A 57,671-nucleotide genomic window follows, 5' to 3' on the forward strand; every position below is an offset into this window, starting at 1 on the left:
CAGGGGGCGGGTCTCGTCGACCCAGAGCCTGCGCAGCCGGCCCGCCCGGTGGGCGGCGAGCGCCACGGCGAAGGCGGTGCCCTCGCCCCCGGAGACCAGCGTGCCGGTATTGCAGTGCGTGAGAATCCGGTGCCCGCCACCGGACAGCAGCTCGTCGAGGAGCACCAGGCCGTGGTCCGCCATGCGGGCGCTGGCTGCCGCGTCCTCGCGGTGCAGTTCCCGTGCCGCGGCCAGTGCTGCCCGGGCGGCGTGCCCGGGGTCCCCCGCTCCGGCCGACCGGTACGCGGCGAGCGCCAGCCCGGTCCCGTACCGGAGGTTGACGGCGGTGGGACGCGCCTGCGCCAGTCGGGAGGCCGCCGCTTCCACGTCGTCGCCCCGGTACGCGGCGAGCGCCACCCCGTAGGCCCCGGTGATGCCCAGCAGGGGCGCCCCCCGGACCGCGAGGCTCTGGATCGCCGCGACCACGGCGGGCACATCGGCACAGACGGCTTCGGCCTCCTCACCGGGCAGTCGGGTCTGGTCGAGCAGGACCAGCAGCGGGCCGTCGGCGGACTCTTCCCAGCGCAGGACCGGGAGCCCCGACGGTCCGTCACCGGCTCGCTGTCGCGCGTAGTGATCAGCCATCCGCCCAGTCTGCCCGGTCCCCGGTTGCGAAAGAAGGTGCGAGAGGGGCACAGCCGCTCACCCGCGGTGGAGCCGTGCGTGGCACGATGGCTGCCAGTCCGCCGATGCTTCACCGGGGCGGACTTCCCGAGGACACCGGTTCGCCGAGCCGGTGCCACAACCGAGTCACGAGGTGGACGACCGTGAACGACACTCCGGGCTGGGTTCCGCCCGGATCCGCTTCCTCCGAGGGGCAGGGCGCCCAGGCACCCGGCCCCGCGCAGCCGGCCGACCAGGCCGGACCGGGCGCGAAGTGGTCCAGTGAGCAGCCGCCCGCCGGCCAGTGGTCCGCGCCGTCCGTCCCGGGCCCGCGCGGCGGCGGCCAGGTGCCTCCGCCCGGCCCCGGCTGGGGCGGGAATCCCCACGGCGGCTGGGGCCGCCCCGCGGCGGCCAAGCCCGGTGTGATCCCTTTGCGTCCACTCGGAGTCGGCGAGATCCTCGACGGGGCCGTTTCGACCCTGCGCGCCCACTGGCGCACCGTCCTCGGCATCACGCTCACCGTCTCGGTGATCGCCGAGATCGGCAATATCCTCGTCGCTCGCCATCTGCTGCCCGAGCCGGTGGAGATCGACCCCGCGGCGGATCCCGACGAGGCCCTCCGCCAAGCCGTGGACGCGCTCCAGTCGATGCTGGTGTCCCTGGTCCCGATCATGCTGATCGCCCTGCTGGCCACGTTGTTCACCACCGCCCTGCTGACCGTGGTCATCAGCCGCTCGGTCCTCGGCCGCCCGGTGACGCTCTCGGAAGCCTGGCGGGAGGCCCGTCCCCGGCTGCCGCAACTCCTCGCCCTCACTTTCCTGGTGCCGCTGGCGGCCGTCGGGCTCGTGGGTCTGGGCATCCTTCCGGGTGTTCTCGTGGGTGGCGCGGGGGGCGCGGCCCTCATCGTGGTGGGCGCGATCGCCGCGGTGCCCGTGGCCGTCTGGCTGGTCATCCTGTTCGCCCTCGCACCGCCCGCGCTGATGCTGGAGGGCCAGAACGTCGTCGGCGCGCTGCGCCGCTCCGCCAAGCTGGTGTCGGGCTCCTGGTGGCGAACCTTCGGCATCGTGCTGCTGACGACCGTGCTCACGACGATCGTCCAGATGATCATCGCGACGCCGTTCGGTGTGGCCGCCGTCTTCGTCGACAACGACGGCCTCGGCGACCTGTTCTCCGCGGAGGGCCCGAACTTCGGCTGGCCGTATCTGATCGTCACCGGCATCGGTGCCGTGATCGCCTCGGCGATCACCTTCCCGATCTCCGCGGGGGTCAACGTCCTGCTCTATATCGACCAGCGCATCCGCCGTGAGGCCCTCGACCTGGAACTGGGCCGCGCCGCAGGTCTCCCCGGCTACACCACCGAGCCGCCCGGCGGCGCCCCCGGGAGCGGATGAGGTGCTCGTCACGGGGGGACTGCCGTCGGCGCGCCCATCGGTGCGCGCCGACGGCCGCATACCGGTGGACATCTCCCGGGACCCCGCTCGTGAGGCCGCGGAGCGCGAACTCAGCAGGCCGATGTACCACGAGAACGACCCCAGCCTCCTGCAACGGGCCGGAGACCGGTTCTGGGAGTGGGTCGAGAACGTGCTCGGCACCGCAGCGGGATTCGCACCGGGCGGCGCGATCGGCCTCGTAGTGGTCGCCCTGATCGTGGCCGGGCTCATCGGCGCCCTGTGGTGGCGCCTGGGCATCCCCCGTCGCACTCCCGCCGCTTCGGCACCGCTCTTCGACGACTCCCGTCGCAGCGCCGCCCAGCACCGCGCGGCCGCCGAGTCCCATGCCGCCGCCCACCGGTGGAACGAGGCCCTCCAGGAGCGGATGCGGGCCGTCGTCCGCTCCCTGGAGGAACGCGCTCTCCTCGACCCCCGCCCCGGCCGGACGGCCGACGAGGCCGCCGCCGAAGGAAGCCGCTCGCTGCCCGCGCACTCCGCTGCACTGCACTCCGCGGCCAGGGAGTTCGACGACGTCACATACGGTGGCCGCAGCGTCGATCGCCAGGCGTACCAGCGCCTGCACGACCTCGACCTGGACCTGGAACGGGCCAGGCCCCTGCCGGTCGGCGCAATACCGGGAGAGGGCGCATGACCGCAGCCACCGGCCCCACTTCCCTCTCCCCGACAGGACGTCAGATATGGCGCCGGGCCCGGGGGCTGCTGCTGGCACTGCTCATCGTGGTCGTCACCGGAATCGTCATCGCCGCACTGCGCTCGGGGGACCGGCACGGCGCTCTCGACCCACGGTCCGCCGACCCCCACGGCAGCCGGGCCGTCGCCGAACTGCTCAAGGACCGGGGAGTCACCACCAGGGTGGTGACCACCCTCTCCGAAGCTGCCTCGGCCACCGGCTCCGACACCACTCTGCTCGTCACCGACCCCGATCTGCTGACACCCGCACAACAGCGTTCGCTGCGTACCGCGATGGAAGCCTCGAACGGGCGCACGGTCCTCCTCTCCCCCGGCCCGACGTCCGTCACCACCCTGGCCCCCGGCACCCGCTCCGCGGGGACGGGACCGGCAGGCACGGTCGAACCCGAGTGTTCCCTGCCCGCGGCACGGGACGCGGGGAGTGCCGAACTCGGAGGCGAGCAGTACCTCACCGATGCCTCCGCCGCGGACACCTGCTACCCCGTCGACGGTGTGCCCACTCTCGTCAGGACGGACACGGGCGACGGCGACACCGTCCTGCTCGGCTCTCCCCGCATCCTCCACAACGAGCGTCTCGCAGAGAGCGGCAACGCCGCCCTGGCTCTGCAACTCCTCGGCTCCCGACCCCATCTGGTCTGGTACCTCCCCTCCGTCAGCGATGGTTCCGCCGCCCCCGGCGAGGGCGACAAGAGCTTCGTCGAACTGGTCCCGTCCGGCTGGCTCTGGGGTGCGCTCCAACTCTTCGTCGCGGCGGCACTCGCCGCCGTCTGGCGCGGCAGGCGTCTCGGCCCTCTCGTTCCCGAACAGCTCCCGGTCGTCGTCCGCGCGTCCGAGACCACCGAGGGCCGTGCCCGCCTCTACCACCGGGCCAAAGCCCGCGACCATGCGGCAGCCGCCCTGCGGGCCGCCACCCGGTCCCGTATCGCCCCCCTCCTCGGTGTGCCGCCTTCGTCGGCGCACCTCCCCGCCGTTCTGCTTCCCGCCTTCGCCGGCCGGCATCGGGCGGGCGAACGCGACCTCACGGAACTGCTGTTCGGCCGGCCGCCCGTCGACGACACGGAACTCGTCCGCCTGGCCGACCACCTCGACGCCCTCGAAAGAGAGGTACGCACCTCATGAGCGCCCCCACCCCCGAGACCGTCACCACCTCGGACGGCGCCCGCGCCTCTCTGGAGGCCCTCCGCACCGAGATCGCCAAGGCAGTGGTCGGCCAGGACCCTGCCGTCACCGGCCTCGTCGTCGCGTTGCTCTGCCGGGGCCATGTTCTGCTGGAAGGAGTGCCCGGCGTGGCGAAGACCCTGCTCGTCCGTGCCCTTGCCGCCTCCCTGAAGCTGGAGACCAAACGCGTCCAGTTCACCCCCGATCTCATGCCGGGCGATATCACCGGCTCGCTGGTCTACGACGCCCGGACCGCCGAGTTCTCCTTTCAGCCGGGTCCCGTCTTCACGCATCTCCTCCTGGCCGACGAGATCAACCGCACGCCGCCCAAGACGCAGTCCGCTCTCCTTGAAGCCATGGAGGAACGCCAGGTCACCATCGACGGCACTCCTCGCCCGCTCCCCGATCCGTTCCTGGTCGCGGCCACGCAGAACCCTGTGGAGTACGAGGGCACCTATCCCCTGCCCGAGGCCCAGTTGGACCGTTTCCTCCTCAAGCTGACGGTCCCACTGCCCTCACGCCAGGACGAGATCGACGTTCTCACCCGTCATGCCGACGGCTTCAACCCCCGCGACCTCCGGGCAGCGGGTGTCCGGCCCGTCGCCGGACCCGCCGATCTGGAAGCAGCCAGGTCCGCCGTTGCCAAGACCTCGGTCTCCCCCGAGATCACCGGCTATGTCGTCGATATCTGTCGTGCCACGCGTGAATCCCCCTCGCTGACCCTCGGGGTCTCCCCCCGAGGCGCCACGGCACTGCTCTCAACTGCCCGTGCCTGGGCTTGGTTGACCGGCCGTGACTATGTCATCCCCGATGATGTGAAAGCCCTGGCCCTGCCGACCCTGCGGCATCGCATTCAGCTCCGCCCCGAGGCGGAGATGGAAGGAGTCACCACCGACTCCGTCATCACCGCGATCCTGAGCCACGTCCCCGTTCCCCGCTGAGACCCGAGCCCATGACCCTCACCGGAAGAACCGCGCTCCTGGCCGCTATCGGCGCCCTCCCCGTCGGTGTACTCGCACCGAGCTGGACGGGGATGCTCGCCGTCAACGCACCCTTGTCTCTAGCAATCTTGTGCGACTACGCCCTCGCAGCGCCAGTGCGATCGCTTCGATTCACTCGAAGTGGTGATACATCAGTTCGACTCGGTGAGAGTGCGGAGGTCGGGCTCACCGTTACCAACCCTTCCCGGCGTGTGCTCCGCGCCGAGCTGCGTGACGCCTGGCCGCCCAGCGCCTGGACGACCGGTACGGGACAGGCCGTGTCACGGCACCGTGTGTCGATCCCCGCGGGTGAACGCCGCCGCGTAGTGACGACGCTGTTCCCGTCCCGCCGCGGCGACCGCAGGGCCGACCGTGTCACGGTCCGCTCGTACGGGCCACTGGGTCTTGCCGCTCGTCAGGGCAGCCACAACGTCCCGTGGACGGTGCGGGTACTGCCGCCCTTTCACAGCCGAAAGCATCTGCCGTCCCGGCTGGCCCGGCTCCGGGAGCTGGATGGCCGTACCAGCGTTCTCGTCCGGGGCCGGGGCACCGAGTTCGACAGCCTGCGCGACTACGTTCCCGGAGACGATGTCCGCTCCATCGACTGGCGGGCCACGGCCCGGCAGTCCGCCGTCGCGGTGCGCACGTGGCGTCCGGAGCGGGACCGTCACATCCTGGTGGTGCTCGACACCGGGCGGACCTCGGCGGGCCGGGTCGGCGATGTGCCTCGTCTCGACGCGGCCATGGACGCGGCACTGCTGCTCACCGCTCTGGCCTCACGCGCCGGCGACCGGGTCGATCTGCTGGCCTACGATCGCCGGATCCGTGCCCAGGTCCGGGGACGCTCCGCGAAGGAGCTGCTTCCGACCGTGGTCGACGCCTTGGCCGGGCTCGAACCGGAGCTGGTGGAAACCGACGCCCGAGGTCTGAGTGCTGCCGCTCTCAAGAGCGCCCCGCGCCGTTCGTTGATCACCATTCTGACCAGCCTCGATGCGGCTCCTGCCGAGGAGGGGCTACTCCCGGTGCTTCCTCAGCTCACCCAGCGGCACACCGTGCTGTTGGCGTCGGTCTCCGACCCTCGTGTGGAGGAGATGGTACGAGCGCGCGGCAGTGCCGAGGCCGTCTACCAGGCCGCGGCCGGCGCACAGGCCCGGGCTCAGCGTCGCCGCACAGTGGAGAAGCTCCAGCGTTACGGGGTCACTGTCGTCGACGCACCGCCCGAGAGTCTTGCCCCGGCGTTGGCGGATGCGTACCTGGCGCTGAAAGCGGCAGGGCGTCTCTGATCAGGAGGCAATCACCTGGAGGAGAAGGGGTTCCGGTTTGGGAATCTGTCCGGAAATGCAGAAAGGCCCCGCACAGCGTGCGGGGCCTTCCCATCAAAAATTGTTCGGCGGCGTCCTACTCTCCCACAGGGTCCCCCTGCAGTACCATCGGCGCTGAAAGGCTTAGCTTCCGGGTTCGGAATGTAACCGGGCGTTTCCCTAACGCAATAACCACCGAAACACTATGAAACAAACAAACCGGAATCAACACGGTCGTTGCCTCAGAACTAACACAGTGGACGCGAGCAAATATGGACAAGCCCTCGGCCTATTAGTACCGGTCACCTCCACCAGTTACCTGGCTTCCAGATCCGGCCTATCAACCCAGTCGTCTACTGGGAGCCTTAACCCCTCAAAGGGGGTGGGAGTCCTCATCTCGAAGCAGGCTTCCCGCTTAGATGCTTTCAGCGGTTATCCTTTCCGAACGTAGCCAACCAGCCATGCCCTTGGCAGGACAACTGGCACACCAGAGGTTCGTCCGTCCCGGTCCTCTCGTACTAGGGACAGCCCTTCTCAAGACTCCTACGCGCACAGCGGATAGGGACCGAACTGTCTCACGACGTTCTAAACCCAGCTCGCGTACCGCTTTAATGGGCGAACAGCCCAACCCTTGGGACCGACTCCAGCCCCAGGATGCGACGAGCCGACATCGAGGTGCCAAACCATCCCGTCGATATGGACTCTTGGGGAAGATCAGCCTGTTATCCCCGGGGTACCTTTTATCCGTTGAGCGACGGCGCTTCCACAAGCCACCGCCGGATCACTAGTCCCGACTTTCGTCCCTGCTCGACCCGTCGGTCTCACAGTCAAGCTCCCTTGTGCACTTACACTCAACACCTGATTACCAACCAGGCTGAGGGAACCTTTGGGCGCCTCCGTTACTCTTTAGGAGGCAACCGCCCCAGTTAAACTACCCATCAGACACTGTCCCTGATCCGGATCACGGACCCAGGTTAGACATCCAGCACGACCAGAGTGGTATTTCAACAACGACTCCACAACCACTGGCGTGGCCGCTTCAAAGTCTCCCACCTATCCTACACAAGCCGAACCGAACACCAATATCAAACTGTAGTAAAGGTCCCGGGGTCTTTCCGTCCTGCTGCGCGAAACGAGCATCTTTACTCGTAGTGCAATTTCACCGGGCCTATGGTTGAGACAGTCGAGAAGTCGTTACGCCATTCGTGCAGGTCGGAACTTACCCGACAAGGAATTTCGCTACCTTAGGATGGTTATAGTTACCACCGCCGTTTACTGGCGCTTAAGTTCTCAGCTTCGCAACCCCGAAAGGTCACTAACCGGTCCCCTTAACGTTCCAGCACCGGGCAGGCGTCAGTCCGTATACATCGCCTTACGGCTTCGCACGGACCTGTGTTTTTAGTAAACAGTCGCTTCTCGCTGGTCTCTGCGGCCACCCCCAGCTCACATCGTAAAGACGATCACCAGGAATGGCCCCCCTTCTCCCGAAGTTACGGGGGCATTTTGCCGAGTTCCTTAACCATAGTTCACCCGAACGCCTCGGTATTCTCTACCTGACCACCTGAGTCGGTTTAGGGTACGGGCCGCCTTGAAACTCGCTAGAGGCTTTTCTCGACAGCATAGGATCATCCACTTCACCACAATCGGCTCGGCATCAGGTCTCACCCTTAATGTGTGACGGATTTACCTACCACACGGGCTACACCCTTACCCCGGGACAACCACCGCCCGGGCTGGACTACCTTCCTGCGTCACCCCATCACTTACCTACTACCACCTCGGTTCAGCGGCTCCACCACTCCCCATCACTCCGAAGAGATCAAAGGCGGCTTCACGGCCTTAGCATCAGAGGATTCGATACTGGGCGCTTCAAAGCGGGTACCGGAATATCAACCGGTTGTCCATCGACTACGCCTGTCGGCCTCGCCTTAGGTCCCGACTTACCCTGGGCAGATCAGCTTGACCCAGGAACCCTTAGTCAATCGGCGCACACGTTTCCCACGTGTGTATCGCTACTCATGCCTGCATTCTCACTCGTGTACCATCCACCACTCGCTTACGCGGCGGCTTCACCCGGCACACGACGCTCCCCTACCCAACCCAACGGGCGTTGGCCCTATTGCTGGATTGACACGACTTCGGCGGTACGCTTGAGCCCCGCTACATTGTCGGCGCGGAATCACTTGACCAGTGAGCTATTACGCACTCTTTCAAGGGTGGCTGCTTCTAAGCCAACCTCCTGGTTGTCTCTGCGACTCCACATCCTTTCCCACTTAGCGTACGCTTAGGGGCCTTAGTCGATGCTCTGGGCTGTTTCCCTCTCGACCATGGAGCTTATCCCCCACAGTCTCACTGCCGCGCTCTCACTTACCGGCATTCGGAGTTTGGCTAAGGTCAGTAACCCGGTAGGGCCCATCGCCTATCCAGTGCTCTACCTCCGGCAAGAAACACACGACGCTGCACCTAAATGCATTTCGGGGAGAACCAGCTATCACGGAGTTTGATTGGCCTTTCACCCCTAACCACAGGTCATCCCCCAGGTTTTCAACCCTGGTGGGTTCGGTCCTCCACGACCTCTTACAGCCGCTTCAACCTGCCCATGGCTAGATCACTCCGCTTCGGGTCTTGAGCGCGCTACTAAATCGCCCTATTCGGACTCGCTTTCGCTACGGCTTCCCCACACGGGTTAACCTCGCAACACACCGCAAACTCGCAGGCTCATTCTTCAAAAGGCACGCAGTCACGAGAACGCAAGGCAAACCTCACGCTCCGACGCTCCCACGGCTTGTAGGCACACGGTTTCAGGTACTATTTCACTCCGCTCCCGCGGTACTTTTCACCATTCCCTCACGGTACTATCCGCTATCGGTCACCAGGGAATATTTAGGCTTAACGGGTGGTCCCGCCAGATTCACACGGGATTTCTCGGGCCCCGTGCTACTTGGGTGTCTCTTAAACGAGCCGCATGAATTTCAGCTACGGGGGTCTTACCCTCTACGCCGGGCCTTTCGCATGCCCTTCGCCTATCCATACGGTTTCTGACTCGTCCCACGGCCGGCAGACCGCAGAAAAGAGATCCCACAACCCCGCATACGCAACCCCTGCCGGGTATCACACGCATACGGTTTGGCCTCATCCGGTTTCGCTCGCCACTACTCCCGGAATCACGGTTGTTTTCTCTTCCTGAGGGTACTGAGATGTTTCACTTCCCCTCGTTCCCTCCACACTGCCTATGTGTTCAGCAGCGGGTGACAGCCCATGACGACTGCCGGGTTTCCCCATTCGGAAACCCCCGGATCAAAGCCTGGTTGACGACTCCCCGGGGACTATCGTGGCCTCCCACGTCCTTCATCGGTTCCTGGTGCCAAGGCATCCACCGTGCGCCCTTAAAAACTTGGCCACAGATGCTCGCGTCCACTGTGCAGTTCTCAAACAACGACCAGCCACCCGTCACCCCACCACATCAGCAGTGAGAACACCGGGGCCGGCACCGAAGACACTCAGACTCTCGTCCGTGCCCTCAGACACCCAACAGCGCGCCCAACACCCAGACCCCGGGACCAGCCCACGTTCCACGCCGAAGCAGTACTTGTGAAGCAATCCCATGCCTGAGTGCCGAATAATCAACGTTCCACCCATGAGCAACCAGCACCGGACACTCGCCGGTGTACTGGCCCCTGACCGGCAAAAACCGGCAAGAAGTGCTCCTTAGAAAGGAGGTGATCCAGCCGCACCTTCCGGTACGGCTACCTTGTTACGACTTCGTCCCAATCGCCAGTCCCACCTTCGACAGCTCCCTCCCACAAGGGGTTGGGCCACCGGCTTCGGGTGTTACCGACTTTCGTGACGTGACGGGCGGTGTGTACAAGGCCCGGGAACGTATTCACCGCAGCAATGCTGATCTGCGATTACTAGCAACTCCGACTTCATGGGGTCGAGTTGCAGACCCCAATCCGAACTGAGACCGGCTTTTTGAGATTCGCTCCGCCTCACGGCATCGCAGCTCTTTGTACCGGCCATTGTAGCACGTGTGCAGCCCAAGACATAAGGGGCATGATGACTTGACGTCGTCCCCACCTTCCTCCGAGTTGACCCCGGCGGTCTCCCGTGAGTCCCCAACACCCCACAAGGGGGCTTGCTGGCAACACGGGACAAGGGTTGCGCTCGTTGCGGGACTTAACCCAACATCTCACGACACGAGCTGACGACAGCCATGCACCACCTGTACACCGACCACAAGGGGGGCACTATCTCTAATGCTTTCCGGTGTATGTCAAGCCTTGGTAAGGTTCTTCGCGTTGCGTCGAATTAAGCCACATGCTCCGCTGCTTGTGCGGGCCCCCGTCAATTCCTTTGAGTTTTAGCCTTGCGGCCGTACTCCCCAGGCGGGGAACTTAATGCGTTAGCTGCGGCACCGACGACGTGGAATGTCGCCAACACCTAGTTCCCAACGTTTACGGCGTGGACTACCAGGGTATCTAATCCTGTTCGCTCCCCACGCTTTCGCTCCTCAGCGTCAGTAATGGCCCAGAGATCCGCCTTCGCCACCGGTGTTCCTCCTGATATCTGCGCATTTCACCGCTACACCAGGAATTCCGATCTCCCCTACCACACTCTAGCCTGCCCGTATCGAATGCAGACCCGGGGTTAAGCCCCGGGCTTTCACACCCGACGTGACAAGCCGCCTACGAGCTCTTTACGCCCAATAATTCCGGACAACGCTTGCGCCCTACGTATTACCGCGGCTGCTGGCACGTAGTTAGCCGGCGCTTCTTCTGCAGGTACCGTCACTCTCGCTTCTTCCCTGCTGAAAGAGGTTTACAACCCGAAGGCCGTCATCCCTCACGCGGCGTCGCTGCATCAGGCTTTCGCCCATTGTGCAATATTCCCCACTGCTGCCTCCCGTAGGAGTCTGGGCCGTGTCTCAGTCCCAGTGTGGCCGGTCGCCCTCTCAGGCCGGCTACCCGTCGTCGCCTTGGTAGGCCATCACCCCACCAACAAGCTGATAGGCCGCGGGCTCATCCTGCACCGCCGGAGCTTTCAACCTTCAAGGATGCCCCCGAAGGTATTATCCGGTATTAGACCCCGTTTCCAGGGCTTGTCCCAGAGTGCAGGGCAGATTGCCCACGTGTTACTCACCCGTTCGCCACTAATCCACCACCGAAGCGGCTTCATCGTTCGACTTGCATGTGTTAAGCACGCCGCCAGCGTTCGTCCTGAGCCAGGATCAAACTCTCCGTGAATGTTTACCCGTAATCGGGTCGACACATCACGAGAGCGGGACAGCCGGAGGAATAATCCGACCGTCCACAGCGTCCTCGCTGTATGTGTTTCTTCAAAGGAACCTCATCCCCCAGCCACAAGGGCTCGGGAACGGGGTATCAACTAATCTGGCGTTGATTTTTGGCACGCTGTTGAGTTCTCAAGGAACGGACGCTTCCTTCAGGCCCTTTTCACCAGGCCCTCCGGGCTTTTCCCTTCGGTCTTGCGTTTCCAACCTTACCAGATCCTTTTCCCGTTCCGTTTCCGGTCCGGAGTTTCGAATCCAGCGGCCTGTTGAAGCGGCCTTTTGTCTTTCGACTTTGCCTTTCGGCGGTGCCGACTTTATCAGAAGCATTTCGGCCGAGCTAATCGGCCTTCGCGATCCGGATAAGGAGTCGGTGGGCTCCGCGGGAAGTTCATTCCCGTCGAGAGCGAGTCAGAGACTAACTGCGGCACTCGGCTGTGTCCAGTCCGAGGCAACCGTTTGAATCTACCTCCCCACGCCAGCCATGTCAATGGTTTTTGTGGGCAGGTGAGGACAGTAGCAGCTCAGAGGGGTCCGATGCACATCAGGCTGCGACGGGGACCCGGGCGTTGCGGTCGGACTCGTCGAGGTCTCCGTACTCCCCGTCCCGGGCCGCACGGCGCCCCAGTACGTAGACGTAGGTGAGGAAGCCCAGCTCGGCCGCGATCCCGATGGCGATACGGGCCCAGGTCGGCAGGCCGGACGGGGTGACGAAGCCTTCGATGAGGCCCGAGACGAAGAGGACGAGGGCGAGGCCGATCGCCATGCCGAGAGCGGCTCGCCCCTGCTCCGCGAGAGCGGCCCTGCGGGTCAGGGGGCCGGGGTCGACGACGGTCCAGCCGAGGCGCAGCCCCGTACCGGCGGCGACGAAGACGGCGGTCAGTTCCAGGAGGCCGTGCGGGAGCACGAGGCCGAGGAAGACGTCGAGGCGGCCGGCCGAGGACATCAGACCGATGCCGACGCCCAGGTTGGCCATGTTCAGGAGCAGGATCCAGAGCACCGGTATGCCGAGGAAGGCTCCCAGGGTCAGGCAGATCGCGGCTGCCTGGGCATTGTTCGTCCAGACCTGGGCCGCGAAGGATGCCGCGGGGTTGCTGGAGTAGTACGTCTCGTAGTCGCCGCCCGGGCGGGTCATCTCCCGGAGTGCCTCCGGGCCGGCGATCGCGGACCGGACCTCGGAGTGGGTGCCGACCCACCAGCCGATGACGGCCGCCGTGGTGAGGGAGAGGACCGCCGCGGGGATCCACCAGTGGCGGGAGCGGTAGACGGCGGCGGGAAAGCCGGCGGTGAGGAAGCGGGAGGCATCACGCCAGGTGGCGCGGCGGGTGCCGGTGACCGTAGCGCGGGCGCGGGCCACGAGTCGGGTGAGGCGGCCGACGAGTGCGGGATCGGGGGTGGTGGAGCGGATCAGGGAGAGATGGGTTGCGGTGCGCTGGTAGAGGGCGACCAGTTCGTCGGCTTCGGCTCCGGTGAGCCGGCGTCCCCTGCGCAGGAGGTGTTCCAGCCGGTCCCACTCGGCGCGGTGGGCTGTCACGAAGACGTCGAGGTCCATTGGGCTGCTGCTCCAGGCGCTGGGGCGTCCATGCATCATGCGTACTACTGCGCTTCCTACCGCAGTGCGCTTCGGGTCAGCTTGGCAGACTGAGGGAGTCGGGGGCAGGCCGGGCGGTCGGAGTGCGGAGGGGTGGGCTGCGGTGAGTGCGCTGGTGACGGGGGACGCGGTCGTTCTGGGGGTACAGCCTGCGAAGCTGCCGAGCCGGGCGCTGGCGTTGGTCATCGACCTGGTCGTGGTGTGGGGTCTGTTCCTGGTGGTGATGGTGGGGCTGGCGTTGACGACCGCTTCGCTGGATCCGGCGGCGGGGCGGGCGCTGGGAATCGCGGCGTTCCTGCTGATTCCGGTGGGGGCGCCGATCGCCGTGGAGACGCTCACGAAGGGCCGGTCCCCGGGGAAGCTGGCCTGTGGTCTGCGGGTGGTGCGGGACGACGGCGGGCCCGTCCGGTTCCGGCATGCGCTGGTCCGTGGGGCGATGGGGGCGGTGGAGATCACGCTGACGATGGGGGTGGTTGCGGCGATCGCATCGCTGGTGTCGGCACGGGGGCGGCGGATCGGGGATGTGTTCGCGGGCACGCTCGTCGTACGGGAGCGGGTGCCGGGGGCGAGGGTCTCCGAGGTCCCGGCGCCTCCGTCGTGGCTGGTGGGGCGGTTTTCGCAGGTGGATCTTTCGGGGGTGTCGGACGAACTGTGGCTGGCGGTACGGCAGTGCCTGACGCGGCTGGGGCAGCTGGATTCCGCGGTGGCCCGGTCGATGGCGGCCGGGCTGGCGGACGAGTTGGTGGCGCGGACGGGAGCGGCTGTTCCGGAGGGGGCGTCTCCGGAGGCTTTTCTGGCCGCGGTGGTGCAGGAGCGGCAGGCCCGGGACGCCCGGCGGGCCTTCGGGTCCGGTGCGGGATCCGGTGTCGGTGCGGGATCGGCTGCCGGGGTGGTTGCGGATCCGGCCGGGGCGTGGGGTGTGCCGGGGGACGGTCGGGGCGGTGCTGCGCACGGATGGGTGCTGGAGCCGCTGCCTCCGGTGGAGTCCGGGCCGTTGCAGGCACCGGAGCGGTCCGGGGTGCGCGGGACGGGAGCCGGGGGTGGTCCGGGCGGCGCCGGGACCCGGTCGACGGGGTTCGTGCCGCCCGCGTAGCCGGTGCGGGTGGTGGATGCCGGCAGGCGTTCAGGGGAAGACCGAGGGCGGACTGTCCAGTTGTTCGAGTTCGATGCCCGGGGCTGCCAGCACGACGTCGCCGGCGATGTGGACGGTGTGCTGTTCGCCGGTGTCCAGGGCGTTGACCTGGTAGGCGTCCACGACGAGGGGGCCGTTGTCAGTGGCGTGCGCTTCACTGTCGAGCAGAGCCCAGGACTGGTCGACAGTGAGGGGGGCGAGTACGGGGTCCGTGAACGCTACGAGGCGGACGCGGGTCGCCGGGGAGCCGGGGGTGAGACGCAGCAGCCGTGCAGTGGCCACGAGGAAGGCGGGGGAGGTTCCGGTGAAGGCGTGTGCGGGTGCTGTTCCTTCGTCGGCGTGTGCGCCGGTGGGGTCGGTGCGGACCCAGGTGACGCCGTCGATGGCGGCTCCGCGGACCTGCCAGCTCGCGGTCTGGAGTTCCAGCCGGATGGGGCGGCCGAGATCGTCGACGGCCAGATCGACGGAGCCCCTCTGTTCACCGGAGGGGGTGGTGGTGCGGGAGACGTACCGCCAGCCGGAGGGGCCGGTGGCGCAGTGGAAGTGTTCTTCGCCTAGGGGGGTGTGATCGTGCGGATCGTGGAGCGAATAGCGGCCGCGGGGCATGGGGCTTCGGGGTCCTTGTGCGGTGTGGCGCGGTGGTGTCGCCGACTGCCGGTGTGACGGCCGGTGGGGGGCGGGCCCGGGCTTGGGCCGGGCCGTCGCGGGGAGGGTGCGGGCAGGCCCCCGACACGGGGGTGCGGGGGCCTGTCCGTTGCTCTTGCGGCGCTCTGGTCCGGGTGTCCGGGGCCGGGTTCCCGGTCCCCTGGTCGGTCCGCGTGGTCTGCGGGTCCCGGGGGCCGTTCGGTGCCGTGCCCGTCCGCGGGGTGCGGGCGGGCACGGTGCCGGGGTGCTGTCCGGGGCGCGGGCCGTGGTTGCGCCGGGGCCGGGCCGTGCGGGCCCGGGCCGTCAGTAGCGGTAGTGGTCGGGCTTGAAGGGGCCTTCGACGTCGACGCCGATGTAGGCGGCCTGCTCGGGGCGGAGCGTGGTGAGCTTGACGCCGAGGGAACCGAGGTGGAGTCGGGCGACCTTCTCGTCGAGGTGCTTGGGCAGCACGTAGACGTCGGTCGGGTACTCCTCGGGCTTGGTGAAGAGTTCGATCTGGGCGAGGGTCTGGTCGGCGAAGCTGTTGGACATCACGAAGGACGGGTGGCCCGTCGCGTTGCCCAGGTTGAGCAGGCGCCCCTCGGAGAGCACGATGATCTTCTTGCCGTCGGGGAAGGTCCAGGTGTGGACCTGGGGCTTGACCTCGTCCTTGACGATGCCGGGGGTCCGGGCCAGGCCGGCCATGTCGATCTCGTTGTCGAAGTGGCCGATGTTTCCGACGATGGCCTGGTGCTTCATCTTGGCCATGTCGGCGGCCATGATGATGTCCTTGTTGCCGGTGGTGGTGATGAAGATGTCGGCCAGGCCGACGACCTCGTCGAGGGTGGTGACCTGGAAGCCGTCCATCGCCGCCTGGAGGGCGCAGATGGGGTCGATCTCGGTGATGATCACCCGGGCGCCCTGGCCGCGGAGGGATTCGGCGCAGCCCTTGCCGACGTCGCCGTAGCCGCAGACGACGGCGACCTTGCCGCCGATGAGGACGTCGGTGGCGCGGTTGATGCCGTCGACGAGGGAGTGGCGGCAGCCGTACTTGTTGTCGAACTTCGACTTGGTGACGGCGTCGTTGACGTTGATCGCCGGGAAGAGGAGGGTGCCGTCGCGGTGCATCTCGTACAGCCGGTGGACGCCGGTGGTGGTCTCTTCGGTGACGCCGCGGATCTCGGACGCCAGGCGGGTCCACTTCTGCGGGTTCTCGCCGAGGGTGCGGTTGAGGAGGGTGAGGATGTACCCGTACTCCTCGCTGTCCGCGGTGGCGGGGTCGGGGGCCTCGCCGGCCTTCTCGAACTCGACGCCCTTGTGGACGAGGAGGGTGGCGTCGCCACCGTCGTCGAGGATCATGTTGGGGCCGCCGGTGGGCGAGTCGGGCCAGGTCAGGGCCTGCTCGGTGCACCACCAGTACTCTTCGAGGGTCTCGCCCTTCCAGGCGAAGACGGGGATGCCGCGGGGGTTGTCGGGGGTGCCCTCGGGGCCGACGGCGATGGCCGCGGCGGCGTGGTCCTGGGTGGAGAAGATGTTGCAGGACGCCCAGCGGACCTGGGCGCCGAGGGCGGTGAGGGTCTCGATGAGGACGGCGGTCTGGACCGTCATGTGCAGGGAGCCGGTGATCCGGGCGCCGGCGAGCGGCTGCTGGGCGGCGTACTCGGAGCGGATCGCCATCAGGCCGGGCATCTCGTGCTCGGCGAGGGTGATCTCCTTGCGGCCGAACTCGGCGAGGGAGAGGTCAGCGACCTTGAAGTCGTGGCCGGTGGTGACTGTCGTCATGCGGGACTGCTCCTCAGTGGAGGTCGAGGGTGGGCACGGCTGGCTCCGCGGCGGTGGACACAGGGATGCCCGGGCCGCTCGCGGCGCAGTCGTCGGAGGCCCTCTCTCCCTCGGCCGGTCCGCTGGGGACCGCCCGACCGCCATCAGCAGCGACGTCTGACTCTCGTTCCGAATCTACACCGATCCCCCGGGGCGGCCCCAGCCCGCGCAGGGGTGTGATCGGGACACGTCGCTGGTCGGGGGCGGGCGGAATGACCGGATACGGCGGGCGGGGAGGTCAGGGGGTGGCGGCCGGCGGGGCGGGGTCGGTGTCGTCGGCCGCGGCCGTCGCGCTGTAGATATCGGGTTCGAGGTAGATCACCCGGGCGATGGGGACGGCGGCGCGGATGCGTTCCTCGGCGGCGTTGATGGCCGTGGCGACTTCGGTGGCGGTGTTGTCGTGGCGTACCGCAATCTTGGCGGCGACCAGGAGTTCTTCGGGGCCGAGGTGAAGGGTGCGCATATGGATGAGGCGGGTGACGGTGGTGTTGTCGACGACGGCGGCCCGGATCTTGCGTTCGTCGTCGGCGGTCGCGGCCTCACCGAGGAGGAGGGATTTGGTCTCGGCGGCGAGGACGAGGGCGATGAGGATGAGGAGGGTGCCGATGCAGAGGGTGCCGATGCCGTCCCAGACTCCGTCGCCGGTGGCGAGGGCGAGGCTGACGCCCGCGAGGGCGAGGATCAGACCGATGAGGGCGCCGAGGTCTTCGAGGAGGACGACGGGGAGTTCGGGGGCCTTGGCGTGGCGGACGAACTCGCGCCAGGAGCGGTCGCCGCGCAGGGGGTTCGATTCCTTGATGGCGGTACGGAAGGAGATGGTTTCCGCGACGATCGCGAAGACGAGGACGCCGACGGGCCAGTACCAGGCTTCGATGGGGTGGGGGTTCCTGATCTTCTCGTAGCCCTCGTAGAGGGCGAACATGCCGCCGGCGGAGAAGAGCACGATGGAGACGAGGAAGGCGTAGATATAGCGTTCGCGGCCGTAGCCGAAGGGGTGCTGGGGGGTGGCCGCGCGGCGGGCGCGCTTGCCGCCGAGGAGGAGTAGTCCCTGGTTGCCGGAGTCGGCCAGGGAGTGGACGCTCTCGGCGAGCATCGACGACGAGCCGCTGAAGAGGAACGCGACGAATTTGGCCACGGCGATGGCGAGGTTGGCGGTGAGGGCCGCCACGATCGCCTTGGTCCCGCCCGACGCGCTCATGTCGGAATTTCCCTTCGGTCCGGTCGGTCCTGCTGGTCCCGTCGGGCGTGTCCCGGGGCCGGGGCGGGCCGGCCGGGGCCGGGGTCCGCGTACCGGTGCCGGCGCGTTCGGTAGTCGCCCGATCACTGAGGGGCGCCATTGTTGCAGCAGTGGCCGGAGAAGGCGGGTCAGTCGGGCACCGTGGCCCGGAAGAGCGTCCCGGAGCCTCCGTCGGCGCCCGAGATCTCCGTCTTCTCCCCTGCCGGTACGAACACGGAATCGCCGGGTCCGAGCGTCAGTTCGCCCACGGTGGCGCGGCCGGAGGTGCAGAGGAGGATCTGCGGGCCGGGCGAGGTGAGGTCGCGGGGGGTGGCGTCGGGGGCGAGGACGTGGCGGGAGAGGCGGAATTCGGCGGCGGGCGTGTCGTACACCTCCGCGCCGTCGGCGTCGGCCTCGGGGCGCAGGACGGCGGCGTCGGTGGGGGCGAAGCGTACGACGCGCAGCAGTTCGGGTACGTCGACGTGCTTGGGGGTGAGTCCGCAGCGCAGGACGTTGTCGGAGTTGGCCATGATCTCGACGCCGAGGCCGCGGAGATAGGTGTGCGGGACGCCCGCGCCGAGGTAGATGGCTTCGCCGGGCTGGAGCCGTATGTGGTTGAGGAGCATCGCGGCGATGACGCCGGGGTCGCCGGGGTAGTGGCGGGCGATGTCCGCGTAGACGGTGTAGGGGCCGCCGATACGGGCTGCTGCGGCGGCGGTCTCGGTGACGGTCTCGGCGATCGCGGTGCGGTCGGCGGTGAGGACGGCGGTGAGGACCTCGCGCAGGGCTGCTTCCTCGGGGTGGGCGCGGAGGAGGTCGGCGTACGGCTTGAGGGAGTCGACGCCGAGTCCGGCGATCAGGTCGGCGGTCTCGGTCGGCCGGCGGAAGCCGCAGAGTCCGTCGAAGGGGGTGAGGGCGCAGATCAGTTCCGGCTTGTGGTTGGTGTCCTTGTAGTTGCGGTGGGGGGCGGCGAAGGGGATGCCGGCGCGTTCTTCGGCGGCGTGTCCGGTCTTGGCCTGGTCCAGATCGGGGTGGACCTGGAGGGAGACGGGGGTGCCGGCGGCGAGGAGTTTGAGGAGGAAGGGGAGGTGGGGGCCGTGGCGGCGGACGGTGGTGGCGCCGAGTTCGCGTACCGGGTCGGCGGCGATGACCGTGTCGAGGGGGCCGCGTTCGAGGTGGGAGGGTGCGCCGGGGTGAGCGCCGAACCACATCTCCGCCTGGGGTTCGCCGGTGGGGTGGACGCCGAGGAGCTCGGGGATGGCGGTGGTGGAGCCCCAGGCGTATGGGCGGATGGTGTTGGTGAGGCGGTCCATTCGGCGGCAGGTCTCCTTCGGCCGGGGTGGTGCGGTTGAGGGTTGGGTGGTGCTGGTGGTTCAGGAGGGGGTTGCCGGGGTGGCCAGGGCGAGGTAGACGGCGGCGAAGTCGGTGACGGCGAGGAGTTCCGCGAGGGATTCCAGTTCGCTGCCTTCTTCGGGTTCCAGTTCGCTGATGGCCGTGTCGTGGCCGAGGGCGAGTTCGCGGGCGGCCGGGGCGGCGGTGAGGCCGCCGGCGGGCCGGTCGCGGAGCAGGACGACCCGGGCGCGCAGTGCCTGCTGTTCCTCCACGCGGTCGCGGAAGAAGTCGTCCGGATCGGCGCCGGCCGCGAAGTCTCCGGCGAGCAGGACTCCGTGGGCGGGCAGTGCTTCGGGGAGTTCGGCGGCGAAGGCGGGGCGGCCGGCGAGTTCGGCGAGGACAGCGGCGAAGCGGCGGCCGGTGGGGGCCGCGCCGGTGCCTTCGGTCCAGATCAGGGGGAGGCTGTCGGCCAGTTCGGCGGCGAGGGTTTTGGCCGGGTTGCTGTAGGTGGCGATGGCGGGGCCGCAGCGCTCGGCCGTGCGGTCGAGGCGGTCGGCGACGCGGGCGAGGGCCTCCGGGGGCGCTTCGAGGAGTCCGATGCGGTCGAGCAGCGCGAGGAGGGGGGTGAACAGGGCCCAGAGGGCGCCGGGACCGGCCGGGACGGCCTCTTCGAAACCTTCGTACACCTCGTACGGCGGGGTGGCCAGGGGTACGACGAGGCCGTGGCGGCCGCCGACGCCCTCGGCCAGCGGGGAGCGCTGGGGGGTGATGGCGACGATGGTGCAGCCGCGGCGGTACGCCTGCTCGGCGAGGAGGTCGAGGCCGGGTTCGCCGCCGTCGGTGGTGATGACGAACAGGAGGTCGAGGGAGCCCGCCCAGCCGGGGAGGGCCCAGCGCAGGGCGCCCGCGGCCGGGGCGACGCCGGTGGGGTGGAGGCGGATGACGGGGGCGCTCGCGCCTGCGAGTGCGCCGATGAGGTCGGCGACTCCGGTGGCCGCGGTGCCCGCGCCGGCGATGAGGACAGCGCGGGGGCGCCCGTCCGGCTTCAGCTCGGCGATGCCCGCTTCGGCGGCGTGCCGGGCGGCCGTCCGTACCCGGGCGCCGGCTTCGGCGGCGCCCCGGAGCAGGCCTCGGCGGTCGGCTCGGGCAAGGGCTTCCGGGTCGTCGAGGAGCGACTCGTCGAGCATGGGGCGGGGCCTCCGATTCGCCGGTTCGGTTGAGGGCCGTTTCGGATGAGGCCCTTGCGGGGGTGTGGTCGCGGGCGCGGGGTGTCGTCAGGCGGGGCGGCGGGCCTCGTCGACGAGGAGGACGGGGATGCCGTCGCGTACGGGGTACGCGAGACCGCACTCCGTACCGGTGCAGACGAGCTCGGGGGTGTCGGCCTCGGACCGGTCCGTCAGGGCGCTGTGGCAGGCCGGGCAGGCAAGGATGGAGAGGAGGCCGGCTTCGAGCGGCATGAGGTGGGTCCCTTCGGGGTCGGCGGTGCCACGGTGGCGGCGGGCGGCCCGGCCGGCCGTGGTGCCGCTGGTCCCTGGGCGGCGCGGTCGTCGGTCGTCACGGCCGGTGCTCCGAGGCGTCGTGGTGACGTGTCGTCGCGGTCGTGGTCCGGGTGTGGCCCGGGTCGTGACGTCCGGTCGTCCGGGAACGCGGGGCGGTCGGTCGATCGGGCCACGTCAGCGTACCGCCGGGGGGAGGGGGGCGGCGCGTTCTGGGGTGGGGAGAGGTACGGGTGGGGCGGTTGGGCAGGGTGGGTGCCCGCGGCCGGGCCGCCGGGCTCAGGGGGGGTGCGGTGGCGGGGCGTACCGGCCGGGCAGGATCCGCCGGGCAGGGGCCCTGGGGGCGGGGGACGTGGAGGGGGGCGGGGGACGCGGAGGGCCGAGTGGTGGCAGGGCGCGGGACCGGTGGGTGGTGGAGGGTGGAGCGGTCCCGGGCTGGTGTCTGGTCCGTGGGGCGCGCGCCCGGGTCCCGGGTGGGGGCTGTGCCGGATCAGGCCTGCTGGGCGGCCGGGTGCGGGAGAGTTCCCGGATGCTTCAGGTCCACACCATCGGGCTAAAGCCCCCGGCGGGCGGCTGCCGCCGGGGGCCGGGCCCTGTCCGGGCGATCTTGTCGGGCCCGCGACGACAGCTACGGCACTCCCCCTGGGCCTGGCGGCCCGGGTGGTACCCCCACGCTGCGTTGTCGGAATCATCCGAGTACGGGCGCGGGGGGACCCATGCGCACGAGGACGATCGCCCCCTGGCTTCGCCGGTGGAGGTCCCCCCGGCGAAGCCGGGGGGGCGTACCCCCACCGCCTTGCGATGCACCGCATCCGGGGGCTCCACCCAGCCGCAGGGCCGGGGGAGCCGCGGGCCGATCCGCGAAGATCGCCCGGACAGGCCTAAGGGTCATGCAGAGGTCAGCGGCGGATGAGGGCGAGGACCTCGTCGCGGATCTTGGCGAGCGTGGCGGAGTCCTTGGCCTCGACGTTGAGGCGGAGCAGGGGCTCGGTGTTGGAGGGGCGGAGGTTGAACCACCAGTCGGGGGTGGTGACCGTCAGACCGTCGAGGGTGTCGATCGTGGCGTCGGGCACCGACTCGAAGGCGGCGCGCACCTCGGCGGTGGCGGCGGTCTGGTCCTCGACGGTGGAGTTGATCTCGCCGGAGCCGGAGTAGCGGTCGTACTGGGCGACGAGTTCCGACAGCGGAGCGGGCTGGGAGCCGAGGGCGGCAAGGACGTGGAGCGCGGCGAGCATGCCCGTATCGGCGTTCCAGAAATCGCGGAAGTAGTAGTGAGCCGAGTGCTCGCCGCCGAAGATCGCGCCCGTGCGGGCCATCTCCTGCTTGATGAAGGAGTGCCCGACCCGTGTACGTACCGGGGTGCCGCCGTTCTCGCGGACGACCTCGGGAACCGACCAGGAGGTGATCAGGTTGTGGATGACCGTTCCACCGGGGTGCTTGGCCAGCTCACGGGCGGCGACCAGGGCGGTGATCGCGGAGGGGGAGATTCCTTCGCCGCGCTCGTCGACGACGAAACAGCGGTCGGCGTCGCCGTCGAAGGCGAGGCCGAGGTCGGCGTTCTCGGCGCGCACCCGCTCCTGGAGGTCGACGATGTTCGCCGGGTCCAGCGGGTTGGCCTCGTGGTTGGGGAAGGTGCCGTCGAGTTCGAAGTACATCGGCACGAGGGTGAGCGGCAGGGATGCGAAGACGGTGGGGACGGTGTGGCCGCCCATGCCGTTGCCCGCGTCGACGACGACCTTCAGCGGGCGCATGGCGGAGAGGTCGACGAGGGAGAGCAGATACGCCGCGTACTCCTCCAGCGTGTCCCGTTCGGTGACGGTGCCGGGTTCCGCGGCCGGCGCGGGGGCGCCTTCTTCGGCCCACTGCTCCACCAGGGCCCGGATATCGGCGAGGCCGGTGTCCTGGCCGACCGGTGCCGCTCCGGCGCGGCACATCTTGATGCCGTTGTACTGGGCGGGGTTGTGGGAGGCGGTGAACATGGCGCCGGGGAGGCCGAGGTGGCCGGAGGCGAAGTACAACTGGTCGGTGGAGCAGAGTCCGATCAGTGTGACGTCGGCGCCGCGGGCCGCGGCACCACGGGCGAAAGCGCCCGAGAGTCCGGGCGACGAGGGCCGCATATCGTGTCCGACGACGATCGCGTCGGCCGACGTGACCTGGACGAAGGCGGCGCCGAAGAGTTCGGCGAGTGCCTCGTCCCACTGGTCCGGCACCACGCCACGGACGTCGTACGCCTTTACGATCCGGGACAGATCAGCAGCAGCCACGGGGCCAGCCTTCCCTCGGGTCTGTGTGGTGGTCGGAGCAAATTATCCGGGTACGTCAGTCCTGGCCGTACCGCGGGTCCACTGATTCGGGCGCCAGCCCCAGAAGTTCCGCCACTTGCTCCACGACAACCTCGTGGACCAGCAGGGCACGCTCCTCGCGGTTCTTGGTCCGGACCTCGACCGGGCGGCGGTAGATCACGACGCGCGCGGGCTCGTCCTTCCCTTCGGGGAGGGTTCCGCCGAGGGGTACTCCGGTGCCGAGGTCGTCGGCGGGTCCGAGGACCGGGACCTCCTGGACCACGAAGTCGACGTCGGCCAGTTGCGGCAGGCGTCTTTCCAGTCGCTCGACGGAATCGCGCACCAGATCGCGGAAGGAGTCCGACCGGCTGACCGAGAGGGGCACCTGGGGTGGGGCGACGGGGCCGCGCATGCCCCGGCCGTGGCGGTCGCGGCGGCGGGGTCTCGGCTCGTCCCCGGGTCCCTGTCCCGGGCCGGTGGGGGGTCCGGCTTCGGGGCCGGAGGCGGCGGGCGCGGGGCCGGCACCCTGGTCCGGCTCCGTGGGTGTCCTGACCGGACGGGGCTCCCCCGGGTGCGGAGGTACGGAACTGTCCATCACTCACGCAGGGTAGCTCTCCCGGGCCTCCCCAAGCGGCAGGGACGGCGCTTCGGGAGGGGTGGGGACGCCCGGGCGGGGAGTGGCTGGAGGGCCGGGTCGGCGGCGGGCGGGCGGCGGGGGTGCCGGGGGGATCTGCACCGGGCAGGTCCGGGTGCCGGACAAGGCCGTCCGGGCCTGTGCGGGGAGAGGGGAACGGACGAAACACAGCGGAAGAAGCACAGCGGAGGAAGGAGGGGCGGATGTGACGGGATGCGACAGGGTGGGTGCGGGTAGGGACGGAGAGGCCGGGCCCAACACAGGGAAGGCGGGCGGCCGGAAGAGGCGGGTGCGAGAAGGGAGCGGGCCAAACCCGGTGCGGACAGCGGTAGGTGGGCGACGGGGGCGGGGTGGTGACAGCGAGTAGGGCGCGCCCCGGCCGCAGTTCACGGGACGGAAGACGGGACGGAAGAGCTGATGGCGGGATTGTCAGTACATGACCGTTCCGGCGGTGCTTGGCGTCGGTTGTGTGGCCGCCGACGATCATCGGTCCCTGCGTGAATGACCTGATTTACGTCACGTCATGACCGGTTCACCTGCCGTCACAACACCGCTCGCGAACCCTTCGTCGCAGGTCAGAAGGGGTCTCTCCGGATCTTCCGAAACCCGGTTCGCATCACGACACGGTGGAGTGAGCTGATGGAGAGTCGTCGCAGCCCGTTCAAGAGTGCGGTACCGTCCAACCTCGTGAGCCCTGTACGTCGATGTTCGCGCACTGCGTGCGGCCGCCCTGCCGTCGCGACACTGACGTACGTCTATGCCGATTCGACTGCGGTCCTCGGTCCGCTCGCCACTTATGCCGAACCCCACTGCTACGACTTGTGCGCCGAGCACAGCGAGCGGTTGACCGCACCCCGCGGCTGGGAGGTCGTACGCCTCACCGACGGCTCGGCCCCGGCCCGGCCCAGTGGTGACGATCTCGAAGCGCTCGCCAATGCCGTACGCGAGGCGGCGCGGCCGCAGGGGCGTGCGGCGGTCGAAGGGCATGCCGCCCGGCGCGCGGCCGACCCGATGGAGGTCGCCCGCCGCGGGCACCTGCGGGTCCTGCGCTCCCCCGACCAGTAGGAGCCGGATCCGGCTGCGCGACGGCCGTCCCGTCGAGGGTTTTCCGGCGTCAGTCGTCCAGGACGGACAGATCCCGTTCCGCTTCGGGGACCGGCACGTTCGCCCGGTCGTCGGAGAGCGTCTGGACCGTGAACATCCGTACCGGGCCGAGTGGCGGGGCAAGGGTTCGTGCCGCGTGGACCGGGCCGCCCGACACGGTCTCCACGGTGAGGGCGTAGGTGCTCTTCGGTCCGCCCGGTGCGGCCGGGACGACGGCCAGGGTGGTCCCGGCGGCGACGGTGTACATCCGTACGGACGGCGCGGCGCCGGCCGGGCCCGGGGGTGACACGGTCACCCGTACCCGGGCCGCCCCGGTGGGTGCGGCGAGGGTCAGGGTGGTGCCGGTGGACCGGTTGTCGGCGGTGCTCGCGCGGTCGCCGACGGGTCCGGCGGCCGGGATGTAGGCCACTTCCCGTGCCGTGCCCGTGCCGCGGACGACCCGGAGCGCGGCCACGAACGGAGTGGGACGGTCCGGCTCGGCCGGGTCGAGCAGGAGGGAGCCCGCTTCTCCTCTGGTGACGCCCTTCAGATCGACGCTCGTCACCGTTCCCGCCTTGACGCGTACGGACTCGTGTCCGGCGGGGACGATCGTTCCGCGGGGGCCCGCGAGCCGGATCTTCAGCTCGGCGTCGGACTCCCCGGGGGCGAAGGCGATCAGCCGTACGGAGGTGGCGTCGGCGGGGATGCCGGGCAGGACCGCGGTGGCCGATGCCTCGGCGGACGCGGCCAGCCAGTCGCTGCCGACGGTGTCCTCGGCGGCGCGGACGACGGCGCCGACCCGTCCCGTGCGGACCGTCACCCGGAGGGTCGCGTCGGTCAGTTCCGCGGGGGTCACGGTCGACAGCAGCACCGGGATCCCGCTGCCCGCGGGGACCGGGATCCCGTCGGGGACGCTGCTGGGTGCCTGCCCGTCGCGGCCGTGGATCTCGATATCGGCGACGGCCGGGGTGTCGTCGGGGTTGGTGAGGTGGAGGTAGTCCTGGCGGCCCTCGGCGGTGGAGACGCCGGGGAACCAGAAGCCCGTATCGGGCGCGGTGCAGGTGGTGCCGAGGAGGCCGCGGGCCGGGCCGGACGGGAGGACGGTCGTCTGCTGGGTGGTCCAGCCGGGGGCCAGGGCGGCGGTCGCCGTGCCGACGAGTGCCGGTGCTTCGCCGCGGCCCGCGCGGACGGCGAGCGGTGCGCCGGGCTTCCCGGCCGTGAGTACGGGGGCGGGTCCGGCGCCCGGTGCGGCGTCGCGGGGGCCGCCGTCCGCTGTCGCGGTCCGGGGCTGCCGGGGCTTCGGGAGCTTCGCCGCTCCTTCCGGGGCGGGGACCGGGGCGCCCGCGGGCCGGAGTTCCGCGGTGCCCGCGGCGGGTACGGGGGCGGGCGCCGGCTTGCCGGACGGGCCGCCGGATCCACCGGGCGGGTCACCGGGCGAGGCGGGTGCCGTCGGGGTGAAGGAGGTGTAGAGCGTTCCGGCGGCCTCCGAGGTGCCGGCCGAGGGGCAGAGCAGGATGGACCGCTCGACCGGCATACGGACGGGGGCCTTCGCCCCGGCGTCGCCCTCCCGGGCTCCGGGGGCGGTCAGGGCGGCGAGTCCGGTGATGGCCGTGAGCGCGGCGACGGCGGCGAGCAGGGACTGGGTCGTGCGTTTCACTCGGACTCGCCTCGGGTCGCGTGGTCGGGCAGAGGGTCCGGGGCCACCGGGAGGGGGTGGGGCTTTGCCGGTTCCGTGAGCGGATACCAGGGTGCGGTGGGCGGAGAGATGGGGTTCGGTACGGCGTCGGGCAGGGTCGCCCCGGGTGTCCCGGCCGTCGCCGTACCGTCCGGGCGTTGGCGCGGTACGCCGGGCAACGCCACGGGTCCGGGCACGGGCACGGGTTCGTCGGGCAGGTCGTCGTCGCTCCGGCCCCTTCTGCCGGGCAGCGCCAGTACGACCAGGACGAGCACCAGCCCGTGCCGGGTCCTGAGCCACACGGTGTGCGCGGTGGACTGCTCGTACGTGACGACCAGGGTGCCGCCCTCGGCGGGGAGTTCGAACCCCTGCGCCCAGCCGTCGACGCTCCGCTTCGGCAGGGGGCGGCCGTCCAGGGTGGCCCGCCAGTTGGCGTCGGCACGGTCGGCCAGGCGCAGGATCCGGTCCGGTCCGCCCGCCGGGACCGTGGCCCGTACGTCCACCGGGCCCGAGGGCACGGGCAGCGGATCGGCCGTCCCGTCCATGACGGTGACCCGGGCGACCTGCCGGTCCACCCCCCACAGCGCACTGCCGCCGATCCGGCTGAGCCTGGTCAGGCCCGGGTTGGTGTCGAGGACCCGGGACAGCCGCGCGGGCGCTCCGTCCCGTACCAGGACGTAACGGATGGCGTAGCCGCTCAGTTCGGCGGCCTGGTCGGCGCCGGAGCCCGCGACGAGGCGGGCCACGACCCGGTCCAGGCGGGGGTCGCCGTCCGTCGCGCGGGTGAGTTCGGCGTCGCCGAGCCGGGCGCCCGCTCCCCGTACCAGGGCGTACGGGACGCGCCCCGGGGACGTACCGCCGAGTACGAGGGTCCGCGGCCGGTCGCTGGTCCCGCTCTCCTCGGCCACGAACGCGGGGACCTGCACGGGGTCCCGGCGCTCCAGCGGTCCGTCCGCGCCGCCGATCGTCCAGTCCGCGGCCAGCTGGACCGGGGCGAGGGCGGTGAGCACGGCGATCAGTACGGCGACGGGCTGCCGCCAGCCGAAGTCACGGGCGGAGACCCGGGTACGGCCGAGTTCGGCGCCGAGACAGGCCGCGGCGATCAGCCCGGCGCCGTACACCAGGGTCGCGGGGCCCGCCCAGGCTGAGCCGTTGACGAGCGCCGCGAGGGCGAATCCGGCCAGGGCCACCGCCCAGGCGGTACGGATCGCGAGCCTGCGCCCTTCGCGGATCAGGGCCGCCAGGGCGGCGAGCACCAGACCGGCCAGCAGGACGCTGCCGCCGGCCTCGGGTCCGCCGGGGCTCAGTGTGAGAAGGCCGAAGGCGGTCGCGCGGCCGTCCCCGAGGTCGAGCCCCGCTTCCCTGAGCACGGCGGACGGTTCGGTCAGCAGGGTCAGCGACCAGGGCGCGAGCAGGGCCACGGGGGTGAGGACCGCGGCCGCGAACCGCGGCCCGGCGGTCGCGAGGTCGGCGCTGCGGGCGGCGAGGGCCGTCGCGCCGAGGACGACCGCGAGCGGCCAGACGACGGGGGTGAACGCGGTGAGGGCGGTGAGCAGCAGGGCGTACGTCCAGGTGGCACGCCAGCCGCCGGTGCCGTGTTCGTGGCCGGTGCCGATGCCGGTGCCGATGCTGGCGGTCCGGGTCTGCCCGAATCCGGTCCCGAATCCGGTGTCGTCCTGCGCGGCCGGTCCCGACGGGCGGCGGGCCACGCCCGTGTCGTGTCGTACGGCCGGTGCCGACGGACCGCCGACCAGGCGCGCGTCGTCCTCTGCGGCCGATGGCGTCCGGCGGCGGGCCGGGCGCGGGACGGCACGGGTGAGGCGGTGTCGGCGGGTACGGCTCCGGGGTCCGGCGGCGGCGGGAGTGCGGTCGAGGCCGTGCGCGGTGACGGCCGCGCGGGCGGCCAGGGGCAGCAGGACCGCCAGGACCGACGTGCCGATCCGACCGGAGGCCAGGGCTCCGGTCGTGGCGGGCAGGAGTGCGTACAGCAGACTCCCCCAGGCCCTCAGCAGCCGCGACGGGATCAGCGGCCGGGCGGCGAGGTACGCGGTCAGACCGGCCAGCGGTACCGAGCAGACCAGGAGCACGGTCACGGTGAGGCCGGTGGAGCCGAACAGGAGCGCGGCGAGACCGGCGAGGATGCCGAGGTAGGGCGGTGCGGTCGGGGTCCCGCCGGTGCCCAGGGGCTGCCACTGGTCCGCGTACCGGTCCCACAGCCCCGGCACATCGGCGGGGGCGGGCAGCAGCGCTCCCCCGGCGAGCGCGCCGGGGGCGAACAGGCCGCGGCAGGCGACCAGGGTGACCAGGACGAGGACGGTGAAGAGGGCGGGCGCCGGCCTCAGCGCGAGTTTCCGGAGGCGGGGGAAGCGCCCGGCTTCGGGAGGCTCCGCATCGTCGCCCTCGGGGGCGCGCCCGGGGACGGGGGCGGTGGTGTCGGGGCGGGAGCGGCTGAGGCGGCCCATCACCCGTTCGAAACCGGCTTTGACGGTCGCGCCCGCCGGGGGGAACAGGGGACGCAGTTCGGGCGCCTCGACGACGGCTCCGGCGGCGGCCGCCCGGGCCCGGCGGCGCGCGGTCCGGCCGGAGACGATCCTCGCGGGGCGGAGCAGTACGGACAGCAGTCCGGCGACCTCGTCGGCGGCGTGGCGGGGGGCCTTGCCGACGAGATAGGCGAGGGTGCGGACGAGCGTGCCGACGGCGATCCGCAGCAGGACCAGGGGCAGTCCCGCGGCGTGGGTGTTGGTCAGCAGGGTGTGGACCGCGCCCGCCTTGGCGACGCGGTGCGGGGAGGCGGTGGAGCGGCCCGCGCAGTCGACGGTACGGCGTTGCCGGGTGGCGGCCTCGGCGTGGCGCAGTACGGCGTCGGGGGCGATGAGGACGCGGTGGCCGACCCGGTGGGCGCGCCAGCACAGGTCGAGGTCGTCCCGCATCAGGGGCAGTCGGCGGTCGAAGCCGCCGAGGGCGTCGAAGACGTCGCGGCGGATCAGCATGCCTGCGGACGAGACCGACAGTACGGTCCTGATCTGGTCGTGCTGGCCCTGGTCGGGCTCGCGGCGGTCGAGGCCGGTCCAGCGGCGGCCGCTGTAGGCGATGGAGGTGCCGACTTCGAGCAGTTGTCTTCGGTCGTACCAGCCGCGGAGTTTGGGGCCGACGATCACCGCGTGTTCGTCGGCGTCGACGACCTTGAGGAGTTCGGCGAGGGCGGTCGGTTCGGGGGCGCTGTCGTCGTGGAGCAGCCAGAGCCACTGGACCGGTTCGCCGTACAGCAGCTCCGGCAGGTCGTACGCCTCGTCGTGCCAGGTCCGGGTGGCGGGGTCCCAGCCGCTGGGCCGTTTGAGATAGGGCAGGTCGTCGGGGGTGAGGACGCCCGCGGTGCGCGCGGCCTCGTCGACGGCGGTGCCGAATCCGGTACGGCGGGCGAGGTTGAGCACCCGGTCGGCGCCGAGGGCCCGGGTCAGCAGCTGCGCGGATTCGTCGGCGCTGCCGGTGTCCGCGGCGAAGACGTTCTGTACGGGCCGCTGCTGGGCGAGGAGCCCGGCGAGGGTCTCCGGAAGCCAGCGGGCGCCGTCGTGCGAGACGAGGACGGCGGTGACGACATGCCGCGGGAAGGTCAGGGGATCGGCCGTGTGGAACGCGGCGGATGTGGCGGGCAGCGGGGCGGACATGGGGGTGAGGCCCTCCGGCCGGGGACGGGAGCGCGCGATGGGGGCGCGTCAGCGTCTGGGACGGGGCCCCACATTAACGGGTCGCCGCGTGGTGGGTTTCCCTTCCGGGGAAGGCGAGTTGGTACGGGCGACCTGGCCGCCTCCCGCCGCGGGGCCTCGCCCCGGGTCTCGGGGGTGGGTGACCCGTGGTGTGCGGGTCTCCTCTGCGCCTCCGTCGCCGACGGGGTTCTCGGGGGCCGTTGCTCCGTGGGGCAGGGGCCGGGTGTGGACCGGTCGCCCCAAGAAGGGTTCACCTTGTGCGCGGCGCGCATCGCCCGGGCCGATGGGATGGGCCGGAGGCCACCGGCGCGGCCGCACCGCACCGGGCCCGGTGTCCGCATCGCGGAGGGCCGCGACTCGGCTGCCGGAGAGCCCGCACACCTCGGGCGGGCGCCCCCGGGCCGCCGGACGCACCCCCGGTGGGAGGAGCGCCCGGGAGCCGGGCTCCGGAGTGCGTCAGACGGCCGCTTTCTTCAGCCGGCGGCGTTCCCGTTCCGAGAGACCGCCCCAGATACCGAAACGCTCGTCATTCGCCAGCGCGTACTCAAGACATTCCGAACGGACTTCGCACGCCAGGCAGACTTTTTTCGCCTCGCGTGTGGAGCCGCCTTTCTCGGGGAAGAAGGACTCGGGATCGGTCTGGGCGCACAACGCGCGCTCCTGCCAGCCGATTTCATCGTCCGCGTCCTCGACCAGCAGTTGTTCGAACAGCTCGGTCATGTGCGCCCCTCGTCTGTTGGCGTCCCCGTGATGTTGCCGTGCTCGATTCGGCCGAACGACACGAGTGAAATTACAAGTGTGTGGCTCCGGGGCAGTCAAGCGGAGATCTGCTATTGAGCCCCGTATTCACTCTGCGGAACCAAGGGTATACGGAAAGTGTTCAAATCCGCAAAAATCTGACACTTGTCGCATCTCTCGCTTCCGCGGGCGTCCCGCACACTCCACCCGCCCTCGAACGGGAAGACGTCAACGCTTTCGATCGTGTTGCGGTCGAACCGATGAAGCGATCCGGATCACAGCCGGGTCACGGCGGAGGCGGGAGGGGTGGTAGCGGGCGGTAGTGGGGTGGTTCGTGCGCGATGTGTCCCAACCCTTGCGCTGCATAAACCTTTCTGCGCACTCCGTAACCGGATGTGGTGAAAGATTTCCGCCAAACCGGTCATCGAGTTGACATCAAAGCGGGACACCCGTCACCGTGGGTGTCATGTCAGCAGCCTCCGCGCCCCTCGCGACCCCCGCCCGCGGGTTCCGCAGCGCTGTGCAGGCTCGCTGTCGTTGTTGTTGCGGCCGCTGACCGAATTCAGTGAGGACGCTCCGTTGAAGCCGTAAGGCTCCGGGCGCCGCCCCGCTTATCCGTATGTATTTCCGTTGTTTCCCGTTGTTTCCGTCGTCTCCCGTCGCCGCGCCGCCCGCAGCGCGACGGAGGGGCGACTCTTCTGCCGAGGGATCACCGCAGCACCATGGACAACGACAGCGACCTCCAGATCGCCGGCGACATCCTCTCCGTACAGCACCTTCTTCAGCCGCCGCGCGAACACCCTTCCACCGTCGCGGATTTCGCCGGCCTCGCGCGTACGGTCGCGGCCGATCGTGCGCTGTGGGAGGGGCTCGTCGAGTACGACGCCACCAGCCGCTGGTACCACCGGCTCCGGACCGGACCGGGGTACGAGGTGTGGCTGCTGTCCTGGGTGCCCGGCCAGGGCACCGGAGGGCATGACCACGGGCCCTCGTCCGGTGTGCTGACGGTGCTCAAGGGGCAGCTCACCGAGCGGACCGAGCGCATCACGGACGCACGGCCGGCGGGGGCCGCGGCGGGCTCCGGGGCGGGTTCGGGATCCGCGGCGGGCTCGGGATCCGCGGCGGGCTCCGGGGCCGGGGCCTCGCGGGTGCTCGAACCCGGCGAAGTCCGCGTCTTCGCGCCCGGATACGCCCACGAGGTGATCAACGACACCCTCGAACCCGCCGTATCCCTGCATATCTACTTCCCGGGTCTGACCGAAATGCCGATGCACGCCCCCCGTTGCACACCGGCGATCCGGGATGTCGTACCCGCCTGACAGACTGCGGTCATGCGAATTGTGGTTCTGGCCGGAGGCATCGGCGGCGCCCGTTTCCTGCGCGGCCTCAAGCAGGCCGCGCCCGAGGCGGACATCACCGTGATCGGGAACACCGGTGACGACATCCATCTGTTCGGGCTGAAGGTCTGCCCCGACCTCGACACCGTGATGTACACGCTCGGCGGCGGCATCAACGAGGAGCAGGGCTGGGGGCGTACGGACGAGAGTTTCCGGGTCAAGGAGGAGCTCGCCGCGTACGGGGTGGGGCCGGGCTGGTTCGGTCTGGGCGACCGCGATTTCGCGACCCATATCGTCCGTACGCAGATGCTGGCGGCCGGTTATCCGCTCAGCGCCGTCACCGAGGCGCTGTGCACCCGTTGGAACCCCGGGGTGCGGCTGCTGCCGATGTCCGACGACCGGGTGGAGACGCATGTGGCCGTCGAGACCGACGGCGAGCGCAAGGTGATCCACTTCCAGGAGTACTGGGTGAAGCTGCGGGCGTCCGTGCCCGCGGAGGCCGTCGTGCCGGTCGGGGCGGAGCAGGCGAAGCCCGCGCCGGGGGTGCTGGAGGCGATCGCCGCCGCGGACGTCGTGCTCTTCCCGCCGTCGAATCCGGTGGTCAGCATCGGCACGATCCTGGCCGTCCCCGGTATCCGGGAGGCCATCGCCGAGGCCGGGGTCCCGGTCGTCGGCCTCTCCCCCGTGGTCGGCGGCGCACCGGTGCGCGGGATGGCCGACAAGGTGCTTGCGGCGGTGGGCGTGGAGTCGACGGCCGCCGCGGTCGCCGCGCACTACGGCTCCGGGCTGCTGGACGGCTGGCTGGTCGACACGGTCGACGAGGGGGCCGTGGCGGCGGTCGAGGCGGCGGGCATCCGCTGCCGGGCCGTACCGCTGATGATGACGGACACGGACGCGACGGCAGAGATGGCCCGCCGGGCGCTGGAGCTGGCCGCGGAGGTGCGGTCGTGACGGCTGCGGACCTCGCGGGGGCGGAGACCGAGGCGGAGAACGGGCCGGCGGACCTCGTCGGCGGGGCGGACCGGGCGGCGGCTTCCGGGGCAGCGGATTCCGTTGCGGCGGAGACCGGGGCGGCGGACGGCTTCGCTTTCGAGGTACGGGCCCTGGACGGGCTGCCGGAGGTGCGCCCGGGCGACGATATCGCCGCGCTGGTGGCCGCCGCCGCGCCGGACCTGCGGGACGGCGACGTCCTCCTCGTCACCTCGAAGATCGTCAGCAAGGCGGAGGGGCGGATCCTGCCCGCCGGGGACCGCGAGGACGCGATAGACGCCGAGACGGTACGGGTCGTGGCCCGGCGCGGCAGCCTGCGGATCGTGGAGAACCGGCAGGGGCTGGTCATGGCCGCCGCCGGGGTGGACGCCTCCAACACCGCCGCCGGGACGGTCCTGCTGCTGCCCGAGGACCCCGACGCGTCGGCGCGGGCGATCCGGGCGGGGCTGCGGGCGGCGCTCGGGGTCGACGTCGGGGTCCTCCTCACCGACACCTCGGGGCGGCCGTGGCGCAACGGGCTCACCGATATCGCGATCGGTGCGGCCGGGCTGCGGGTCCTCGACGATCTGCGCGGCGGCCGGGACACGCACGGCAATCCGCTGGAGGTCACGGTCACGGCCGTCGCGGACGAACTCGCCGCCGCCGGTGATCTGGTCAAGGGGAAGACCACGGGCCGGCCCGTCGCCGTCGTCCGCGGGCTCGGCCGTCTCGTCGGTGACGACGCCGGGCCGGACGGCGCACGGGCCCTGGTCCGCGGCGCCGACGAAGACCTGTTCCGGCTCGGGACGTCCGAGGCGGTACGGGAGGCGGTGACCCGGCGTCGTACGGTACGGGAGTTCACCGACGCGCCCGTGGACCCCGCGGCGGTCCGCCGGGCGGTCGCCGCGGCCGTCACCGCGCCCGCCCCGCACCACACCACGCCCTGGCGGTTCGTGCTGCTGGAGTCGGCCGAATCGCGTACGGAGCTGCTGGACGCCATGCGGGAGGCATGGATCGCGGATCTGCGGCGGGACGGGAAGACGGAGGAGTCCGTGGCCCGGCGGGTGCGCCGGGGCGAGGTGCTGCGCCGGGCTCCGTATCTCGTCGTGCCCTGTCTCGTGATGGACGGTTCCCATCACTACGGGGACGCCCGGCGGGACGGCGCCGAGCGGGAGATGTTCGTCGTCGCGACCGGTGCCGGGGTGCAGAACCTGCTGGTGGCGCTGGCCGGTGAGGGGCTCGGCTCGGCCTGGGTGTCCTCGACGATGTTCTGCCGCGATGTCGTACGGAAGGTCCTCGGGCTGCCGGACGACTGGGACCCCATGGGCGCGGTCGCCGTGGGGCATGCGGCCGCCGCACCGAAGGCCCGGCCGCCGCGGGACGCTTCGGCGTTCATCACCGTGCGGTGACGGGGCCCCGGGCGCGCGTGACGGCGGGGTCCCGGCGCCCGGACATCTCCTCGGCGGCTCCGGGGCTCGGCGGCGGCTCGGCCCGGTCGGCGGGGCGTCGCCGGGTGTCCGCACGGACCGTCAGAGCAGGCCGATGTCGACCTTCCGCATCTTCGGCTTGCGGCGGGGCGGCACCCGGCCGCTGAGCAGGACATAGCGCGCGGCGCGGTGGCGCTGGCCCTCGTACGGCGCGAGGAGTTCGAGCATCGCCGCGTCGTCGGCGTCCCGGTCCCCCGCCAGCGCCCAGCCGACGATCCGCGGGAGATGGAGATCTCCGACGGTCACCGCGTCCGGGGCGCCGTTGCTGCGCTGCACGGTTTCGGCGGAGGTCCACGGGCCGATGCCGGGGACGGCTTCCAGCCGGGCCATGGCCCGCTCCGGGTCCATCGCGGCCGCCTCCTCCAGTCGGCGGGCGACCCGGGCGGCGCGCAGGATCGTCGACGCCCGCTTGTCGTCGACGCCCGCGCGGTGCCACTCCCAGGAGGGGATCAGGGCCCAGGCGCGGGGCTCGGGGATCACGTACAGACCGCCGTATCCGGGCATCAGGTCCGTGGGGCCGGGGGCGGGCTCCCCGAACTTGCACACCAGCAGCCGCCAGGCGCGGTACGCCTCGTCCGTGGTGACCTTCTGCTCCAGGACGGAGGGGATCAGCGATTCCAGGACCATGCCGGTGCGGGTGAGGCGCAGCCCGGGGCGGCGGTGGCGGGCGTGGGCGACGAGGCGGTGGCGCGGGGTGAAGGCCTCGGGCTCGTCGGCGCCGCCGAGGAGTGCGGGCAGGGAGTCCAGCAGCCATGCGGCGCCCTGTCCCCAGGCCTGGGCCTCGACCTCTCCGCCGCCGCAGGCGGCGACCCGCAGGGTCCCCGGGCCCTCGGGCGTACGGGCGGTCCGCCATACGGCGCCGTCGGGCGCCGTGCGGAACGTCGGATCGCCGGGCCCGCGGCGCAGGACGCCCAGCACCAGGCCCAGGTCCAGCGGCCCGGGCGGCCGCCAGCGCCGGGTCCCGCTCCCCGGTTCGGCGGAAGCGGACGGCTCACCGGGCACGCGAGCGGGACCCGCCCCGGCGACGGCGACGGGGGTGGGCCGGGGGGAGAAGCGACCGGACAAGGGGGTCCTCGGAGTGAGGGAAGGCTGTCACTTCGAGGGTAGGCCCCGCCGCTGACAGTCGGCCTGCGGCCCGCGCGTTGCGGGTGCCGGGGCGGGGCGCCCCGGGACCCGGCCGGGGCGCGGTGTGCGGCATCGGCCCCCGGACTGCGCGAGGCGGCCGGGCGGGGCCGGGCCCGTGGCCACCCGGGCGGCGTATCCGGCGCATGCCGGGCCCGGCCCGGCGGGCAGGGCCCGGCATGCCCGGTCCCGGACCGGGCATCGTTCGAAGGGCCCGCGCCGCACCCGGGACAGAGTGCCCGGACGGCGGGCGCCCGGCGGCCCGTGTGCCCGGCTGGGCAGGGGCGGGTGTTCCGGGCACGGCCTGACCGGTCCCGCGCCCGGGCTTGCGGAGCCGGGCACGGAACGCGAACGGCAGTCGGGTATCCCGGAAAGCGGCTCCCCGGCTGTGGATACCCGGCCCGGGGGCCGGGACTCAGCGGGGCCCGGCCCGGGGAACGGGCCACGGCCCGGCGGCCGAGCGCCGCAGCCGTGATAGCTGCGGATCGGGAGACTCTGTCGGGGCCGGCCGGACGGGAACGGCCGCGGGACCGGTCCGGGGCCCCGCCCTGCGGAGCCGGGAGCGGGACGCGGACGGCAGTCGGGTACCCCGAGTACCGGCTCCCGGGCTCGGTGAGTACGGCCCGGTGCCGGGCCCCGACCGGTCGGGTAGGACCCGGCACACACGGTCCCGTCCTTGGGCCGCGCCGGGTTCGGAGGGCCGCACCGCGCCCGGACGGGGGGGCGCCCGGTGTGCCGGTACCGCGTGCCCGGTCCCGCGCCCCGCCCTGCGGAGCCGGGCACGGGACGCGGACGGCAGTCGGGTATCCCGGAGGGTGGCTCCCCGGCTGTGGGTACCCGGCCCGGGGGCCGGGACTCAGCGGGGCCCGGCCCGGGGGACGTCAGGTGCGGCCCTGGTAGTCGGCCGATGCGGTGCGGATCGCCGGGAGGCGGTTGTAGAGGCGGGTGCCCGGGCAGTCCGTCGAGACGCCGTCCCGGTGGCCCGAGATGACGTTGAAGCTGACCTTCCGGCCCTTCTTGTACTTACCGCTCCCGCCCGACGTCAGCGTCACCTTCCCCCGCGGGTTGGCCTGGAACAGCCCCAGTTTCCACGCGGTCAGCCGGGCGACCGCGGTCGCCACCGCGGCGGACGGGTCGGTCTTGTTGTAGGTGCCGAGTACGGCCACCCCCATGGTGTTCGAGTTGAACCCCAGCGTGTGCGCGCCGAGGACCGCCTTGGCGACTCCGCCCGCCCGGCCCTCGTAGATGTTTCCGCACTTGTCGACGGCGAAGTTGTAGCCGAAGTCCCGCCAGCCGCTGCTGACCACGTGGTAGCGGTAGATGCCGCGCAGTACGGAGGGGGCCTGGGCGCAGGTGTAGTTGTTGCCGGTGGAGGTGTGGTGGACGAACGCCGCCTTCACCGTTCTGGTGTAGACGTAGCCGCCCTCCCTGAGCGACTCGTTGGCGCCCCACTGCTTCCGGCTGGTGATCCCCGGACGGGAGGCGGTGTACTGCCCGGCCAGGAAGGACGCGGGGAAGCCGTCGGGGTACGGCGGCCGGGCGGCCGCTGCGGGCTGCACGCTGCGGGAGCCGGGCAGGAGGGCGGGCCCGCCGGGCGCCCCCGCCGCACCGGGCTCGTCGGGCGCTTCGGCCGTGCCCGGTGCGGACTGCCCGGGGTCCACCAGCTCCAGCCGCAGCCCCCGCGGCAGTTCACGGTCGGTGTCCTCGCCCCGTACCCGTACCTCCACTCCGTCCGACTCCCCCACCCACAGCGGGGCCGTGGCTCCGCGCAGCCGTCCCGAGGCGGCCTCGGCGGTGCCGGGGTCGGCGCCGTGGTCGCCCGTGTGGGTCTCGACGTCCTGCCAGCCCGACCAGTCGCCGGTCCCGGCGGCGCGGGTGCGGATCTGGACGGTGCCGTGCAGTTCGGCCGCGGCGTCGTCCCAGACGACACCGACGAGGGAGAAGGGCCGGACCCGGGGTTCGTACCGGCCGCGCTCGGGGACCCGGGTCGGGGGGACGGACCGGGCGGACGGCGTCTCGGACTGCGCTTCGGACGGTGTCTCGGACGGGGTCTCGGACGCTTCGGGGTCGGCGGAGCCTTCGGGCCGGTCGGGGAGGGGGAGGGACTGGGTGGAGCCGGGGACGTCGGGGGCGGCCTGGACGGACCGGGCGGGCTGGGCGCGGGGCGCCGGTGGGGCGTCCCGGGGGTCGGCGGGCAGGGTTGCCGCCGACGCACCCGAGGGCAGCGCGAGCGGGAGGACGAACGCGGCACAGGCCGCTACACCGGTCGAGGAAGCCAGAAATCGACGCATGCAGAAGATGCTGGGTGTCCGTCAGCCGCTCCGCTCGCCGGAACGGGCCCGGGAAGGCCCCGCGCCGACGGCCGACCGGAGGATCCCGTCACCGGTACGAGGGACGCCGCCGCGAGGGCGCGCGCGTACCCTTGCCGGGATGAACGCCAGCGACCGTACCCCCGCCGACCTGCTGCGTTCCGCGCTCGCCGCGGACCCGGGCCGCCCCTTGATCACTTTCTACGACGACGCCACCGGTGAACGCGTGGAATTGTCCGTCGCCACCTTCGCCAATTGGGTGGCCAAGACCGCGAATCTGCTCCAGGGCGACCTCTCGGCCGGGCCCGGCGACCGGCTCGCGCTGCTGCTGCCGGCGCACTGGCAGAGCGCGGTCTGGCTGCTGGCGGGCGCGTCGGTCGGGGTGACCGTGGAGATCGGTGGCGATCCCGCGGACGCGGACGTGGTGGTCAGCGGTCCCGACACCCTGGAGGAGGCCCGGGCCTGCACCGGGGAGCGGATGGCACTGGCACTGCGGCCGTTGGGCGGGCGCTTCCCGCAGGCCCCGGACGGATTCGCGGACTACGCGGTGGAGGTACCCGGCCAGGGCGATCGCTTCGCCCCCTTCGTACCGGTTGATCCTGATACGGCTGCGCTCGTCGTCGACGGGACGGAGCTGAGCGGCGCCGAGCTGGTCGCGCGGGCCCGCGAGGACGCGGAGCGGCTCGGACTGACGGCGGGGTCCCGGCTGCTGACGGGCGGGGAGTACGGAACGTGGGAGGGGCTGTCGGCCGGGCTGTACGCGCCGCTGGCGGCGGGTGCGTCGGTGGTGCTCTGCCGCCATCTCGACCGGCTGCCCGCGGAGCAGTTGCAGCGGCGCATCGAGAGCGAACGGGTGACGAGGGCGCTCGGCGCGTAGGTTCCGGCGGAAGGGCTCCGGGGGCAGGTTCCCCGGCACGGCCCTCCGCGGCATGCGGGCTTCCCGGCGCTCCCGGCCCGGCCGGCGCCCGCGGACCGGGCGTGTTCACTCCGGGCCCGGTACGGGCCGGGGGAAACGGCGCCGCGGGAACGCCCCGCTCCGTGTACGGGGCGTGTACGGGGCGTGTACGCACCCCCGGGGCGTCCCGGGCCGGGCTCCGCAGTCGCCCCGGATCCCCGGCCGGGGCAGCGGGCGGGCGCGGAGCCGCCTCCGCTCGCGCGCGGCAGGAGCGGGCCGGGCGGGGCGGAAACACCGAAGACACCTTCCGCCCCGTTGAATGACGGGTGTCGCCGCGCAGCCAACGGGACGACTCCCAGGGAAACAGGACGTATACCCCCACATGGCGCACACCGGTGCCGAGCCCTCGGGCCCGGCCCCCAACTCCGTTGGATGATCGGCGATATCCGGGATTTCCCGCACAACCAAGCGCCAGGTTCAGCCGTCTAGCCCTGCGATCGGCGGTCCAGCGCACCGCCGACGCCGTGAGGATGGACGCAGAAGTGACGGAGAGTGCCGGCACACCGACGGGCCCTGACGGCCCGGACGGCGGAGACGGCGGAGACGACGCGGTCGGGGAGCGGACCGGGGGCGGTGCGGAACACCACGTACCGCCGCCCCTGGCACCGGAGGACACCCCCGGGCCCGACGCGCAGACGGACACCGGCCGGGAAGCGGACACCGGCCCGGGGGCGGGTGCGGATTCGGACCCCGGCCCCACCCCCGGCCCCGATTCCGGTACGGACGCGGGCACAGGCACAGGCACGGATTCCGGTACGGGGGCGGATCCGGCGGACGTGACCGTACCGCCGTCCGGATCCGACGCCGATGCCGATGCCGATGCCGTCGCGGAGCGGATCCCGCACGCGGCCCCCGACGGCGACTCCGCCCCGGCCCCCGGCGGAGCGCCCGCGGCCGCCGGGCATCTCGGCGCGCCCCTGGGAGTCGCCCCGGACGGGCCCGCCGCCGACCCGGAGGGCCCCCGCCGCAAGCGCCGCTGGCTGCGGTGGACCGCGCTCGGCGTCTCCGTGGTCCTCCTCTCGGGCTCGGCCACGGCCTGGTGGTTCTACCGCAAGCTCGACGGCAACATCACCACCGACACCGCGACCGCGGTCGAGCTGGAGACCTTCGAGAAGGAGCGGCCGGTCCAGGTCTCCCTGGACGCCAAGAACATCCTGCTGATGGGCTCCGACACCCGCCGGGGCGAGGGCAACAGCAAGTACGGGCGGGACGACGGCGGCAGCCAGCGCGCGGACACCGTGATCCTGCTGCACATCGCGGCGGACCGGCAGAGTTCGACGTCGATGTCGATACCGCGCGATCTGATGACGACGATCCCGTCGTGCCGGCGCCCGGACGGCAGCCGGACCGAGGAGCGCCTCGGCCAGTTCAACTCGGCGTTCGAGACGGGCGGCGCGGCCTGCGCGATCCGTACGGTCGAGAAGATGACGGGCGTCCGGATCGACCACCACATGGTCGTCGACTTCCGCGGTTTCACCAAGATGGTCGACGCGGTCGACGGTGTCGAGGTGTGTCTGAAGGAGCCGGTCGACGACCCCGACGCGCATCTGGACCTCCCGGAGGGCCGGCAGACGCTCGACGGCGAGCAGGCGCTCGGTTACGTCCGCGCCCGCAAGTCCATCGGGAACGGCAGCGACACCGAGCGGATGGACCGCCAGCAGCAGTTCCTGGGGTCCTTGGTGAAGAAGGTGCAGAGCGACGGGGTGCTGCTCAACCCCGGGAAGCTGTATCCGGTGCTGGACGCGGCCACCAAATCGCTGACGACCGACCCCGGTCTGGACTCGCTGAAGGACCTCTACGACCTCACCCGCTCCCTGCGGAACGTGCCCACGGAGAACGTCCAGTTCCTCACCGTCCCGCGACGCCCCTGGGCAAACGACCGTAACCGGGACGAACTGGTACAGCCGCAGGCGTCCGTTCTGTTCCGGCAGTTGCGCGAGGACTCCCCCATCACCGTCCTGACGCCCGGCGCCAAGGCCGCAGCGGACGCGAACGCGAACGCGGCGCAGAAGAACGCGCCGTCGCCGGGGGCGGTACGGAGCGCCGATCCGCGGGAGAACGAGCGGACCGACAGCGCCGGAAAGCCGTCCCGGCCCCCGTCCGGAAGCCCGGGCGCATCGGCCTCCCCCACCAACAGCCCCAGCTTCTCGGGGACGAACGCGGCGGTGGGCGTATGTGACTGAATGGTGTGGTCTGAGTAAAGCGATGCCCAAGCAAGGTCCCCGGCCAAGCGGATTGGGCAGATTGCCCCTTGTAAGCGACGTGGCATGCGTCACCGGCATCGCCCCTCATTGACCTGGGCGGATAGTGTGACGCGATCCGGTGCTCGGATTCGCGTCGCGCACTGAGGATCGACATACCGGGCGCCTTCGGGGGAGGCGCTTCGCGTGGCACCGACGGAGGATTCAGACAACCGTGGATGCGCAGAGCCGCGGGCGGGCCGACGACATCGACCCCGCCGACCAGTGGGTGTACAACCCGCAGACCGGCAACTACGAACTGCGACTGGACCGGAACCCAGCGCAGTCGTCGCCCTCCGCTGCTCCGGAACGGCCGAGAACTCCCGGTCCGCGCACCCCGGCCGAAGACGGTGCCCCCGGCGGTTACCGCCCCGGCAACACCACCACGGGTACGGGTACGGGCACCGGTACCGGCGGCCGGGAGGACACCGGTGTCCCCGGTCAGGTCCCCGTCCCCGGCCAGCGCTCCCGCCGCGCCCGTGACGGTTCGGGCGATACGCCCCCGCCCGGCGCCGGCCGCCGCAAGCGCAAGCAGGGTGCGACCCGCAAGAAGAAGGTCCTGATGTGGACGGGCGGGACGCTCGCCCTGCTCCTCACCGCGGGCGCGGTCACCGGCTATGTGCTCTACCAGCGGCTCGACGGCAATATCCAGACCGTCGACATCGTCGGCGGCTCCGGCGGCTTCAAGAAGGACCAGGCCGTCAACATCCTGGTCGTCGGCACCGACAAGCGGACGGGCAAGGGCAATACGGCCTACGGCGACCGCAAGAGCCAGGGCCACGCCGACACCACGATCCTCTTCCATGTCTCCAAGGACCGGTCCAACGCGACCGCGCTCTCCATCCCCCGCGATCTGATCACGGATATCCCGGACTGCGAGACGAAGACGTCGGACGGTGTCATCACCATCCCCGGCAAGTCGAGCACCCGGTTCAACGAGAGCCTGGGTGTCGGCGGCCGGGACCCGGGCTGCACCATGCGGACGGTCAAGGAGCTGACGGGCATAGAGGTCGACCACTTCATGATGGCCGACTTCAACGCGGTGAAGGAATTGTCGACGGCGGTGGGTGGGGTCGAGGTCTGTCTCGCCAAGCCCATCAACGACAAGGATTCCAAACTGAACCTCTCGGCCGGAAAGCACGTCGTCAAGGGTGAGGAAGCGCTGGCGTTCGTCCGGACCCGGAAGTCCGTGGGCTTCGGCAGCGACCTCAGCCGCATCGAGATCCAGCAGCAGTTCCTCAGCTCGATGATCCGCAAGATGAAGTCCGGTCAGACGCTCACCAGCCCCACGAAGATGTGGGATCTGGCGAACGCGGCCACCAAGGCACTGACGGTCGACACCGGGATAGGGAGCATCAAGAAGCTCCAGAGCCTCGGCATGGAGCTGGCGAAGGTCGACCCGAAGAACATCACCTTCACCACGGTTCCGGTCGTGGACAACGAGGACCGTTCGTCGGTCCTGCTCCAGGAGAGCAAGGCCAGGCCGCTCTTCTCGATGATCAAAAACGATGTGTCGCTGACCGAGGTGCAGAAGAAGGAGAAGGCGGCAGCCACGAAGAAGGCCCCGGGACCGCTCGACGGCGCCCGGGCGCAGAAATCCGACGTACGGGTTGCGATCTACAACGGGAGCGACACGAGGGGCGCCGCGGGCGCCACCCTCACCTGGCTTCAGGGCCAGGGCGTGTCCAAGTCGAGCAACGAGGCGAACGCCCCGCAGAAGATCGCCGCAACGACACTGGAGTACGGCCCGAACCAGGCCGATCAGGCGCGCACGCTCGCGGACCTGATGGGCCTGCCCGCCACGGCGCTCAAGCAGAAGGCGGAGAACTCGCAGGGGCGCGAGCCGATGGTGCTCACGCTCGGCGCTGATTTCCAGGGCGCCGGAATCCCGGTGTCCCCCGCGAAGGCCAAGGCACCCGAGGGCATCCAGAAGGTCGAAGCAGACAAGCAACTGTGCGCCAAGTGACCCGGATACGGGCATACCCGTCCCGGGTCCCTCGGCGCACATGACACAGGGGACTCAGGGGTGGAACAGAATCACATACAGGGGAGGGGGGCTCGGGAGAACGGAGTCCGCCACCCCGGTGAAGCGGGCTGGGGCGAGGGGCCCCGCCACGGCACAGGGGGCCATGGCGAGGGGCCGTTCGCATCGACCGCGGCCATGCCGTCGGTCGGCGGCGGGGCGTACGGCAACGGGCACGGCGGAAACGGCAACGGACACGGCGGGGGCGGCGGTGAAGGGCCGGGGAACGGCGGCCGCTCCCACCGGCGCGGCGACGGCGGCCGCGGCGACGGCGCGGGAGAGGGCCGGCGGGCCGGCCGCTCGGCCCGGCGCAGCCGCCGCAAGCGGGCCCTCGTCTGGACCGCGGGCGTCCTCTCGTTCCTGATCCTCGGCACCGCGGGCGCGGGCTACCTCTACTACGAGCACCTCAACAGCAAGCTCAAAAAAGAGGACCTGAACCTCGGCAGCAAGGACATGGCCGACCACAAGCCCAACTCCGCGGGCCAGACTCCGGTGAACATCCTGCTCATCGGCTCGGACGCCCGGGACAACAAGGCGAACCAGAAGCTCGGCGGCGGCCGGGACACCTTCGGCGCCGACCCGCTCGCCGATGTGCAGATGCTGGTCCACATATCCGCCGACCGTTCGAACATATCGGTCCTCAGCATGCCGCGGGACACCATGCTGGAGATCCCGGAGTGCCGGGACAAGAAGAACGGCAAGGTCTATCCGGCGCTGAAGTTCGAGCAGACCAACGCATCGCTGGGGCGCGGTGGGCCGGGCTGCACGGTGGCCACCTGGTACAACCTGACCGGGATACCCATCGACCACTTTATGATGATCGACTTCGGCGGTGTGGTCTCCATGGCCGACGCGATCGGCGGGGTCCCCGTCTGTGTCCAGCAGAACATCCACTCCCGTACCCGCGACGGCAAGGGCTCCGGTCTCAAGCTGAAGAAGGGGACCACCTACGTCCAGGGCGAGCAGGCCCTGGAGTGGCTCCGGACGCGCTACGGCTTCGGCGACGGCACCGACCTCTACCGGGCCCAGGCGCAGCAGATGTACATGACCGCGATGGTGCGGGAGCTGCGGAAGAACACCAAGCTGACCGACCCCAACAAGCTCCGCAAGCTGGCCGAGGCCGCCATCGACTCCCTGACCGTCAGCGACACCATCAACTCGGTGAAGAAGCTGCTGGACATCGGGAACGACCTGAAGAAGGTCCCGGCGAGCCGGATCACGACCACGACGATGCCGAACGTCTACTCCACCCGGCGCCCGGGGAAGGTCGAGCCCATGGCGGGCGAGGCGGAGGACGTCTTCCGGATGATCCGGGAGGACATCCCGCTGGACGGGAAGGCTTCGTCGGCGACGAAGAAGAAGCCGAAGACGGAGACGACACCGGTGTCCGACGATCCGGCGGCGGCGCCCGGCGAGATCCGGGTCCGGGTGCAGAACGGTACGGACGGCGACGGGCTGGGCCCGGCGCCCGGCCGGGCCGGGGAGATCGCGGGTGCGCTCGGCGCGAAGGGCTTCACCCGGGCGACGACGACATCGGTGCGGAACCCGCAGGCGAAGACGGTGGTCCGGTACGGCGCCGACGATCTGGAGGGCGATGCCCAGGCGGTCGCCAAGTCGCTGGGGATCCCGCTGTCGGCGGTGAAGAAGGCCCCCGCGTCGGACGGTCTGGAGGGCATCACGCTGACGGTCGGCGCGGACTGGCGGCAGGGCCAGAGCTTCCCGAAGCCGAAGCCGAAGAGCAACAAGGTGCCGGCGTCGGCGAAGGCCATCAAGGGCGACGACGACAAGGCGTGCATGCCGGTGCAGCCCGGCTTCACCTGGTAGCGGGAGGCGTTCCCGGGGCGTGCGGGCCCCGGAGACCACCGCCCCCGGAGGCGCGAGGGGCGGGGGCGTGGCGTGCGTCCTCCGCGGCGTTACCGCGAACGGGGGACACGGAAGCGCGGCGGCCGTCCGGTGCGACCGGCCGCCGATCGTATCGGCATACGGTGTGCTGGATTCGCCCTGTCAGCCGCATCCGGGCGGTTCCGGACCGTGCGGTCCTCACCCGTCCGGGACCGTTCCCCGCAGTCCAGCAGTGCCGGAGGCCCCGCACCCCCTATAGTCACCGCGAGTAACCATACGTTCACGCTATTGCTCCGGTCGCACGGTGCCGGTGCCGCCGTCCGGGGCTCCCCCGTCCGGGCGCACCGCGGACCGTGCCCGCTCCGGGGCGGGTGAACCCGTCCGCCACCGACGCCCGCGGAGGTGTCCCCTCGTGCCCATGCCGCCCCGTTCCCCCCGTCCCCGCCCGCCGCACCCCGCCGGGCCCCGGGTCAGGACCGGGGCGAGACGCCCGGCGCCACCGCGGCGGCCGCGCTGGGGGCTGCGGGTGGCGACGGCGCTGTCGGTCCTCGTCCTGGGTGCCGGGGCGATCGGCCACGCCCTGATGACGGGAATCGACACCGGGATCGCCCGGGTGGATCCGTTCCGGGACATAAAGAACCGTCCGGAGGGCGGGCACGGCACCAATGTGCTGGTCGTCGGCACCGACGGCCGGGACCGGATCACCAAGGCGGAGAAGGCGAAGTACCGGCTGGGCGGGGCGCCCTGCCACTGCACGGACACGATCATGCTGGTGCACATCTCGCGGAACCGGGACCGGGCGAGCGTGGTAAGCCTGCCCCGGGACAGTCTCGCCCGGCTGCCCGCGCACACCGACCGGAACAGCGGCCGCCGCCACCGGCCGCATCCGGTGAAGCTGAACGCCGCCTACGCGGAGGGCGGTCCGGCGCTGACCGTCCGGGCCGTGGAGCAGCTGACCCGGGTGAAGGTCGACCACTATCTGGAGGTCGACTTCACCAGTTTCATGAAGACGGTCGACGCGGTCGGCGGGGTGGACATCTGCACGGCGAGCCCGATGAAGGACAAGTACACGGGCCTCGACCTGCCCGCCGGGAACCACCGGCTCGACGGCGGCGGGGCCCTGCAGTACGTCCGTTCCCGCCATGTCGACGGGGCGAGCGACCTGGGCCGGATGCGGCGGCAGCAGCGGTTCGTGGCCGCACTGATCAAAGAGGTCGGCGGGACCGGGATCATGCTCAATCCGGTGCGGTTCCGGCAGGTGGCGTCGGTGATGCTGGGCTCGGTGCGGGCGGACCGCGACTTCGGTACGGACGAGCTGCTGGCCCTGGGCCGGGCGATGCGCGGTTTCTCGGCGGCGTCGTCGGAGTTCACCTCCGTACCGGTCGCGTCGACGGGGCAGGTGCCGGGCGCCGGGTCGGTGGTGCACTGGGACCGGCCGAAGGCGGAGCGGCTCTTCCGGCTGATCCGGGAGGACCGGCCGCTGGCGGTCGGGCGGACCGGGGGCGGTCGGAAGCTCGTGGAGGTGTCGCCGCAGCAGATCCGGGTGCAGGTCTACAACGGCACCCGGACGGGCGGTCTGGGCAGCCGGGTGGACGCGGCGCTGCGCGGTACGGGCTTCGACACCACCCGGGCGCCGCGCAACGCGGGCGGCCCGGTGGCGGCCCGTACCTTCGTCTCGTACGACCCCCGCTGGGACCGTTCCGCGAAGGCGCTGGCCACGGCGCTCAAGGGGTGCGAGACCCGGCCGGTGAAGGGGCTCGGGCGGACGCTGCGGGTGACCGCGGGGACGGACTGGTCGGGGGTGGTGCCGGTACGGGCGGAGAGCACGAACCTCGGGGAGTTCGGGGCGGTGCGGGGCGACGAGGTGGTCTGCCCCTGAGCACGGGCCGGGGGCGCCCCCGGCCCGTCCGCCCGGTTCAGTCGGCCATACCGTCGGCGGCGCGCTGTTCCCGCAGCTCCCTGATCGCCCGGCGGCGGGCGAGCCGGTGCGTACGGCGGATCTGGGCCTCCTGGTAGCGGCGCCGGTCGCGTTCGGTCTCGGGGACCACCTGCGGTACGGGCCGCGGCTTGCCGTCCGCGTCGACGGCGGCGAAGACGAGATAGGCGGAGCCGACCTGCTGGGCGGGCGTGGACTCGTTCCAGCGTTCGGCGAGGACCCGGACGCCGACCTCCATGGAGGACCGTCCGGTCCAGTTCACTTGAGCCTTCACATGGACCAGGTCTCCGACCCTGACCGGCTCCAGGAAGACCATCTCGTCCATGGAGGCGGTCACCGCGGGCCCGCCCGAGTGGCGGCCCGCCACCGCGCCCGCGGCATCGTCGACCAGCTTCATGATCACCCCGCCGTGGACGGTGCCGAGGAGGTTGGTGTCGTTGCCGGTCATGATGTGGCTGAGGGTGGTGCGGGAGGCGGAGGTCGGCTTGGCCGGGATCTCCGGCGCCGCCGCGTCCGCCCCGGGCGCGTGCTGCGCGGCCGGGGCGGCCTCCGGGTGCTGGGCCTGGTTTGTCATGTCTTCCACCCTAAGCGGGCCCGGCTCGTACACCTGTCGACGACGGTCGGCGCACGGCTCACGGGCGGTCTGCGTACGGCTTACGGGCAGTCTGCGCGGGGGCTGCGGGTGCTCGCCGCGGGTGCTCTTCGGACATCCGGCGACGAATGCCACAGCTCTGCTACGGGCCCGCCCCGAAACCGCACCCGGCCTGTCGGAGGGCCGATGTGACCCGGCACACTGATCACATGAACGATTGGCCCGACGGGTACGGACACGGACGCGGCAGCCAGGGCTCGGAGCCCGAGGGCGCACGCGTGATGCGCCATGTGCAGCGACCGGTACCGCCGCAGCAGTCGCCGGGGCACGACGACCACCAGGGTCAGGCCCCGTACGACAGCGGATACAACACGGGCCAGGTCTACGGCAGCCAGTCCGGGCGCGGCCGGCTGCCGCGGCAGGGCGGCGCGCCGGGCCAGGGCGGCCAGGACCACGGCCAGGGGCAGCCCTACGGCCAGGGGCAGGATCAGGGTTACGGGCAGGGCGGGCAGGGGCCCGGCCAGGGCCCGTACGGCGCACCGCCGGCCGGGCCCCCCGGCTCCCGGACCGACCGGCAGCCGCCGGACTGGCGCCGCCGGATCAAGATCGGTTCGCTGGTGCTGGTGGGCACGCTGCTCGTGGTCTCCGTCGGCACCTACTTCTGGGCCGACGGCAAGGTGAAGCGCGAGGTCGACCTCTCCAAGGTGATCGAACGCCCCGGCGAGGGCGACTGCACGACGTACCTCATCGTCGGCTCCGACAGCCGCGAGGGCATGACCGCGGAGGAGAAGAAGAAGCTCAGAACCGGTTCGGCCGAGGGCAAGCGCACGGACTCGATGATGATCCTCGCCGACTGCTCCAGCGGTCCGGTGATGGTGTCGCTGCCGCGCGACTCGGACGTGGAGATCCCGTCCTTCAAGGGGTCGGAGTCCGGGAAGCTCTTCCCGGCCAGGGGGCAGCGGGTCAAGCTGAACGCCGCGTACGCGATGGACGGCCCGGAACTGCTGGTGCGGACCGTGGAGCACAACACCGGGCTGCGGATCGACCACTACGCGGAGATCGGCTTCGCGGGCTTCGCGAACGTCGTGGACGCGATCGGCGGGGTCGAGATGGACATCCCGAAGGCGTTCAAGGACAAGAAGTCGGGCGCCGACTTCCAGGCGGGCAAGCAGACCCTCGACGGGGAGCAGGCGCTCGCCTTCGTCCGTACCCGGTACGCCTTCGCCGGGTCGGATCTGGACCGGACGAAGAATCAGCAGAAGTTCCTGGCGGCGCTGGCCAACCAGACGGCCACCATGGGCACGATCCTGAACCCCTTCAAGCTCTACCCGACGATGGGCGCGGGCCTGGACACGGTGATCGTGGACAAGGACATGTCCCTGTGGGACCTGGGCCAGATGTTCTTCGCCATGAAGGGCGTCACCGGCGGCGACGGCACCTCGATGAACATTCCCCTCTCGGGCACCCGGGGCGGGAACCTGACCTGGGACAAGGCGAAGGTCAAGCAGCTGGTGGAGCAGATTCGCAAGGACCAGAAGATCACCGTCACGGGGCAGTGACGGGCAGCCTCCGGCCGGGGAGTCCGTAACGGCCGGGGAGTCCGTAGAGTGGGGGAGAACGGAAGTTCTCTCCCACTTTTTTGTGGGCCTCGATACGGTTCGGAGGGACAGCGCGGTGGACGCCCGGACGGCGGAGCGGCAGGTGGTCGAGGCGGCGCTGGCCCTCTTCGGGGAGCGCGGCATCCAGACGGTCGGCATGGATGCGATCCGGACCGCGTCGGGCGTCTCGCTCAAACGCCTCTACCAGCTCTTCCCCTCGAAGGACGCCCTGGTGGAGGCGGTGCTGCGGCGCCGTGACGAGGAGGTAAGGGCGGGGATCGCGGCGCATGCGGCGGCGGCGGGCGCGGTGTCCGCCCACGACCGGGCGCTGGACGTCTTCGACTATCTGGCGGACTGGTTCGCCGAGCCCGGTTTCCGCGGCTGTTCGTTCATCAACGCGCACGGGGAGCTGGGCGGCGTCTCGGCGGGCGTCACCGCGCTGGCCCGGGCCCACAAGGCCGCGCTGCGGGCCCATTTCGGGGAGCTGGTCACCGCACTCGACGGGCCTCCGCTGCTCGCGGCGCAACTGGCGATCCTGGCGGACGGGGCGATGGCGACAGCCGGAATCAGCGGCACCCCGGAGGCGGCGGGCCAGGCCAAGGAGGCGGCCCGGGTCCTGCTGGCGGCGGGGGCGCCGGAGTAGGGGGCCGGGGGGTTACGGCGGGCCGGAGCCGTGCAGCCAGAACGCCCCGTAGACCGCGGCCGCCGCCGACAGCAGTCCGGTCACCGCCCACACCACCGGCGCCTTCGTCCGGGCCAGGGCGACGGCGGCGGGGATCAGGAGCGGGAAGGCGGGCATCAGAAGCCGCGGCTTGGAGCCGAAGTAGCCCGAGGAGCAGAGGGCGAGCACCATGACGATGCCGCTGTAGACCAGGAGGGGCAGCGGCTGGCCCTGCCGGATGCCCCGGGTGTACAGCCAGAGCAGGGCGATCACTCCGGCGGCGAGCGCGAGGCCCGCGGGCGGGGTGCTCGTGATCAGCCCGCCGATGAAACGGGCGAAGGCCAGCCCGCCGTCGAAGCCGTTCCCCCAGGCCCCCTGGACGTCGAGATAGCCGAAGAGCGGGCTGCCCTTGCGGATCCCTACCCAGAGCACGTACCCGGCGGCGCCCAGCGGGGCGAGCAGCACCCCGGCGAGGATTCGCAGCCGTTCGGACCCGGTGTTCTTGTTGCCGGAGCCGCTGCTGTTTGCGGTGCTGCTGTCGGTGCCGCTGTTGTTCCGGAGTGCGAGGTAGGCGCCCGCCCAGACCGCGGCGGCCACCGCCAGCCCCACCGGCCGGGTCAGCCCGGCGAGCGCCGCGAGCAGCCCGGCGGCCGGCCAGTGCCCCCGTACCACCGCATACAGCGACCAGGCCGCCAGAGCCGTGAACAGTGATTCGCTGTACGCCATCGACTGGACGATCCCGACCGGCAGCGCGCCCCACAGCACCACCGTGAGCACCCCGGCCCGCGGTCCGTAGAGGTGGTCCACCAGCCGGAAGATGCCCCAGGCGGCGGCGAGGGAGGCGACGGCGCTGACGGCGAGCCCGGCGTCGGCGGGCCCGAGGGGGGTGACCGCCGACAGCCCCTCCTCCAGCCACGGCAGCAGCGGGAAGAAGGCGGTGTTGGACAGCACCCGGCCGTCGGGCGCGGTGAGGGTGAATCCGTAGCCGTGCTCGACGACCCGTACGTACCAGAGGGAGTCCCACCGCTCGGCGAGCAGCCGGTGCGCGCTGCGGTCGGCGAGCTCCGCCCAGAGGAACAGCACGGCGAGGCCGAGCGCCTTGATCGCGGCGTAGGCGGCGAGGGCCGCGAGTGCGGCCCGGCCCGGGGCCGGCTGCACAGGCACGGCGGTGCGGGCCGCGTCCCTGGGGGTGAGGAGCACGCCTGGTCCAAGCGGGTCGGGGGCGGGGACGTGACCAGTATCCGCGACGGTGCCGTGCGGGGGGCGAGGGGGCGGGGCCGGTCCCTGCGAGGTGCGGTTCGTCTTCCGGCCGCGGGCCGTCCCTGGCTGGTCGCGCAGTTCCTCGCGCCCCCAACCCCCTCTCTCCCCGGCCCCCTGTCATGCGCCAGGGCCTTGGGGTCGCTACGGGAGGTTTCGGGCCATGACGATGCGCTGGACCTGGTTCGTGCCCTCGTAGATCTGGGTGATCTTGGCGTCGCGCATCATCCGCTCCAGCGGATAGTCGCGGGTGTAGCCGTAGCCGCCGAGGAGCTGGACCGCGTCCGTGGTGACCTCCATCGCGACGTCGGAGGCGAAGCACTTCGCCGCGGCGCCGAAGAAGGTGAGGGCCTCTCCCGTGGCCCCGGCGGAGACGCGCTCGGACCTGGCGGCGGCGGCGTAGGTGAGCTGGCGGGCCGCCTCCAGCTTCATGGCCATATCGGCCAGCATGAACTGCACGCCCTGGAAGTCCCCGACCGGCTTGCCGAACTGCTTGCGCTCGCGGACGTAGCCCTTGGCGTAGTCGAGGGCGCCCTGGGCGACGCCGATGGCCTGCGCGGCGATGGTGATACGGGTGTGGTCCAGGGTCTTCATCGCGGTCGCGAACCCGGTGCCCTCCTCACCGATCATGCGGTCGGCGGGGATGCGGACGTTGTCGAGGTAGACCTCGCGGGTCGGGGAGCCCTTGATGCCGAGCTTCTTCTCCGGGGCGCCGAAGGAGACGCCCTCGTCGGACTTCTCGACGACGAAGGCGGAGATGCCCTTCGACCGCTTCTCCGGGTCGGTGACGGCCATGACCGTGTAGTACTCGGAGACGCCCGCGTTGGTGATCCAGCGCTTGACGCCGTTGAGGACCCAGTGGTCGCCGTCGCGGACCGCGCGGGTCTTCATCCCGGCCGCGTCGGAGCCCGCGTCCGGCTCCGAGAGGGCGTACGAGAACATCGCGTCGCCCTTGGCCAGCGGGCCGAGGTACTTGGCCTTCAGCTCCTCCGAGCCGGAGAGGATCACCGGGAGGGAGCCGAGCTTGTTGACCGCCGGGATCAGGGAGGAGGAGACACAGACCCGGGCGACCTCCTCGATCACGATGACCGTGGCGAGGGCGTCGGCGCCCGCGCCGCCATAGCTCTCGGGGACGTGGACGGCGTGCAGATCGTTGGCGACCAGCGCGTCGAGGGCCTCCTGGGGGAAGCGGGACCGCTCGTCGACGTCGGCGGCGAACGGAGCGATCTTCGCCTCGGCGAGGGAGCGGACAGCGTCACGGAGCATGTCGTGCTCCTCGGACGGGCGGTACAGGTCGAAATCAGCCGATCCGGCCACGTTCTCTCACTCCCCAAGGACGTTCACTACCGTTAAGTAACTCATGGTAGGACTGCGGCCCCTTCCGGCATAGGTGACCTGCGCGACAGGCGGCAGGCACCGGGGCGGTACACGCGGTTATGCTCGGGCCGTCCCGCCGGGTTGGTAATTGGAGTACGCATGGCCCTCAAGATCACCGTGATCGGCACCGGCTACCTCGGCGCCACGCACGCCGCGGCCATGGCCGAGCTCGGTTTCGAGGTCCTCGGGCTCGATATCGTCCCCGAGAAGATCGCGATGCTTTCCGCGGGCCGGGTGCCGATGTACGAACCCGGGCTGGAGGAGCTGCTGGGCCGGCATGTCGCGGGGCTCGAAGGGTCCAGCGGGCGGCTGCGCTTCACCACCTCCTGGGAGGAGGTGGGTGCCTTCGGCGATATCCACTTCGTCTGTGTGAACACTCCGCAGAAGCACGGCGAGTACGCCTGCGACATGAGCTTCGTGGACGCCGCGTTCTCCTCCCTCGCCCCTCATCTGACCGGCCCGGCGCTGGTCGTCGGCAAGTCGACCGTGCCGGTCGGCAGCGCCGCCCGGCTCGCGGGACTGCTGCGGGAGCTGGCGCCCGGCGAGGTGGAGCTGGCCTGGAATCCGGAGTTCCTGCGGGAGGGCTTCGCCGTCGCGGACACCCTCCACCCCGACCGGATCGTGGTGGGCGTCGAGAGCGAGCGGGCCGAGAGGCTGCTGCGGGAGGTGTACGCAGGACCGGTCGCGGAGGGTTCGCCCTTCGTCGTCACCGACTTCCCGACCGCCGAGCTGGTGAAGACCGCCGCGAACTCCTTCCTGTCGACCAAGATCTCCTTCATCAACGCGATGGCCGAGATCTGCGAGGCCGCGGGCGGCGACGTCGTGAAGCTCGCGGAGGCGATCGGGCACGACGACCGGATCGGGAAGAAGTTCCTGCGCGCCGGGATCGGCTTCGGCGGCGGCTGTCTGCCCAAGGACATCCGCGCCTTCATGGCCCGCGCGGGCGAACTCGGCGCCGACCAGGCCCTCACCTTCCTGCGCGAGGTCGACTCCATCAACATGCGCCGCCGCACCCATATGGTCGAGCTGGCCCGGGAGGCGGTCGGCGGCTCCTTCCTCGGCAAGCGGGTCGCGGTCCTCGGCGCCGCCTTCAAGCCGGACTCGGACGACGTCCGGGACTCCCCCGCGCTCAATGTCGCGGGCCAGATCCACCTCCAGGGCGGCCAGGTCACGGTCTACGACCCCAAGGGGATGGCGAACGCGCGGGTGCTGTTCCCGACGCTCGGGTACGCGGACTCCGCCGAGGCCGCGGCCCGCGGCGCCGACGTGGTCCTCCACCTCACGGAGTGGGCCGAGTTCCGCGAGCTGGACCCGGCGGAGCTGGGCGAGGTCGTGGCCGACCGGATCATCCTCGACGGCCGCAACGCGCTGGACGGGGCGGCCTGGCGCAAGGCCGGCTGGACGTACCGGGCGATGGGCCGCCCGACCGCGTAACCGCGGGCCCTGAGGGGGCACGAATCTTCCGGGCGCCCGCCCGGCATCCCGCCGCCTTCGCGGGGCGCCGACGGCCCGGCCGGCCTGCGGGCCCGGGCGCCACCGCGCCCGGGCGGGCCCGGTGTCAGGCTCCCGGTCGGGCCGCGGCCCTGGCGCGGTACGCGCGCATCTTCGCGCGGGCGCCGCAGACCGCCATCGAACACCAGCGGCCGCGGGCCGCGGGGCTGCGGTCGTAGTAGGCCCAGCGGCAGGTCGCGGACTCGCAGCACTTCAGACGCTGCCAGGTGCCGGCGATCAGGGAACCGGCGATCGCCCGGGCCACCCTGCGGGTCAGGGCGGGGGCCGGGGACGGTACGGGCGCCAGCGCCGCAGCGCCGTCGCCGGTGACCGTGACCGCGAGCGGCGCGGCGGCGAGCAGCACGCCCAGTTCCGAGGGGGGCGGGTCGCCGGGGACGGTATGGCCCGCGTGGGCCGTCAGGGCGGAGCGGAGTGCCTCGCGCAGGGCGCGGGCGGCGGGAACGTCCCCGGGGGCCAGCTCGAAGCGTGCGCGCCCTTCCGGGGTGTCCAGGGCGTCCGTCCCGGCTTCGAAATCGACGGTGTTGACCAGCGCTTCGATCAGCGCGAGACCGCCGGGCGCGGGTTCCCTCTCGTTCATGGTTGCGACGTTACCCCCAGAGGGGGACCATGAGGTAACCGTTACCCTCAGACCCGGTTCAGCAGTAACGCACCGGGCTCCGCCGGAGGAGAGTCATGAGCATCGCCACCGTCCATATGATCACCGTCGACTGTTCCGACCCGGCCGCTCTCGGCCGCTTCTACCAGGCCGTTCTCGGCGGTGAGCTGAAGGTGGAGGACGACGATTGGGCGGTGCTGCGGCCCGCCGGAGCGGGCCCGTCGCTGGGCTTCCAGACCGTGCCCGGCTACGTACCCCCGTCCTGGCCCGGTACGCCCGCGGAGACGCATCTCGACCTCCATGTCGACGATCCCGAGGCGGCGGAGAAGGCGGTCCTGGCCCTGGGCGCGACCTTGCTGGAGGCCCGCCCGGAGAACCGCTGGCGGGTGTACGCCGATCCGGCCGGGCACGCCTTCTGCCTCGGCTTCTGAGAGCCGCCGGAGACGGCAGCGACTGCAGCGACGGCGGAGGGCGCGCGGTCGTCGGACCGCGCGCCCTCTTCCGTACCCTCCGCGAACGGAGCCGTCAGCCGTCCAGTGCGGTGATCGTCGCGTTCGACGGGCCGCGGCGGGACTGCTCCTCCCGGGCCACGGCCTCCGCGTCCCGGAGCACCCGTACCGCATTGCCCCAGGTCAGCTTGGCGATCTCGGCCTCGGACCAGCTCCGGCGGAGCAGTTCGGCGATCAGGTTGGGATAGCCGGAGACATCGTCGAGCCCGGCCGGGGTGAACGCCGTGCCGTCGTAGTCGCCGCCGATGCCGATGTGGTCGACGCCCGCCGTCTCGCGCATATGGTCGAGATGGTCGGCGACCGTGGCCGCGGTGGCGACCGGGCGCGGGTGCGCCTCCTCGAAGGCGGCGTGGAGCTTCATCGCCGCGGGAGTGGTGTCGAGGTGGTGGAGGCCGTGGGCGCGGAGGTTCTCGTCGGCCGCGGCGGTCCAGTCGACGGCCGCCTGGAGCACGAACTTGGGGACGAAGGTCACCATCGCGACGCCCCCGTTGGCGGGGAGCCGTTCCAGGACGTCGTCGGGGACGTTGCGCGGATGGTCGCAGACGGCACGGGCGGAGGAGTGGGAGAAGACGACGGGAGCGGTCGTGGTGTCCAGGGCCGCCCGCATGGTCGCCGGGGCGACATGGGAGAGGTCGACCAGCATCCCGCAGCGGTTCATCTCCCGGACGACCTCACGGCCGAAGGCGGTGAGACCCCCGTGGGCCGGGGTGTCGGTCGCCGAGTCCGCCCAGTCGTTGTTGTCGTTGTGGGTGAGGGTCATATAGCGCACGCCGAGGGCGTGGAGCGCGCGCAGGCCGGCGAGGGAGTTGTTGATGGAGTGGCCGCCCTCGGCGCCCATCAGGGAGGCGATCCGGCCCTCGGCCCGGGCCTTCTCGACCTCGTCGGCGGTGGCCGCGGGCGCCAGATCGGCCGGATAGCGGTCGAGGAGCTGCCGTACGGCGTCGATCTGCTCCAGGGTCGCGCTCACCGCGTTGTCGCCGGTCAGCGACGAGGGGACATAGACCGACCAGAACTGCGCGCCCACCCCGCCGGACCGCAGCCGGGGGATGTCGGTGTGCAGGACGCCGGTGCGGTCGGTGTCGATGCCGAGCCGGTCGAGGTCGTAGCGGACCTGCTCACGCAGGGCCCAGGGGAGGTCGTTGTGGCCGTCGACGACGGGATGGGCGGCGAGGATCGCCCGCGCCCGGGCCGACTGCTCGTCGGTGGGGGAATCAGGTTCCATGGCCGATCACTTCCCCGCGGGACTACTTGCCGAAGCCGAAGGCGCCACTGCCCTCGGCCTTGGCGCGCAGCCGCTTGCCCTTCTCGGTGGCCTGGTGGTTCAGCTCGGTCTGGAAGTCGCGCATCCGGCCGAGCAGTTCGGGGTCCTGGGTGCCGAGGATCCGGGCGGCGAGCAGTCCGGCGTTGCGGGCACCGGCGACCGAGACGGTGGCGACGGGGACACCCGCGGGCATCTGGACGATGGAGAGCAGGGAGTCCATCCCGTCGAGGTACTTCAGCGGTACGGGCACGCCGATGACCGGGAGGGGGGTGACGGAGGCGAGCATGCCGGGCAGATGGGCGGCGCCCCCGGCCCCCGCGATGATCACCTTCAGGCCGCGGGTGTCGGCGCGCTCGCCGTACGCGATCATCTCGTGCGGCATCCGGTGCGCGGAGACCACGTCGACCTCGTACGGAACCTCGAACTCGGTCAGGACCTGGGCCGCGGCCTCCATGACCGGCCAGTCGGAGTCGGAGCCCATCACGATGCCAACCAGCGGGGTGGTGCTGCTCATTCGGTGATCGTTCCTCTGAGGTAGTCGGCCGCGTGGCGGGCGCGCTCGCGGACGTCCGCGAGATCGTCACCGTAGGTGTTGACGTGCCCCACCTTCCGGCCGGGCTTGACGTCCTTGCCGTACATGTGGATCTTGAGCTGCGGATCGCGGGCCATGCAGTGCAGATACGCCTGGTACATGTCCGGGTAGTCGCCGCCCAGCACATTGCACATCACGGTCCACCGGGCGCGGGGGCGGGGGTCGCCCAGCGGCAGGTCGAGCACGGCCCGGACATGGTTGGCGAACTGGGACGTGACCGCGCCGTCCTGGGTCCAGTGGCCGGAGTTGTGGGGCCGCATGGCCAGCTCGTTGACGAGGACCCGGCCGTCGGCGGTTTCGAACAGCTCGACCGCGAGATGGCCGACGACGCCGAGTTCGGCGGCGATCCGCAGGGCGAGCTGCTGGGCCTCGCCCGCGAGGGTCTCATCGAGGCCGGGCGCGGGCGCGACGACCGTATCGCAGACGCCGTCGACCTGGGTGGACTCCACGACGGGGTACGCGACGGCCTGGCCGTGCGGGGAGCGCACCACGTTCGCCGCCAGCTCGCGGACGAAGTCGACCTTCTCCTCCGCGAGTACGGGGACCCCGGCGGCGAACGGCGCGGCCGCGTCCGCCTCCGAGCGGACCACCCAGACGCCCTTGCCGTCGTAGCCGCCGCGGACGGTCTTGAGGATCACGGGGTAGCCGTCGCCCTCGGCC

At 71.1% G+C, this 57,671-nt stretch carries 41 protein-coding genes and 3 rRNA genes (2 of these 44 cut by a window edge); 19 read left to right on the top strand and 25 right to left on the bottom strand.

Annotated elements, in window-relative coordinates:
- Positions 1-624, bottom strand: the 5' portion of a protein-coding gene (gene mtnA / locus B7R87_RS10855) for an S-methyl-5-thioribose-1-phosphate isomerase (RefSeq protein WP_006348993.1). The gene continues 486 nt to the left of window position 1, outside the view; only the first 624 of its 1,110 coding nucleotides appear in the window; the start codon lies at positions 622-624; its stop codon lies beyond the left edge, outside the window.
- Between the two features lie 182 nt (positions 625-806).
- Here mtnA and B7R87_RS10860 point away from each other — a divergent pair, with 182 nt between their 5' ends.
- Genes B7R87_RS10860 through B7R87_RS10880 form a run of 5 tightly spaced genes read left to right on the top strand, consistent with a single transcriptional unit; the run spans position 807 to position 6,204 of the window.
- Positions 807-2,033, top strand: a complete 1,227-nt coding sequence (locus B7R87_RS10860; RefSeq protein WP_130584649.1) for a DUF7544 domain-containing protein — start codon at positions 807-809, stop codon at positions 2,031-2,033.
- Between the two features lies 1 nt (position 2,034).
- Positions 2,035-2,724, top strand: coding sequence for a DUF4129 domain-containing protein (locus B7R87_RS10865; RefSeq protein WP_040916133.1), 690 nt, complete (start codon positions 2,035-2,037; stop codon positions 2,722-2,724).
- Positions 2,721-3,902: a DUF4350 domain-containing protein gene (locus B7R87_RS10870; RefSeq protein ID WP_006348990.1), complete on the top strand. Its 1,182-nt coding sequence runs from the start codon at positions 2,721-2,723 to the stop codon at positions 3,900-3,902. The genes B7R87_RS10865 and B7R87_RS10870 overlap by 4 nt, the downstream gene beginning before the upstream one ends.
- Positions 3,899-4,882: an AAA family ATPase gene (locus tag B7R87_RS10875; protein ID WP_006348989.1), complete on the top strand. Its 984-nt coding sequence runs from the start codon at positions 3,899-3,901 to the stop codon at positions 4,880-4,882. The genes B7R87_RS10870 and B7R87_RS10875 overlap by 4 nt, the downstream gene beginning before the upstream one ends.
- An 11-nt stretch (positions 4,883-4,893) precedes the next feature.
- Complete coding sequence (locus B7R87_RS10880) at positions 4,894-6,204, top strand: DUF58 domain-containing protein (protein WP_040916132.1); 1,311 nt, start codon at positions 4,894-4,896, stop codon at positions 6,202-6,204.
- Between the two features lie 102 nt (positions 6,205-6,306).
- Here B7R87_RS10880 and rrf read toward each other — a convergent pair.
- The 4 genes from rrf to B7R87_RS10900 all read right to left on the bottom strand — a co-directional run bounded on the left by rrf (position 6,307) and on the right by B7R87_RS10900 (position 13,061).
- Positions 6,307-6,422, bottom strand: a 5S ribosomal RNA gene (rrf, locus tag B7R87_RS10885).
- 72 nt (positions 6,423-6,494) lie between these two features.
- Positions 6,495-9,622 (bottom strand): 23S ribosomal RNA (locus tag B7R87_RS10890).
- A gap of 312 nt (positions 9,623-9,934) precedes the next feature.
- Positions 9,935-11,465, bottom strand: a 16S ribosomal RNA gene (locus B7R87_RS10895).
- Together the 16S, 23S and 5S rRNA genes form the textbook arrangement of a ribosomal RNA operon.
- Before the next feature lie 588 nt (positions 11,466-12,053).
- Positions 12,054-13,061 (bottom strand): stage II sporulation protein M, encoded by a 1,008-nt coding sequence (locus tag B7R87_RS10900; protein ID WP_006348987.1) that lies wholly within the window; start codon positions 13,059-13,061, stop codon positions 12,054-12,056.
- A 142-nt stretch (positions 13,062-13,203) separates the two neighbouring features.
- On the opposite strand from B7R87_RS10900, the gene B7R87_RS10905 reads away from it, so the two are divergent.
- Positions 13,204-14,193, top strand: a complete 990-nt coding sequence (locus B7R87_RS10905; RefSeq protein WP_006348986.1) for an RDD family protein — start codon at positions 13,204-13,206, stop codon at positions 14,191-14,193.
- 30 nt (positions 14,194-14,223) lie between these two features.
- Here the strand turns inward: B7R87_RS10905 and B7R87_RS10910 are convergent, their stop codons facing one another.
- The 8 genes from B7R87_RS10910 to B7R87_RS10945 form a co-directional block, all read right to left on the bottom strand.
- Positions 14,224-14,838 carry a hypothetical protein gene (locus B7R87_RS10910; protein ID WP_006348985.1) on the bottom strand — a complete coding sequence of 205 codons (615 nt, stop codon included), beginning with the start codon at positions 14,836-14,838 and terminating at the stop codon, positions 14,224-14,226.
- A 342-nt stretch (positions 14,839-15,180) separates the two neighbouring features.
- Entirely contained in the window at positions 15,181-16,638 is a 1,458-nt protein-coding gene (gene ahcY, locus B7R87_RS10915; protein WP_006348984.1) for an adenosylhomocysteinase, read from the bottom strand.
- A gap of 277 nt (positions 16,639-16,915) precedes the next feature.
- Positions 16,916-17,875 carry a cation diffusion facilitator family transporter gene (locus tag B7R87_RS10920; RefSeq protein WP_006348983.1) on the bottom strand — a complete coding sequence of 320 codons (960 nt, stop codon included), beginning with the start codon at positions 17,873-17,875 and terminating at the stop codon, positions 16,916-16,918.
- 167 nt (positions 17,876-18,042) lie between these two features.
- Entirely contained in the window at positions 18,043-19,206 is a 1,164-nt protein-coding gene (gene manA, locus B7R87_RS10925) for a mannose-6-phosphate isomerase, class I (protein WP_006348982.1), read from the bottom strand.
- Positions 19,207-19,266: 60 nt separating this feature from the next.
- Complete coding sequence (locus B7R87_RS10930; RefSeq protein WP_130585029.1) at positions 19,267-20,412, bottom strand: SIS domain-containing protein; 1,146 nt, start codon at positions 20,410-20,412, stop codon at positions 19,267-19,269.
- Positions 20,413-20,499: 87 nt separating this feature from the next.
- The gene (locus B7R87_RS10935; RefSeq protein ID WP_006348979.1) at positions 20,500-20,682 is read right to left on the bottom strand and encodes a Trm112 family protein; all 183 of its coding nucleotides are present in this window, start codon (positions 20,680-20,682) and stop codon (positions 20,500-20,502) included.
- A 938-nt stretch (positions 20,683-21,620) separates the two neighbouring features.
- Positions 21,621-22,985 (bottom strand): phosphomannomutase/phosphoglucomutase, encoded by a 1,365-nt coding sequence (locus B7R87_RS10940; protein WP_040916126.1) that lies wholly within the window; start codon positions 22,983-22,985, stop codon positions 21,621-21,623.
- Positions 22,986-23,040: 55 nt separating this feature from the next.
- On the bottom strand, positions 23,041-23,598 hold the full coding sequence (locus B7R87_RS10945) for a metallopeptidase family protein (protein WP_006348977.1): 558 nt from the start codon (positions 23,596-23,598) through the stop codon (positions 23,041-23,043).
- A gap of 678 nt (positions 23,599-24,276) precedes the next feature.
- Between B7R87_RS10945 and B7R87_RS10950 the strand changes: the two genes are divergently transcribed.
- Positions 24,277-24,702 carry a DUF3499 domain-containing protein gene (locus B7R87_RS10950; RefSeq protein ID WP_078902336.1) on the top strand — a complete coding sequence of 142 codons (426 nt, stop codon included), beginning with the start codon at positions 24,277-24,279 and terminating at the stop codon, positions 24,700-24,702.
- A 49-nt stretch (positions 24,703-24,751) separates the two neighbouring features.
- On the opposite strand, the gene B7R87_RS10955 is transcribed toward B7R87_RS10950, so the two are convergent.
- From B7R87_RS10955 to B7R87_RS10965, 3 genes are all read right to left on the bottom strand, one after another.
- Entirely contained in the window at positions 24,752-26,377 is a 1,626-nt protein-coding gene (locus B7R87_RS10955; RefSeq protein WP_130585030.1) for a DUF5719 family protein, read from the bottom strand.
- Positions 26,374-30,060, bottom strand: coding sequence for a glycosyltransferase family 2 protein (locus B7R87_RS33470; protein WP_233168809.1), 3,687 nt, complete (start codon positions 30,058-30,060; stop codon positions 26,374-26,376). Before B7R87_RS33470 ends, B7R87_RS10955 begins: the two co-directional genes overlap by 4 nt.
- A gap of 495 nt (positions 30,061-30,555) precedes the next feature.
- Entirely contained in the window at positions 30,556-30,819 is a 264-nt protein-coding gene (locus B7R87_RS10965; RefSeq protein WP_006348971.1) for a WhiB family transcriptional regulator, read from the bottom strand.
- Positions 30,820-31,559: 740 nt separating this feature from the next.
- Between B7R87_RS10965 and B7R87_RS10970 the strand changes: the two genes are divergently transcribed.
- Genes B7R87_RS10970 through B7R87_RS10980 form a run of 3 tightly spaced genes read left to right on the top strand, consistent with a single transcriptional unit; the run spans position 31,560 to position 34,552 of the window.
- Positions 31,560-32,156, top strand: a complete 597-nt coding sequence (locus B7R87_RS10970) for a cysteine dioxygenase (RefSeq protein WP_006348970.1) — start codon at positions 31,560-31,562, stop codon at positions 32,154-32,156.
- A 12-nt stretch (positions 32,157-32,168) separates the two neighbouring features.
- Positions 32,169-33,125, top strand: a complete 957-nt coding sequence (gene cofD / locus B7R87_RS10975) for a 2-phospho-L-lactate transferase (protein WP_006348969.1) — start codon at positions 32,169-32,171, stop codon at positions 33,123-33,125.
- Positions 33,122-34,552 carry a coenzyme F420-0:L-glutamate ligase gene (locus tag B7R87_RS10980; RefSeq protein ID WP_006348968.1) on the top strand — a complete coding sequence of 477 codons (1,431 nt, stop codon included), beginning with the start codon at positions 33,122-33,124 and terminating at the stop codon, positions 34,550-34,552. Before cofD ends, B7R87_RS10980 begins: the two co-directional genes overlap by 4 nt.
- Before the next feature lie 120 nt (positions 34,553-34,672).
- Here B7R87_RS10980 and B7R87_RS10985 read toward each other — a convergent pair whose 3' ends face one another.
- Positions 34,673-35,695, bottom strand: coding sequence for a DNA-3-methyladenine glycosylase family protein (locus B7R87_RS10985; RefSeq protein ID WP_391116437.1), 1,023 nt, complete (start codon positions 35,693-35,695; stop codon positions 34,673-34,675).
- A 938-nt stretch (positions 35,696-36,633) separates the two neighbouring features.
- On the bottom strand, positions 36,634-38,043 hold the full coding sequence (locus B7R87_RS10990; RefSeq protein WP_130585031.1) for an N-acetylmuramoyl-L-alanine amidase: 1,410 nt from the start codon (positions 38,041-38,043) through the stop codon (positions 36,634-36,636).
- Between the two features lie 139 nt (positions 38,044-38,182).
- On the opposite strand from B7R87_RS10990, the gene B7R87_RS10995 reads away from it, so the two are divergent.
- The 5 genes from B7R87_RS10995 (at position 38,183) to B7R87_RS11015 (ending at position 47,000) form a co-directional block, all read left to right on the top strand.
- A complete protein-coding gene (locus B7R87_RS10995) occupies positions 38,183-38,938 on the top strand; it encodes a TIGR03089 family protein (RefSeq protein WP_006348964.1) in 756 nt (251 codons plus the stop codon).
- A gap of 560 nt (positions 38,939-39,498) precedes the next feature.
- Positions 39,499-41,199 carry an LCP family protein gene (locus B7R87_RS11000; RefSeq protein ID WP_391116442.1) on the top strand — a complete coding sequence of 567 codons (1,701 nt, stop codon included), beginning with the start codon at positions 39,499-39,501 and terminating at the stop codon, positions 41,197-41,199.
- Between the two features lie 232 nt (positions 41,200-41,431).
- Positions 41,432-43,222, top strand: a complete 1,791-nt coding sequence (locus tag B7R87_RS11005) for an LCP family protein (protein ID WP_006348962.1) — start codon at positions 41,432-41,434, stop codon at positions 43,220-43,222.
- A 195-nt stretch (positions 43,223-43,417) separates the two neighbouring features.
- On the top strand, positions 43,418-45,103 hold the full coding sequence (locus B7R87_RS11010) for an LCP family protein (protein WP_130585033.1): 1,686 nt from the start codon (positions 43,418-43,420) through the stop codon (positions 45,101-45,103).
- Between the two features lie 430 nt (positions 45,104-45,533).
- Complete coding sequence (locus B7R87_RS11015; RefSeq protein WP_455432614.1) at positions 45,534-47,000, top strand: LCP family protein; 1,467 nt, start codon at positions 45,534-45,536, stop codon at positions 46,998-47,000.
- 37 nt (positions 47,001-47,037) lie between these two features.
- On the opposite strand, the gene B7R87_RS11020 is transcribed toward B7R87_RS11015, so the two are convergent.
- Entirely contained in the window at positions 47,038-47,631 is a 594-nt protein-coding gene (locus tag B7R87_RS11020) for an acyl-CoA thioesterase (protein WP_006348959.1), read from the bottom strand.
- 227 nt (positions 47,632-47,858) lie between these two features.
- On the opposite strand from B7R87_RS11020, the gene B7R87_RS11025 reads away from it, so the two are divergent.
- Both B7R87_RS11025 and B7R87_RS11030 read left to right on the top strand, forming a co-directional pair.
- Entirely contained in the window at positions 47,859-49,208 is a 1,350-nt protein-coding gene (locus B7R87_RS11025) for an LCP family protein (protein WP_130585034.1), read from the top strand.
- A 115-nt stretch (positions 49,209-49,323) separates the two neighbouring features.
- Positions 49,324-49,890: a TetR/AcrR family transcriptional regulator gene (locus tag B7R87_RS11030; protein ID WP_006348956.1), complete on the top strand. Its 567-nt coding sequence runs from the start codon at positions 49,324-49,326 to the stop codon at positions 49,888-49,890.
- A 12-nt stretch (positions 49,891-49,902) separates the two neighbouring features.
- Here B7R87_RS11030 and B7R87_RS11035 read toward each other — a convergent pair whose 3' ends face one another.
- Together B7R87_RS11035 and B7R87_RS11040 are read right to left on the bottom strand one after the other, a co-directional pair.
- A complete protein-coding gene (locus B7R87_RS11035) occupies positions 49,903-51,108 on the bottom strand; it encodes a glycosyltransferase family 39 protein (RefSeq protein WP_391116447.1) in 1,206 nt (401 codons plus the stop codon).
- 201 nt (positions 51,109-51,309) lie between these two features.
- Positions 51,310-52,482, bottom strand: a complete 1,173-nt coding sequence (locus B7R87_RS11040; protein WP_006348953.1) for an acyl-CoA dehydrogenase family protein — start codon at positions 52,480-52,482, stop codon at positions 51,310-51,312.
- Between the two features lie 159 nt (positions 52,483-52,641).
- Between B7R87_RS11040 and B7R87_RS11045 the strand changes: the two genes are divergently transcribed.
- Positions 52,642-53,976, top strand: coding sequence for a UDP-glucose dehydrogenase family protein (locus B7R87_RS11045; protein ID WP_006348952.1), 1,335 nt, complete (start codon positions 52,642-52,644; stop codon positions 53,974-53,976).
- Positions 53,977-54,100: 124 nt separating this feature from the next.
- Here B7R87_RS11045 and B7R87_RS11050 read toward each other — a convergent pair whose 3' ends face one another.
- Positions 54,101-54,631 (bottom strand): CGNR zinc finger domain-containing protein, encoded by a 531-nt coding sequence (locus tag B7R87_RS11050; RefSeq protein ID WP_130585036.1) that lies wholly within the window; start codon positions 54,629-54,631, stop codon positions 54,101-54,103.
- Between the two features lie 95 nt (positions 54,632-54,726).
- Here B7R87_RS11050 and B7R87_RS11055 point away from each other — a divergent pair, with 95 nt between their 5' ends.
- Positions 54,727-55,080 carry a VOC family protein gene (locus B7R87_RS11055; protein ID WP_006348950.1) on the top strand — a complete coding sequence of 118 codons (354 nt, stop codon included), beginning with the start codon at positions 54,727-54,729 and terminating at the stop codon, positions 55,078-55,080.
- A gap of 94 nt (positions 55,081-55,174) precedes the next feature.
- Here the strand turns inward: B7R87_RS11055 and B7R87_RS11060 are convergent, their stop codons facing one another.
- The 3 genes in view from B7R87_RS11060 to B7R87_RS11070 are tightly spaced (at most 22 nt apart) and all read right to left on the bottom strand, a layout consistent with a single transcriptional unit that may run on beyond the window.
- Entirely contained in the window at positions 55,175-56,380 is a 1,206-nt protein-coding gene (locus B7R87_RS11060; RefSeq protein WP_006348949.1) for a dipeptidase, read from the bottom strand.
- A gap of 22 nt (positions 56,381-56,402) precedes the next feature.
- Positions 56,403-56,933 (bottom strand): 5-(carboxyamino)imidazole ribonucleotide mutase, encoded by a 531-nt coding sequence (gene purE, locus B7R87_RS11065; RefSeq protein WP_006348948.1) that lies wholly within the window; start codon positions 56,931-56,933, stop codon positions 56,403-56,405.
- Positions 56,930-57,671, bottom strand: partial view of a 5-(carboxyamino)imidazole ribonucleotide synthase gene (locus tag B7R87_RS11070; RefSeq protein ID WP_100249197.1) — the 3' portion only. 398 nt of this gene lie beyond the right edge of the window; only the last 742 of its 1,140 coding nucleotides appear in the window; its start codon lies beyond the right edge, outside the window; its stop codon occupies positions 56,930-56,932. Before B7R87_RS11070 ends, purE begins: the two co-directional genes overlap by 4 nt.

Source organism: Streptomyces tsukubensis (assembly GCF_003932715.1).
GTDB lineage: Bacteria > Actinomycetota > Actinomycetes > Streptomycetales > Streptomycetaceae > Streptomyces > Streptomyces tsukubensis.

Excerpts from the sequence above, each read along its gene's own strand:
- B7R87_RS10995 (WP_006348964.1), top strand. The coding sequence starts at position 38,183 with ATGAACGCCAGCGACCGTACCCCCGCCGACCTGCTGCGTTCCGCGCTC.
- B7R87_RS11025 (WP_130585034.1), top strand. The coding sequence starts at position 47,859 with ATGAACGATTGGCCCGACGGGTACGGACACGGACGCGGCAGCCAGGGC.
- B7R87_RS10900 (WP_006348987.1), bottom strand. The coding sequence starts at position 13,061 with ATGGACCTCGACGTCTTCGTGACAGCCCACCGCGCCGAGTGGGACCGG.
- cofD (WP_006348969.1), top strand. The coding sequence starts at position 32,169 with ATGCGAATTGTGGTTCTGGCCGGAGGCATCGGCGGCGCCCGTTTCCTG.
- B7R87_RS11050 (WP_130585036.1), bottom strand. The coding sequence starts at position 54,631 with ATGAACGAGAGGGAACCCGCGCCCGGCGGTCTCGCGCTGATCGAAGCG.
- B7R87_RS10950 (WP_078902336.1), top strand. The coding sequence starts at position 24,277 with ATGGAGAGTCGTCGCAGCCCGTTCAAGAGTGCGGTACCGTCCAACCTC.
- B7R87_RS10910 (WP_006348985.1), bottom strand. The coding sequence starts at position 14,838 with ATGCCCCGCGGCCGCTATTCGCTCCACGATCCGCACGATCACACCCCC.
- B7R87_RS33470 (WP_233168809.1), bottom strand. The coding sequence starts at position 30,060 with ATGTCCGCCCCGCTGCCCGCCACATCCGCCGCGTTCCACACGGCCGAT.
- B7R87_RS10875 (WP_006348989.1), top strand. The coding sequence starts at position 3,899 with ATGAGCGCCCCCACCCCCGAGACCGTCACCACCTCGGACGGCGCCCGC.
- B7R87_RS10935 (WP_006348979.1), bottom strand. The coding sequence starts at position 20,682 with ATGCCGCTCGAAGCCGGCCTCCTCTCCATCCTTGCCTGCCCGGCCTGC.
- B7R87_RS10970 (WP_006348970.1), top strand. The coding sequence starts at position 31,560 with ATGGACAACGACAGCGACCTCCAGATCGCCGGCGACATCCTCTCCGTA.
- B7R87_RS10930 (WP_130585029.1), bottom strand. The coding sequence starts at position 20,412 with ATGCTCGACGAGTCGCTCCTCGACGACCCGGAAGCCCTTGCCCGAGCC.
- B7R87_RS10945 (WP_006348977.1), bottom strand. The coding sequence starts at position 23,598 with ATGGACAGTTCCGTACCTCCGCACCCGGGGGAGCCCCGTCCGGTCAGG.
- B7R87_RS11055 (WP_006348950.1), top strand. The coding sequence starts at position 54,727 with ATGAGCATCGCCACCGTCCATATGATCACCGTCGACTGTTCCGACCCG.
- B7R87_RS10870 (WP_006348990.1), top strand. The coding sequence starts at position 2,721 with ATGACCGCAGCCACCGGCCCCACTTCCCTCTCCCCGACAGGACGTCAG.
- B7R87_RS10990 (WP_130585031.1), bottom strand. The coding sequence starts at position 38,043 with ATGCGTCGATTTCTGGCTTCCTCGACCGGTGTAGCGGCCTGTGCCGCG.
- B7R87_RS11020 (WP_006348959.1), bottom strand. The coding sequence starts at position 47,631 with ATGACAAACCAGGCCCAGCACCCGGAGGCCGCCCCGGCCGCGCAGCAC.
- B7R87_RS10920 (WP_006348983.1), bottom strand. The coding sequence starts at position 17,875 with ATGAGCGCGTCGGGCGGGACCAAGGCGATCGTGGCGGCCCTCACCGCC.
- B7R87_RS11045 (WP_006348952.1), top strand. The coding sequence starts at position 52,642 with ATGGCCCTCAAGATCACCGTGATCGGCACCGGCTACCTCGGCGCCACG.
- B7R87_RS10965 (WP_006348971.1), bottom strand. The coding sequence starts at position 30,819 with ATGACCGAGCTGTTCGAACAACTGCTGGTCGAGGACGCGGACGATGAA.
- ahcY (WP_006348984.1), bottom strand. The coding sequence starts at position 16,638 with ATGACGACAGTCACCACCGGCCACGACTTCAAGGTCGCTGACCTCTCC.
- manA (WP_006348982.1), bottom strand. The coding sequence starts at position 19,206 with ATGGACCGCCTCACCAACACCATCCGCCCATACGCCTGGGGCTCCACC.
- purE (WP_006348948.1), bottom strand. The coding sequence starts at position 56,933 with ATGAGCAGCACCACCCCGCTGGTTGGCATCGTGATGGGCTCCGACTCC.
- B7R87_RS10880 (WP_040916132.1), top strand. The coding sequence starts at position 4,894 with ATGACCCTCACCGGAAGAACCGCGCTCCTGGCCGCTATCGGCGCCCTC.
- B7R87_RS11010 (WP_130585033.1), top strand. The coding sequence starts at position 43,418 with ATGCCGTCGGTCGGCGGCGGGGCGTACGGCAACGGGCACGGCGGAAAC.
- B7R87_RS11060 (WP_006348949.1), bottom strand. The coding sequence starts at position 56,380 with ATGGAACCTGATTCCCCCACCGACGAGCAGTCGGCCCGGGCGCGGGCG.